The sequence below is a fragment of the Pseudoalteromonas sp. APC 3495 genome (genome assembly GCF_030407645.1).
Classification (GTDB): Bacteria; Pseudomonadota; Gammaproteobacteria; order Enterobacterales; family Alteromonadaceae; genus Pseudoalteromonas; species Pseudoalteromonas tetraodonis.
The window spans coordinates 1-57,671 of sequence record NZ_JASDDA010000024.1 but is presented as its reverse complement, the minus strand read 5'-3'; the positions used below and the strand labels follow the sequence as shown (position 1 = coordinate 57,671).

The 57,671-nt window shown below is 40.0% G+C and carries 54 protein-coding genes (1 of these 54 running past the window's edge); 19 read left to right on the top strand and 35 right to left on the bottom strand.

Annotated features, from left to right (window positions below):
- The 4 genes in view from QL984_RS11160 to QL984_RS11145 are tightly spaced (at most 31 nt apart) and all read left to right on the top strand, a layout consistent with a single transcriptional unit that may run on beyond the window.
- Positions 1-695, top strand: partial view of a PrkA family serine protein kinase gene (locus QL984_RS11160; protein ID WP_036954370.1) — the final stretch only. Its footprint begins 1,228 nt before the window's first position; 695 of the gene's 1,923 nt are visible here — the last part of the coding sequence; the start codon falls outside the window, past its left edge; the stop codon is at positions 693-695.
- A 31-nt stretch (positions 696-726) separates the two neighbouring features.
- Positions 727-2,010 (top strand): YeaH/YhbH family protein, encoded by a 1,284-nt coding sequence (locus tag QL984_RS11155; RefSeq protein ID WP_036954367.1) that lies wholly within the window; start codon positions 727-729, stop codon positions 2,008-2,010.
- 18 nt (positions 2,011-2,028) lie between these two features.
- A complete protein-coding gene (locus tag QL984_RS11150; RefSeq protein WP_036954365.1) occupies positions 2,029-3,543 on the top strand; it encodes a SpoVR family protein in 1,515 nt (504 codons plus the stop codon).
- A 5-nt stretch (positions 3,544-3,548) separates the two neighbouring features.
- Positions 3,549-4,430, top strand: coding sequence for a universal stress protein (locus tag QL984_RS11145; RefSeq protein WP_013465183.1), 882 nt, complete (start codon positions 3,549-3,551; stop codon positions 4,428-4,430).
- 10 nt (positions 4,431-4,440) lie between these two features.
- Here the strand turns inward: QL984_RS11145 and QL984_RS11140 are convergent, their stop codons facing one another.
- On the bottom strand, positions 4,441-5,412 hold the full coding sequence (locus tag QL984_RS11140; RefSeq protein ID WP_013465184.1) for a diguanylate cyclase: 972 nt from the start codon (positions 5,410-5,412) through the stop codon (positions 4,441-4,443).
- A 6-nt stretch (positions 5,413-5,418) separates the two neighbouring features.
- Positions 5,419-6,423, bottom strand: coding sequence for a response regulator (locus QL984_RS11135; protein WP_013465185.1), 1,005 nt, complete (start codon positions 6,421-6,423; stop codon positions 5,419-5,421).
- Between the two features lie 221 nt (positions 6,424-6,644).
- On the opposite strand from QL984_RS11135, the gene tpx reads away from it, so the two are divergent.
- Positions 6,645-7,226: a thiol peroxidase gene (gene tpx, locus QL984_RS11130; protein ID WP_036954362.1), complete on the top strand. Its 582-nt coding sequence runs from the start codon at positions 6,645-6,647 to the stop codon at positions 7,224-7,226.
- 75 nt (positions 7,227-7,301) lie between these two features.
- Here the strand turns inward: tpx and adk are convergent, their stop codons facing one another.
- From adk to QL984_RS11075, 11 genes are all read right to left on the bottom strand, one after another.
- Positions 7,302-7,946, bottom strand: a complete 645-nt coding sequence (gene adk, locus QL984_RS11125) for an adenylate kinase (protein ID WP_013465187.1) — start codon at positions 7,944-7,946, stop codon at positions 7,302-7,304.
- A gap of 362 nt (positions 7,947-8,308) precedes the next feature.
- Positions 8,309-10,222: a molecular chaperone HtpG gene (gene htpG, locus QL984_RS11120; protein WP_036954359.1), complete on the bottom strand. Its 1,914-nt coding sequence runs from the start codon at positions 10,220-10,222 to the stop codon at positions 8,309-8,311.
- A gap of 129 nt (positions 10,223-10,351) precedes the next feature.
- The gene (locus QL984_RS11115; protein WP_036954357.1) at positions 10,352-11,065 is read right to left on the bottom strand and encodes an RluA family pseudouridine synthase; all 714 of its coding nucleotides are present in this window, start codon (positions 11,063-11,065) and stop codon (positions 10,352-10,354) included.
- A 105-nt stretch (positions 11,066-11,170) separates the two neighbouring features.
- On the bottom strand, positions 11,171-11,779 hold the full coding sequence (recR, locus tag QL984_RS11110) for a recombination mediator RecR (RefSeq protein WP_024602877.1): 609 nt from the start codon (positions 11,777-11,779) through the stop codon (positions 11,171-11,173).
- A 6-nt stretch (positions 11,780-11,785) separates the two neighbouring features.
- Positions 11,786-12,112, bottom strand: a complete 327-nt coding sequence (locus tag QL984_RS11105) for a YbaB/EbfC family nucleoid-associated protein (protein ID WP_013465191.1) — start codon at positions 12,110-12,112, stop codon at positions 11,786-11,788.
- A 60-nt stretch (positions 12,113-12,172) separates the two neighbouring features.
- Entirely contained in the window at positions 12,173-14,506 is a 2,334-nt protein-coding gene (gene dnaX / locus QL984_RS11100; RefSeq protein WP_036954352.1) for a DNA polymerase III subunit gamma/tau, read from the bottom strand.
- Positions 14,507-14,509: 3 nt separating this feature from the next.
- Positions 14,510-15,055 carry an adenine phosphoribosyltransferase gene (gene apt, locus QL984_RS11095; RefSeq protein WP_013465193.1) on the bottom strand — a complete coding sequence of 182 codons (546 nt, stop codon included), beginning with the start codon at positions 15,053-15,055 and terminating at the stop codon, positions 14,510-14,512.
- Between the two features lie 161 nt (positions 15,056-15,216).
- On the bottom strand, positions 15,217-15,339 hold the full coding sequence (locus tag QL984_RS11090; RefSeq protein WP_255314607.1) for a hypothetical protein: 123 nt from the start codon (positions 15,337-15,339) through the stop codon (positions 15,217-15,219).
- A gap of 72 nt (positions 15,340-15,411) precedes the next feature.
- Positions 15,412-16,164: a putative DNA-binding domain-containing protein gene (locus QL984_RS11085; RefSeq protein ID WP_036954349.1), complete on the bottom strand. Its 753-nt coding sequence runs from the start codon at positions 16,162-16,164 to the stop codon at positions 15,412-15,414.
- Between the two features lie 54 nt (positions 16,165-16,218).
- Positions 16,219-17,076, bottom strand: a complete 858-nt coding sequence (locus tag QL984_RS11080) for a DUF692 domain-containing protein (RefSeq protein WP_036954347.1) — start codon at positions 17,074-17,076, stop codon at positions 16,219-16,221.
- 64 nt (positions 17,077-17,140) lie between these two features.
- Positions 17,141-17,527 (bottom strand): hypothetical protein, encoded by a 387-nt coding sequence (locus QL984_RS11075; protein ID WP_024602970.1) that lies wholly within the window; start codon positions 17,525-17,527, stop codon positions 17,141-17,143.
- Positions 17,528-17,715: 188 nt separating this feature from the next.
- Here QL984_RS11075 and QL984_RS11070 point away from each other — a divergent pair, with 188 nt between their 5' ends.
- Positions 17,716-18,696 carry a tRNA-dihydrouridine synthase gene (locus QL984_RS11070; RefSeq protein ID WP_008466224.1) on the top strand — a complete coding sequence of 327 codons (981 nt, stop codon included), beginning with the start codon at positions 17,716-17,718 and terminating at the stop codon, positions 18,694-18,696.
- A 59-nt stretch (positions 18,697-18,755) separates the two neighbouring features.
- Positions 18,756-19,082 carry a TraR/DksA C4-type zinc finger protein gene (locus QL984_RS11065; protein WP_013465198.1) on the top strand — a complete coding sequence of 109 codons (327 nt, stop codon included), beginning with the start codon at positions 18,756-18,758 and terminating at the stop codon, positions 19,080-19,082.
- A 14-nt stretch (positions 19,083-19,096) separates the two neighbouring features.
- On the opposite strand, the gene QL984_RS11060 is transcribed toward QL984_RS11065, so the two are convergent.
- The 9 genes from QL984_RS11060 to pyrC all read right to left on the bottom strand — a co-directional run bounded on the left by QL984_RS11060 (position 19,097) and on the right by pyrC (position 27,695).
- Entirely contained in the window at positions 19,097-20,140 is a 1,044-nt protein-coding gene (locus QL984_RS11060; RefSeq protein ID WP_013465199.1) for a hypothetical protein, read from the bottom strand.
- A 61-nt stretch (positions 20,141-20,201) separates the two neighbouring features.
- Positions 20,202-21,461, bottom strand: a complete 1,260-nt coding sequence (locus tag QL984_RS11055; protein ID WP_013465200.1) for a tetratricopeptide repeat protein — start codon at positions 21,459-21,461, stop codon at positions 20,202-20,204.
- A gap of 11 nt (positions 21,462-21,472) precedes the next feature.
- A complete protein-coding gene (locus tag QL984_RS11050; protein WP_013465201.1) occupies positions 21,473-22,090 on the bottom strand; it encodes an energy transducer TonB in 618 nt (205 codons plus the stop codon).
- A complete protein-coding gene (locus QL984_RS11045; protein WP_006792384.1) occupies positions 22,090-22,494 on the bottom strand; it encodes a biopolymer transporter ExbD in 405 nt (134 codons plus the stop codon). The genes QL984_RS11050 and QL984_RS11045 overlap by 1 nt, the downstream gene beginning before the upstream one ends.
- Positions 22,495-22,508: 14 nt before the next feature.
- Positions 22,509-23,033 (bottom strand): MotA/TolQ/ExbB proton channel family protein, encoded by a 525-nt coding sequence (locus QL984_RS11040; protein ID WP_008109346.1) that lies wholly within the window; start codon positions 23,031-23,033, stop codon positions 22,509-22,511.
- Positions 23,033-24,397: a MotA/TolQ/ExbB proton channel family protein gene (locus QL984_RS11035; protein WP_013465203.1), complete on the bottom strand. Its 1,365-nt coding sequence runs from the start codon at positions 24,395-24,397 to the stop codon at positions 23,033-23,035. The genes QL984_RS11040 and QL984_RS11035 overlap by 1 nt, the downstream gene beginning before the upstream one ends.
- A 6-nt stretch (positions 24,398-24,403) precedes the next feature.
- A complete protein-coding gene (locus QL984_RS11030; RefSeq protein WP_013465204.1) occupies positions 24,404-25,174 on the bottom strand; it encodes a DUF3450 domain-containing protein in 771 nt (256 codons plus the stop codon).
- Positions 25,175-26,029: 855 nt separating this feature from the next.
- Positions 26,030-26,233 carry a cold-shock protein gene (locus QL984_RS11025; RefSeq protein ID WP_004588138.1) on the bottom strand — a complete coding sequence of 68 codons (204 nt, stop codon included), beginning with the start codon at positions 26,231-26,233 and terminating at the stop codon, positions 26,030-26,032.
- A 421-nt stretch (positions 26,234-26,654) separates the two neighbouring features.
- Positions 26,655-27,695 (bottom strand): dihydroorotase, encoded by a 1,041-nt coding sequence (gene pyrC / locus QL984_RS11020; RefSeq protein ID WP_013465206.1) that lies wholly within the window; start codon positions 27,693-27,695, stop codon positions 26,655-26,657.
- 207 nt (positions 27,696-27,902) lie between these two features.
- On the opposite strand from pyrC, the gene QL984_RS11015 reads away from it, so the two are divergent.
- The 3 genes from QL984_RS11015 to QL984_RS11005 all read left to right on the top strand — a co-directional run bounded on the left by QL984_RS11015 (position 27,903) and on the right by QL984_RS11005 (position 32,690).
- Entirely contained in the window at positions 27,903-30,272 is a 2,370-nt protein-coding gene (locus QL984_RS11015) for an EAL domain-containing protein (protein WP_016900410.1), read from the top strand.
- 711 nt (positions 30,273-30,983) lie between these two features.
- Positions 30,984-31,871 (top strand): LysR family transcriptional regulator, encoded by an 888-nt coding sequence (locus QL984_RS11010; protein WP_008114241.1) that lies wholly within the window; start codon positions 30,984-30,986, stop codon positions 31,869-31,871.
- Between the two features lie 54 nt (positions 31,872-31,925).
- Positions 31,926-32,690 carry a YdcF family protein gene (locus QL984_RS11005; RefSeq protein WP_036954413.1) on the top strand — a complete coding sequence of 255 codons (765 nt, stop codon included), beginning with the start codon at positions 31,926-31,928 and terminating at the stop codon, positions 32,688-32,690.
- A 129-nt stretch (positions 32,691-32,819) separates the two neighbouring features.
- Here the strand turns inward: QL984_RS11005 and QL984_RS11000 are convergent, their stop codons facing one another.
- Together QL984_RS11000 and QL984_RS10995 are read right to left on the bottom strand one after the other, a co-directional pair.
- A complete protein-coding gene (locus QL984_RS11000) occupies positions 32,820-33,389 on the bottom strand; it encodes a VTT domain-containing protein (protein WP_036954344.1) in 570 nt (189 codons plus the stop codon).
- 343 nt (positions 33,390-33,732) lie between these two features.
- Positions 33,733-34,485 (bottom strand): Nif3-like dinuclear metal center hexameric protein, encoded by a 753-nt coding sequence (locus QL984_RS10995; protein ID WP_036954340.1) that lies wholly within the window; start codon positions 34,483-34,485, stop codon positions 33,733-33,735.
- 150 nt (positions 34,486-34,635) lie between these two features.
- Between QL984_RS10995 and QL984_RS10990 the strand changes: the two genes are divergently transcribed.
- Positions 34,636-34,998 (top strand): hypothetical protein, encoded by a 363-nt coding sequence (locus QL984_RS10990; protein ID WP_008114254.1) that lies wholly within the window; start codon positions 34,636-34,638, stop codon positions 34,996-34,998.
- Positions 34,999-35,030: 32 nt separating this feature from the next.
- On the opposite strand, the gene QL984_RS10985 is transcribed toward QL984_RS10990, so the two are convergent.
- Positions 35,031-35,507 carry an HPP family protein gene (locus QL984_RS10985; protein WP_036954337.1) on the bottom strand — a complete coding sequence of 159 codons (477 nt, stop codon included), beginning with the start codon at positions 35,505-35,507 and terminating at the stop codon, positions 35,031-35,033.
- Positions 35,508-35,608: 101 nt separating this feature from the next.
- Between QL984_RS10985 and QL984_RS10980 the strand changes: the two genes are divergently transcribed.
- Positions 35,609-36,184, top strand: coding sequence for a TetR/AcrR family transcriptional regulator (locus tag QL984_RS10980; protein WP_033104386.1), 576 nt, complete (start codon positions 35,609-35,611; stop codon positions 36,182-36,184).
- Positions 36,185-36,247: 63 nt separating this feature from the next.
- Here QL984_RS10980 and QL984_RS10975 read toward each other — a convergent pair whose 3' ends face one another.
- The 6 genes from QL984_RS10975 to QL984_RS10950 form a co-directional block, all read right to left on the bottom strand.
- Positions 36,248-39,421, bottom strand: a complete 3,174-nt coding sequence (locus tag QL984_RS10975; protein WP_036954333.1) for an amidohydrolase family protein — start codon at positions 39,419-39,421, stop codon at positions 36,248-36,250.
- Between the two features lie 99 nt (positions 39,422-39,520).
- On the bottom strand, positions 39,521-40,345 hold the full coding sequence (locus tag QL984_RS10970) for a M90 family metallopeptidase (protein WP_013465218.1): 825 nt from the start codon (positions 40,343-40,345) through the stop codon (positions 39,521-39,523).
- A 94-nt stretch (positions 40,346-40,439) separates the two neighbouring features.
- Positions 40,440-43,322, bottom strand: coding sequence for a ligand-binding sensor domain-containing diguanylate cyclase (locus QL984_RS10965; RefSeq protein ID WP_013465219.1), 2,883 nt, complete (start codon positions 43,320-43,322; stop codon positions 40,440-40,442).
- 110 nt (positions 43,323-43,432) lie between these two features.
- Complete coding sequence (locus tag QL984_RS10960) at positions 43,433-44,095, bottom strand: CatA-like O-acetyltransferase (protein WP_013465220.1); 663 nt, start codon at positions 44,093-44,095, stop codon at positions 43,433-43,435.
- 151 nt (positions 44,096-44,246) lie between these two features.
- The gene (locus QL984_RS10955; protein ID WP_016900411.1) at positions 44,247-45,287 is read right to left on the bottom strand and encodes a Glu/Leu/Phe/Val dehydrogenase; all 1,041 of its coding nucleotides are present in this window, start codon (positions 45,285-45,287) and stop codon (positions 44,247-44,249) included.
- Between the two features lie 433 nt (positions 45,288-45,720).
- Positions 45,721-47,247: a fumarate hydratase gene (locus QL984_RS10950; RefSeq protein ID WP_008112774.1), complete on the bottom strand. Its 1,527-nt coding sequence runs from the start codon at positions 47,245-47,247 to the stop codon at positions 45,721-45,723.
- Between the two features lie 166 nt (positions 47,248-47,413).
- Here QL984_RS10950 and pabB point away from each other — a divergent pair, with 166 nt between their 5' ends.
- The 3 genes from pabB (at position 47,414) to QL984_RS10935 (ending at position 50,818) form a co-directional block, all read left to right on the top strand.
- Complete coding sequence (gene pabB, locus QL984_RS10945) at positions 47,414-48,772, top strand: aminodeoxychorismate synthase component I (RefSeq protein WP_064664242.1); 1,359 nt, start codon at positions 47,414-47,416, stop codon at positions 48,770-48,772.
- Positions 48,765-49,340, top strand: coding sequence for a CoA pyrophosphatase (locus QL984_RS10940; protein ID WP_008112778.1), 576 nt, complete (start codon positions 48,765-48,767; stop codon positions 49,338-49,340). Before pabB ends, QL984_RS10940 begins: the two co-directional genes overlap by 8 nt.
- A gap of 101 nt (positions 49,341-49,441) precedes the next feature.
- A complete protein-coding gene (locus tag QL984_RS10935; RefSeq protein ID WP_008112780.1) occupies positions 49,442-50,818 on the top strand; it encodes an L-serine ammonia-lyase in 1,377 nt (458 codons plus the stop codon).
- Positions 50,819-51,083: 265 nt separating this feature from the next.
- On the opposite strand, the gene cysB is transcribed toward QL984_RS10935, so the two are convergent.
- On the bottom strand, positions 51,084-52,061 hold the full coding sequence (cysB, locus tag QL984_RS10930) for an HTH-type transcriptional regulator CysB (RefSeq protein ID WP_008466190.1): 978 nt from the start codon (positions 52,059-52,061) through the stop codon (positions 51,084-51,086).
- 295 nt (positions 52,062-52,356) lie between these two features.
- Here cysB and QL984_RS10925 point away from each other — a divergent pair, with 295 nt between their 5' ends.
- Positions 52,357-53,112: a hypothetical protein gene (locus tag QL984_RS10925; RefSeq protein ID WP_013465225.1), complete on the top strand. Its 756-nt coding sequence runs from the start codon at positions 52,357-52,359 to the stop codon at positions 53,110-53,112.
- A gap of 115 nt (positions 53,113-53,227) precedes the next feature.
- On the opposite strand, the gene QL984_RS10920 is transcribed toward QL984_RS10925, so the two are convergent.
- Positions 53,228-54,520 carry an NCS2 family permease gene (locus QL984_RS10920; RefSeq protein ID WP_171046551.1) on the bottom strand — a complete coding sequence of 431 codons (1,293 nt, stop codon included), beginning with the start codon at positions 54,518-54,520 and terminating at the stop codon, positions 53,228-53,230.
- Positions 54,521-54,638: 118 nt separating this feature from the next.
- Here QL984_RS10920 and QL984_RS10915 point away from each other — a divergent pair, with 118 nt between their 5' ends.
- The 3 genes from QL984_RS10915 (at position 54,639) to QL984_RS10905 (ending at position 56,373) form a co-directional block, all read left to right on the top strand.
- Positions 54,639-55,100: a sel1 repeat family protein gene (locus QL984_RS10915; protein ID WP_036954326.1), complete on the top strand. Its 462-nt coding sequence runs from the start codon at positions 54,639-54,641 to the stop codon at positions 55,098-55,100.
- Positions 55,101-55,422: 322 nt separating this feature from the next.
- Positions 55,423-55,857: a SulA-like leucine-rich domain-containing protein gene (locus tag QL984_RS10910; protein WP_024601139.1), complete on the top strand. Its 435-nt coding sequence runs from the start codon at positions 55,423-55,425 to the stop codon at positions 55,855-55,857.
- 39 nt (positions 55,858-55,896) lie between these two features.
- On the top strand, positions 55,897-56,373 hold the full coding sequence (locus QL984_RS10905; RefSeq protein ID WP_036954321.1) for a YchJ family protein: 477 nt from the start codon (positions 55,897-55,899) through the stop codon (positions 56,371-56,373).
- 67 nt (positions 56,374-56,440) lie between these two features.
- Here the strand turns inward: QL984_RS10905 and QL984_RS10900 are convergent, their stop codons facing one another.
- Positions 56,441-56,743, bottom strand: coding sequence for a DUF6172 family protein (locus QL984_RS10900; RefSeq protein WP_008113037.1), 303 nt, complete (start codon positions 56,741-56,743; stop codon positions 56,441-56,443).
- Positions 56,744-56,955: 212 nt separating this feature from the next.
- On the bottom strand, positions 56,956-57,483 hold the full coding sequence (locus QL984_RS10895; protein WP_036954318.1) for a VC2046/SO_2500 family protein: 528 nt from the start codon (positions 57,481-57,483) through the stop codon (positions 56,956-56,958).
- Positions 57,484-57,671: the final 188 nt, after the last annotated feature.

The following is a 57,671-nucleotide window of genomic DNA, read 5'->3' as shown; positions in this document are numbered from 1 at the left end:
AGGGCATGACCGGTCTTTCAACCCGTTTTGCGTTTAAGATTTTATCGCGAGTATTCAACTTTGACACTACCGAAGTGGCCGCCAACCCTGTGCATTTGTTTTATGTGCTTGAGCAACAAATTGAGCGTGAACAATTTAGTGCCGAGGTTGAAGAACGTTATTTAAGCTTTTTAAAAGGCTATTTAATTCCACAATATGTTGAGTTTATAGGTAAAGAGCTACAAACCGCGTACTTAGAGTCATATTCAGAATATGGCCAAAATATTTTTGACCGCTACGTTATTTATGCTGATTTTTGGATTCAAGATCAAGAATACCGCGACCCTGATACAGGGCAATTATTTGACCGTGATGCACTCAACGCTGAGCTTGAAAAAATAGAAAAGCCTGCAGGTATTTCAAACCCTAAAGATTTTAGAAATGAAATTGTTAACTTTGTACTGCGTGCTCGCGCTCATAACAATGGCAAAAATCCGCTGTGGACAAGTTATGAAAAACTACGCACGGTTATTGAGAAAAAAATGTTCTCAAACACGGAAGACTTACTCCCTGTTATTTCATTTAATGCAAAAACATCAGCTGAAGATCAGCAAAAGCATGAGGACTTTGTTAATCGTATGGTTGAAAAAGGCTACACGCAAAAACAAGTGCGCTTGCTATCTGAGTGGTATTTACGGGTTAGAAAATCGCAATAACCTTCATAATTGCAGTTTTTAGGAGGTCATTATGGCGCATTTTATCGACAGGCGTTTAAATGGCAAAAACAAAAGCACAGTTAACCGCCAGCGTTTTATTAGGCGTTATAAAAAGCAGATCAAAGAAGCGGTGTCTGATGCGATCAATAAACGCAGTGTCACTGATTCAAGCTCTGGAGAGAGTATCTCTATTCCGCAGCGCGATATTAGTGAACCTACTTTTCATCAAGGTAGAGGCGGTAATAGAGAGCAAATACACCCTGGGAACGATCAGTTCTCTACTGGCGACAAAATAGAACGCCCTAAAGGAGGCAAAGGCGGTGGCGCAGGCGAAGGTGAAGCAAGTGACTCTGGCGAAGGCCAAGATGAATTTGTTTTTTCTATCTCTAAAGATGAATACCTTGATTTGTTATTTGAGGATTTAGAACTCCCTAACTTGCAAGAAAATCAGCTTGATAAGCTCGTACAAATGAAAACCCATCGCGCTGGGTTTTGCAGCGATGGTATGCCCAGTAATATTGATGTAGTGCGCTCATTACAAGGTTCTCTAGCTCGTCGTATTGCAATGACCGCAGGTAAAAAACGCCGCCTTAGTGAGCTTGAGGGACAACTAGCACTGCTGCTTGAACAACCACACTGTGATAAAGCCGCTGTGGCCTTATTACAAAAAGAAATCGACACACTCAAACAGCAAATAAAAACCGTGCCCTTTATCGATAATTACGACTTACGTTTTCGTAACTACGACAAGCAACCACACCCAACCAGTAAAGCGGTGATGTTTTGTATTATGGATGTGTCAGGTTCGATGGACCAAGCAACAAAAGACATGGCAAAACGCTTTTACATTTTGCTTTATCAGTTTTTAACTCGCAGCTACAAAGACATCGACGTTGTGTATATTCGCCATCATACCCAGGCTAAAGAAGTTGATGAGCAAGAATTTTTTTATTCACAAGAAACAGGCGGTACCATTGTTTCAAGTGCACTAAAACTGATGAATGAAATAATAGCTGAGCGCTATAATTCTGATGAATGGAATATATACGCAGCACAAGCTTCTGATGGCGATAATTGGGCCGATGACACGCCCCAATGTGGGCACATTTTACGTAATAAAATACTTAAAGCTGTTCGCTATTTTGCCTATATAGAAATTACCACACGTGCTCATCAAAGTTTATGGCGCGAGTATCAAAACATTAGTCAAACGAACAGTAATTTTGCCATCCAGCATATCCAAGGTGTTGAAGATATTTACCCTATATTTAGGGAGCTATTTAAAAAAGGTCGTCAACAGCAAGGGGCTGCATAGCCAAAGCGAGGTAGCATTATGAAAGATAATCGAATAAGTGATGGGCCCGATTGGACCTTTGAACTATTGCAACAATACCAAGACGAAATAGCGCGTGTGGCTGAGCACTATAAGCTAGACACCTATCCTAACCAAATTGAAGTGATCACCGCAGAACAAATGATGGATGCCTACTCAAGTGTAGGCATGCCCATTGGCTACACTCACTGGTCGTATGGTAAAAAATTTATTCAAACGGAGCAAAATTATAAACGCGGTCAAATGGGACTTGCGTATGAAATTGTGATTAATTCGAACCCCTGTATTGCTTACCTAATGGAAGAAAACACCCTTCCGATGCAGGCACTGGTTATGGCACATGCTTGCTATGGGCATAACTCATTTTTTAAAGGGAATTATTTATTTAAAACATGGACTGATGCAGGCTCAATTATTGATTATTTATTGTTTGCTAAAAACTATATTAGCCGCTGTGAAGAAAAGTACGGTATTTCCGAAGTAGAAAGCATACTCGACTCATGTCATGCATTAATGAGTTACGGTGTTGATAGGTACAAACGTCCACAACGAATTTCGTTATTTGAAGAGCAAAAACGCCAGCAAGAACGGGCTGAGTATTTGCAATCACAAGTTAACGAATTATGGCGTACCATTCCTTCTCAACAGCAAGAGTCAAAAAAACACGAACGCCACTTCCCGCAAGAGCCACAGGAAAATATTCTGTACTTTATTGAAAAAAATGCCCCTTTACTCGAGTCATGGCAGCGAGAAATCGTCAGGATAGTGCGAAAAATATCACAATACTTTTATCCGCAAAAACAAACCCAAGTAATGAATGAAGGTTGGGCCACTTTTTGGCACTATACTATTTTGAACCATTTATATGATGAGGGAAAACTAACCGACTCATTTATGTTGGAGTTTTTACAAAGCCATACTAATGTTGTGTACCAACCTCCATACAATAGCGATTATTACTCAGGTATTAACCCCTATGCACTGGGCTTTAATATGATGGTTGATATACGTCGTATTTGTGAAAACCCAACAGAAGAAGATAAACGCTGGTTTCCTGAGCATGCGGGCAGTGACTGGCTCGAGACACTGCACTTTGCAATGCAAAATTTCAAAGATGAGAGTTTTATTAGCCAATTTTTATCCCCTAAGCTGATTCGGGATTTTAAATTATTCACCATAGTCGACCATGCTAGTAACCCACATTTAGAAATAGGCGCTATTCACGACGATAATGGCTACAAAGCGGTTAGAGAAGCACTTTCTACACAATATAACCTTAGTAATCATGAGCCTAACATACAAGTTTACGATGTTGACTTACGCGGCGACCGCTCTTTAACCCTACGATATATCCCTCACAACGCCGTTCCACTGGCTAACTCCCATAGGGAGGTATTAAAACACCTTTACAGACTATGGGGCTTTAAGGTAAAACTGGAACAGGAGTCAAATTCTGGTGAGATTTCAACCATTGGTCAATGTCCAATTGATGATTCACGCCATACAACAGAGTAAAAATAATGGACAAAAAAAAGCTTCTTGTACTGATTGATTCGGTTGAATTTGCAAAAACGTCATTGCAGCATGCTAAACAAAAAGCGCTGCAAGGCAATAAACATATTGATATTGTTGCATTTAGCTTTGAAGAAACCGGCAATATTTTATTTTCTCTGTCGCCAGAACAATTGCTTTCACTCCAAGATAAATGCCTTTCATCATTAAGGGCACAGTTGGAGCCACTGATTAGCGCAGAACTGGAGGGTTGCAGTTATACCTTTCAAACCGCATGGCATGAAGCCCCCGAGCAGTGGCTTAACGAAGATATTAATACTGATGATTACGAAATGGTGATAAAAACACGCCATATCGACAGCGACAGCCAATTTAGTGAACTTGATTGGCAACTTATCCGCTTTACGCCCATCGCTTTGTATTTAGCGGCAGATAACAAATGGCGCAAGCATACCAACATACTCGCCGCACTTGATTTAGCCAGCGAAAAAACCGCAAAACATAAGCTTAATCAGTCAATTATTAAATATGGCCTAGCATACGCACAGCGAACAGACTGTGAATTTTATGCCGGCTACACAGTGTATATTTCTCCAATATTAAGAGATTTAGGCTTAGTATTTTCAGAAGAGCAACTAGTCAATGCCTTTGAGAAATTACCTCAATCACAGCAACAACTCATTATTGATAATAACTTACGCGACAAACTTTATATTAAAGCGGGTTTACCTGAGCAGGTGATCCCAAGCTTAGCGGCCAAGCTCAATGCTGATTTAGTGATTATAGGATCTGTTGGGAATGTAGGAATTAAAGCAAAACTCATTGGTAATACTGCAGAAAAAATAATGCGCTTACTTAAAACTGACTTGCTTATTTTACCCCCCAATTAAAAAATGATGCCTAAGCATCATTTTTTATATCAGCGTATACCGACACTTTATTTCGACCTGTTTCTTTTGAATGATAAAGCGCTTTATCGGCAGCTTCAATCCATCGTTCGTGATCTTTAAACTGATCATCAAAACACGCAATACCCACACTAATGGCCATATGCACCGTGTGCTCATTGTATTTCGCCGGAGAGGTTTCAATTAATTGGCGTAAACGTTCAGCAAATACAATCGCCCCTTGTTTATCGGTATCTAATAAAGTAACAACAAACTCTTCACCGCCGTATCGCCCAGCAATGTCTGTTTCACGCAATGCAGTTTTCAGTAAACTCGCTATATGACGAAGTGCTTCATCTCCAGCACTGTGTCCAAAATCATCATTTACCTTTTTAAAGTGGTCAATATCAAAAATTAATAACGAGCAACAACCTTCGTTTCGCTTCGTTCGTAAAAATTCTTGGTGCAGTAAGTGCTCCCAATGCCCTCTATTGGCAAGCTGGGTTAAACTATCTGTTTGGCTTACTTGTTCTAGTTTTTTATTTAACTCTTCTAGTTCTTTTTTGTTAACCGCAATATCTGTCACATCGTAAATAATAATACAAATATGCTCGACTTCGCCTCGCACATTGGTAAGTGGAATAAACGTGGCATTTTGATACATATAGTCCGCTTTACCGGTAATTGGTCGGTAGTTTTTAAAACGAAAAATATACGGCTGCTGCTCCCAAATAGTAAATGAACGATTCTTTAATACAAACACTGACTCAGATTTACTTCTAAACCATTTTTCATCAATGGCCGGAAATAAATCAAATAAGTCTTTGTCTTTTACAGCGCTCGGTAACAAACCAGAATGATTTTCCATAAAACCATTCCATACATGCACTTTGTATTCTCGATCGAGTACAACAAGACCGACATCAACCGTATTAAACATATCCATTAACCAATGGATTTCATTCAAATCTAAATCAGCTGGCATAAATATTTAATCTTCTAGTAGATAAGCAACTTTGTATTTCAAAGTTTTTAGTGAATCTTCAGTAAAGAGCAACATTAAATCACAACTAATATCATGATTTTCAATACCGTAACTTATTTCTATGGCTAGAGTCCGTTGCCAGCGCGACTTATTCGACTGAACAAGTTCAGAAACGTCCCGATGCTGCCCCAAAACTATTGGATGCCCTTGGCTAAAGGTCATGTCGAGCTGTTTTGACAAGCCGGTTAAAATAGCGCCTATTAAAATGTTACTTACATCCATTAGCAACTCTAACTCAACCTTGTCGTTTAGTTCACCTTCGTAATTCATCAGTGAGGCTATTTCTTTAAAACTAGAGTCATTTAAAAGTAATAATGCCTCGCCAGATACCCCGCCACCTATAAAGCCTTGGCAAATACCCGATGTAGTATCATTGGTATCAACAGAGCTTAACGCCATGTTGAGCTCACTGACTTCTAAAACATTAACATTAGGAATGGGTAACTTAACAAATACATTAAGCAGTCTTGCAAGTAAATCTCCCGCTTGACCCATGGCAACATTAGTCAGCTCTTGATATATATCACGAACATCAGGGTCAACTTGTTCACCTAACGAGTGAGACATGCGTTCACGCAGTGCTCTATCTCTAATACCATGATGTTCAATAATGGCAGCAAGCTTTTCGGGGGAACACGGTTTTTGAATAAAATCTATGGCGCCAAGCTCAAGCACACGTTGATGCGCACTCGGTTGAATATCGCCTGATACCACAACAGTGAGAACGTCGAGTCCTTGCTCTTTCATTGCAGCAAGCACGCCATAGCCGTCCATTTCTGGCATATTTAAATCAAGGAAAAGAATTTCAGGCTGGGCTTTAGTTATTTGTTTTATGCAGTCTACACCGTCACATGCAAATTCAACTTTAATATCCCAATCATCGGGTAAAGAGCGAGCTAATTGACGTCTAGCTAGTTTTGAATCATCACAAATTAAAACCGATGTTGACATATTATCTCTCTATTTTAAAACTTGTTGTACGCTGACACCGCAAAAAATAAAGGCACGGATATTATTAATTAATACCTATTTCTTATATATACATAGTAATCAAAGTATTGCTTATTTACAATTTTAGGGAAAAATAAACGCGTCAATTATTCTGCTTGGTAACTCCATCACAGTATAATACACTCACCACTATTACGTTAATTCTTAAAAGGAAAAAATCCATGCGTCGTTCATTAGCCTTTGCATTGAGCCTATTTTGTTGCACTAGTTTTGCATCAGAGTTACCTGAAAACACCTTAGATGCAGGAAAAGTAACAGCGCAAGGTAAACCTGTTACGTTACTAGGCCAAGGCCTCAAAGTCGGTGCTGATGCGCCAAATTTTAAAGTGGTCGACGACAGCTTTACTGCCATTACATTAGAAAATTACCAAGGGCAAGCTGTATTAATCAGCGTAGTACCAAGCTTAGATACTGGCATTTGTAGCCTACAAACAAAGCATTTTAATGAAAAAGTAGCGCAACAGTTTCCTGGCGTGGCCATGTTGACGATTAGTGCCGACCTACCTTTTGCACAAAAACGTTTTTGCAAAGCAGAAAATATCGATAAAGTTACGACACTGTCTGATTCTGTATGGCGTGATTTTGGCCAAAAGTATGGGTTAATAATTAAAGATATGGGGTTACTTACTCGCGCTGTTTTTATTCTCGATAAAAGCCATAAAGTTATATATAAACAATTAGTTACTAGCTTATCAACCGAGCCTGAATACGATAGCGTTATTGAAAAGCTTAAAACGCTTTAAAGGTCGAATTTCAGATAATAAAAAACCGCTATGAAGCGGTTTTTTTTTAATTATGCTTTTAATTTTAGATAAAAATTAACCCAAAAGCTCAGCTAGTTGCTTGCTTACTGCTTCAACCGCTTGAGTACCGTCTAATTTATGGTACTGCGTATTACCCGCTTGCGCTTCTGCTTGGTAGTAGTCAACCAATGGCATTGTTTGCTCATGGTAAATGCCTAAGCGTTTACGAACTGTCTCTTCTGTGTCATCCGCACGGATAATAAGCTCTTCGCCTGTTTCGTTGTCTTTACCTTCCTCTTTTGGTGGATTGTAAACAACATGATAAACACGACCAGAACCAGGATGAACACGACGGCCACCCATACGCTCAACAATCACTTCATCAGCAACATCAAATTCAATAACGTGATCAACGACAACGCCATTATCTTTCATTGCATCAGCTTGTGGAATGGTACGTGGGAAGCCATCAAGTAAAAAGCCTTTCTCACAATCAGGTTTTGCAATGCGCTCTTTAACAAGGCCAATGATGATGTCATCAGAAATTAACTGACCTGCGTCCATTACTTTTTTTGCTTCAAGGCCAAGTGGTGTGCCCTCTTTAATTGCAGCTCGTAGCATATCACCGGTAGAAATTTGTGGAATACCGTATCTATCCATTAAAAACTGAGCTTGAGTACCTTTACCTGCACCCGGCGCGCCCAAAAGAATAATGCGCATATCATTGTCCCCTAATATGAGAGTTTATTTTAAAGTCTGAATTCTTCCACAAGCGCCGCAGATACTCAAGTAACTTATACTAATTGTCTAGAGTCTGTTGGCCTTTGCGGATTAATATTTGTGCAAACTAGGGGCACTTTAATCGCGGCGCAATGTTTGCTACTTAGTAGGCTGAGTAAAAATCGAGCAAAGCTTCTGCGTCCTGCTCACGCCATTTGCCACCATCCATGTAGGCAGACAGACCCTTTCGGGCAGCGTCTATGCAGCAAATTTAACCTTTAAAAATCAATAAACTCTATGCTCCAGCGCATAAAAAAAGGGAACAAACGTTCCCTTTTTACTCAATCATTGATTTTTAATACTTATTTGCTTAAATCAAGCATAAGTTTATTTAAGCGAGTGACAAATCCAGTTGGATCTTTAAGCGTACCGCGCTCAGCTAGTAATGCTTGATCTAGCAATACATGTGACCACTGCGCAAATTTATCTTCGTCTTGCTCATCATTTAAATGCTTAACAATCTGATGCTCAGGGTTTAGCTCAAACACAGGTTTAGCTTCTGGCACTGCTTGACCTACTGACTCCATCAGCTTTTGCATTTGCGAGCTCATGTCGTTGTCGTCGCTCACCACACAGGCTGGCGAATCGGTTAAACGATGTGTAAAGCGTACTTCTTTAACATCATCACCTAATGCGGTCTTAATACGCTCAATAAGGCCTGCAACTTCTTTTTCAGACTCTTCTTGTGCTTTTTTAGTTTCTTCGTCGTCTAAGTCGCCTAAATCTAAATCACCGCGAGTAATTGATTGAAATTGCTTGTCTGCAAATTCAGTTAAGTGGCTCATCATCCACTCATCAACACGGTCACTTAGTAGTAAAACTTCAATGCCTTTTTTGCGGAAGATCTCTAAATGCGGTGAGTTTTTAGCTGCAATAAATGAGTCAGCAACAACATAGTAAATTTTATCTTGGCTGTCTTTCATACGCTCAATGTATTGTTCAAGCGAGACATCTTGAGTGTCTGAATCGGTATGCGTTGAAGCAAAACGTAATAGCTTAGCAATGCTCTCTTTGTTAGCCGCATCTTCAGCTGGGCCTTCTTTCATTACTTGACCAAATTCATTCCAAAACGTTTGGTAATCATCGGCTTTGTTTTTCGCCATACGCTCAAGCATTTTAATAATACGCGACGTACACCCCTTACGGATAGCTTGGGTCACTTTGTTATCTTGAAGTATTTCACGCGATACGTTCAGTGGTAAATCATTTGAATCTAATAGACCTTTAACGAAACGCAGGTAGCTTGGCATAAACTGCTCAGCATCATCCATAATGAATACACGTTGCACGTATAATTTTAAGCCACTTTGGCGCTCGCGGTTCCATAAATCAAACGGCGCTTTTTTCGGAATGTATAACAAACTGGTGTATTCAGTTTTACCTTCAACTTTGTTATGTCCCCAACTAAGTGGATCTTCCCAGTCATGGCTTACATGCTTGTAAAATTCTTTGTATTCATCTTCAGAGATTTCAGACTTATCACGCGTCCATAATGCCGTAGCACGGTTAATGCTTTCCCACTCACCAGGAACTGCTGGAATTTTCTCACCGTCTTCGCCTTCAGACTCTGGTACTTCTGCTTTGTACATTTGTACTGGTGTAGAAATATGATCAGAGTATTTAGTCACGATACTACGAAGGCGCCATTCGTCTGCGTACTCTTTTTCTTCTTCACGTAGGTGTAGAATAATGTCTGTACCGCGGCCTTCTTTTTCAATTTCTTGCAGCGTGTATTCACCTTCACCTTTTGATTGCCACTCTACAGCCGTTGTCTCGCCTGCTTTACGGGTACGCACTGTCACTTCATCAGCAACAATAAACGCTGAGTAAAAGCCCACACCAAATTGACCAATAAGTTGTGAATCTTTGCTTTGGTCGCCCGTTAAGTTTTTGAAAAACTCTGCGGTACCCGACTTTGCAATTGTACCTAAAGAGCTGATCACTTCATCACGTGTCATACCAATACCATTATCAGAAATGGTTACCGTATTGGCTTCTTTATCAGCACTAATACGTACACGTAAATCAGCATCACCTTGATATAAGTCGCCGTTTGATAACGCTAAAAAGCGTAATTTATCGGCTGCATCAGATGCGTTTGATACAAGCTCACGTAAAAATATTTCTTTATTAGAATAAAGCGAGTGAATCATTAAGTTTAGTAATTGTTTTACTTCTGTTTGAAAGCCTAATGTTTCTTTTTGTGCTGCAGTCATTTATGTATCTCCAATTTGCAAAGTGTCTGCGTTATGCACTTAATATGGGGGGAGGTGTCAGAACTTCAAGGGAAAAAAGTAAAAAAAGCTGCCAGCAAAAAACAACAATATTATAAAAACAATATCTGTTCAAAATGGGCTGGCACAGTGTAAATGCATCGGCTTTTGAGTGCTTGGGTGATGAAAATATATATCGCTGGCATGTAGCTGCAAACGCGACGCCATCTGCTCACTCTGTTCACTTTTATACAAATCGCAACCTAAAATAGGATGCCCAATTGCATGACTATGAATACGTAATTGATGCGTTCGACCAGTAACGGGGGTAAATTGCACTAACGTCTTTATTGGTTGAATAAAACGCTTAAGTACTGTGTAGTGTGTTAAGGCCGCTTTGCCTGTGGTGTTACATAACTTAACACGAGGAAAATAGAGTTTGTCTTTAGCAATCGGGTAATTTATTTGTCCGTGGTTATCGCACACTTTTCCTTGTAACATAGCGACATAGCGTTTGCTTATGGTGTGACTTTGAAATTGTTGATTGAGGTTTTTTGCCGACTCACTATTGAGTGCCACCAGCATGATCCCTGAGGTACCAAAATCTAATCGATGAGGTAACTTTGCTTCTGCAAAGGCGGCTGTTTTACCCTGTTGACCATTGACTAAGCGATAATGAACGGAATCCCAATTTAGTGAGTTTTTACCCGACAAACTCAATAAACCACTGGGCTTATTGATCACTAAAAGCGCCTCATCTTGATAAATAATTTTTATGTGTTCATGGCAAACAGGTGCGATAAAGTCATCAACAATCACATTAGCACTTTGGGTTATTGCAGCCATATCATCCTTAAACTTTTGTTTGTATTGCAATTAAAGCCAACAAAAAAGCCTACAGCATGTATGTAGGCTTTTAAAGTAAGTTCAAATAGTTAAGCTTAAAATAAACTATTCATGGCTGACTAATCGCCTACCGCTAAATGCATGCATAAGCGTCATTCCATCGACTAAATCAAGCTCACCACCAACAGGAATACCATGAGCAATACGCGATGCACCCACATTGTTTTTGTGGCAAAGCTGAGCAATATAATGCGCCGTTGTTTCGCCTTCAACCGAAGGATTTGTGGCTAAAATGACTTCATTAATACCGCCTTGCGCAAGCTTTTGCTCGAGTACATCAAGGCCAATTTCTTTAGGCCCTATGCCATCAATCGGTGATAAATGCCCCATTAATACAAAGTAAAGCCCTTTGTATTGACCTGTTTGCTCAATGGCGAGTACATCCGTTGGCGATTCAACAACACATAAAATACCACTGTCTTGGCGTTTAGTGCTTAAGCAAATATCACACTGCGCCTGCTCGGTAAATGTGCGGCACGATTGGCAATGACCTACAGCGCTCATTGCTTTAGTCAAGGCATTACCAAGTTGAGCACCGCCTTTACGGTCGCGCTCTAACAAATGAAACGCAATACGCTGGGCAGACTTCGGACCGATGCCGGGCTGACAACGCAGTGCCTCTATCAGCGATGTTAAACTATCTGAAAGTTGCATAGTTGCTTAGAACGGCATTTTCATACCAGGTGGTAACTGCATACCGCCTGTCACTTTACCCATGCGTTCTTGCGTTTCATCGGCAACACGGCGCACAGCATCGTTACATGCTGCAGCTAATAAATCTTCAATCATGTCTTTGTCGTCTTCCATTAAGCTTTCATCAAGCTCAACACGGCGCACGTTGTGGTTACCAAGCATGGTTACTTTAACTAAACCGGCACCAGCTTCACCAACGACTTCCATTGTTGCGATTTCTTCTTGGGCTTTTTGCATGCGCTCTTGCATTTGCTGCGCTTGCTTCATCATGTTACCCATTCCACCTTTAAACATAATCGTCTCTCTTTCTTTTAATACATTAACTGAAGTATAAATAAGGGCACTGATAGTTAATTACAATGCCTGAATACTGTTTTCGTCAATTTCAGCGCTAAATAGCTGTTGAAATTGTACTATATTTTCATCGCTTGTGATCACATCAATCGCTTGCTGGTGACGACCTGCATCAATTTTTTGTTGAATTAGATAAGGCGAGTCAATCACCCCACTGGCAAAGTCGATATTTAGCTCAACGTTATGTCCATAAATAGTCGATAACGCCACATTTAACTTTTGGCGCAGCATAGGCGTATCTAAATGCTTTTGCGATTCATCCACTTCAATATGAAAATGATTGTCTTGCTTGGTAAAAATTGAATGCAAGGCAAACTGGCGCATGCGCCCGCCAAGCCCCATTCGCTTAATTAAATAAGCCCATTCATCTTGTTGATGGGCAAATCTAATTTCACTGATGGGGCTTTGAAAATCATCCGGCACCGGAATACTTGGTGCTTGTTCAACAACAGGAGCCGGTTTTTGCGGATTAATTTGCTCTAATAGCTCAGGCGCAAGATTTTCGGTAATTGTTTGATGCTTTGCTTTAAAGTCGACTTTATTTGCAGGTTTAGTGCTTACCTGTGGCTTGCTCCCTGACATGGGGAGCGCTGGCTTTTTTGGTAACTCATCACCCGTCTCACTATCCCATGGAGGCGGCTCCTGCGCTACAGCTTGAGGTGTATTGCTAATAGGTTTATCGACGGGCCTAGCAGGGGTCGATTTTGGCACAACAGGTTTTTCGGTTGCTGCGCTTGACAGTTTACCCGCACCGGAAATATTTCTGTCACGTAAAATACGCGCTATTGCAGACTGTGCACGTGCTTCTTGCTCGCCCATTGTTGGCGCTGAATGCTCAGTGCTACTAGGTACGTTTGATAGCTCAGGATTAAATCCTTGGTCAACCGCGCTACTCATTACATCATCGTATTGCGCTGCAATGGTTTGTTCTACATCGCTGTGCTGCATGTAGGCATCATCTTCGCTTTGACGCTGCGCTTGTTCATCGCTCATTGGCGTTGTATCAGACATGTTTGGCTGACTTTGTGTTGACTCTTGCTCAATGTGAGTCGGGCTATTATCAGAGCGCGAAACCTCAGGCTCAGGAGCCTCTATTGGCTGTGGATTATGTATTGATGGCTGACTTTCAGTGCTATTGCTCTGCGCTGGTTTATTTTTATTTAAAATATCACGCAATGCATTGGTACGCCCTGTGGCATTTTGCTCTGGCGCGGGTTGCGAGCTAGGTGCTGAATGCGTCGTTTGTGAGTGCTCAGGTTGAAATGCTAACAATCGTAGCATAATCATCTCAAACCCTAAGCGTGGCTCAGGCGCCCACTGTAAATCTTTTTTGCCATTCAGTAATAACTGATAATACACTTGAATTTGCTGAGCATGAGTGTGCGCTGCAACATGCTTAATGTAGTCAGCATTATTGCTATCAAGTGCTGCCGCTTCAGGCACTAATTGGCTTAATTGAATAATATGCGTAAGTGCAATTAAGTCATCAAGTAGTGCAATGTAATTAGGATTTCTGCTCGCGACTTGGGCAACTTCAGCCATTAAGGCTGCGCCATCCTGCGCGAGTAATGCAGCGAGTAAACTCTGACTATAATGGGTATCCATTAAACCAAGCATGGCTTGAACAGCTTGATTATTAATATCGCCATTTGTTTGGGCAATAGCCTGATCGGTCAGGCTCAGCGCATCTCGCATACTGCCATCAGCTGCTTTAGCAATAATACTTAGGGCATCATTATCAAAATTGAGCTGCTCTTGCGTAAGAACATGCTCAAGCTGTTGCTTAATTTCAGCTTGCGACAAGGCATTTAAATTAAACTGTAAGCAGCGCGATAAAATAGTTACCGGTAATTTTTGTGGATCGGTGGTCGCCAGTAAAAACTTTACATGCTCAGGTGGCTCTTCGAGCGTTTTTAATAAGGCATTAAAGCTGTGCTTTGACAACATGTGTACTTCATCAATTAAGTACACTTTATAGCGTCCGCGGGTTGGCGCATATTGAACGTTATCGAGTATTTCGCGAGTATCTTCAACTTTTGTGCGTGAGGCCGCATCTATTTCGAGTAAATCAATGTAGCGCCCTGCTTCTATATCAACACAGCTACTACATTGACCACATGGTGTGGCAGAAATGCCCTCATCACAATTTAAGCTTTTAGCAAAAATACGCGCAATGGTCGTTTTACCAACACCACGGGTTCCAGTGAATAAATAAGCGTGATGCAGTCTATTTTGACTCAGCGCATTAACCAGCGCTTGTTTAACATGAGACTGCCCAACCAATTCATGAAAGGTTTGAGGACGCCATTTTCTCGCTAGAACCTGATAACTCATCGATTATTCGCCTTCGAATTCAACCAATTTTAGGATTTTAATACCCATTTTTTCAACACGCTGCTCCCCACCTAGTTCAGGTAACGATACGACGAATGCTGCATCTGTGGCGTTGCCGCCTAATTTTGCAACCAACTTGGCTGTTGCTTCAATTGTACCACCGGTCGCCAACAAGTCGTCAACTAGCAATACTTTATCACCGGCTACAATCGCATCAGTATGAAGCTCTAATGTATCTTCACCATATTCGAGTTGGTAATCTTGGCGAATAACTTCGCGCGGTAATTTACCAGGTTTGCGAACAGGGATAAAAGGAATTCCCAAGGCATAAGATAGCGGTGCACCAAAAATAAAGCCACGCGATTCTGTGCCAATAATTTTAGTAAAACCTTGATCTTTATAGGCGTTAATAAATGCATCTATGGTTGCTTTAAACGCTTCAGGGTTTGCCATTAGGGTTGTTACATCGCGAAACATAATGCCCGCTTTAGGGTAATCAGCAATTGTAGTAATGCTGTTTTTGATAATTGCTGGTGTTACTTGAGTCATAATTTTAACTGCTCAATGGTTCATATTACAAAGCAGGTGATTATAACCTTAAGTGAGCGTAAATTGCGAGTTTGCGGTAGTTATAAAAATTCAGGAAGGGTAAACAAGATAAAAAAATATAAGGCTGATGAAAACAACAGCCCTATGAAATAAAGCAAAAATTACGTCAAGCTGGTGATCCAACCTAAAATAGCATTTAAACACCCTATTCCAGCAAACACGGCTAAAAATGCAAAAAAGTAAGCCGCATTAAACGGGTCTTTAAACTCTTTATCATCTGACATCGGTACAACCTTTTATTAAGCACAACAAATAAAGGCGTTATAATAGACGATGTGAAATAATCTATAAAGAGCTTAATCTTGATTTTTTGTCACTATAATTTGACGCTGTGCCATAGCCGTTAGGGTACTTAATGCGCCTTGAGTTATTTGCTCAAGGCTAAATTGAGGTGCATTTTCACTGACTTGCTGGCAAACATGCGCAAATGTGCTTCCTGCGTTATTGTCAATAATAGACAAAAGCATGGCGGTCATCGCATTAGTTGCTAAAAATTGTACTTCATCGTCTTTATCTCTGTACACCACAAAATAATGTGGCTGCTCAGAGGGCTGTTGCGGTTGAAACGCTTCGCTAATATGTTGTACGGGGAATTCATAGCTTAAGTTACGTGCCGTTTTAGATAAATATAAAGGGCTTTGAGTTAATTGATTCGTTACCAGTTCGCTCTCATCCAAGTCAGCCTGAGTTACCGATACATCAAGCTCAATCCATTCATAATGCGCCAGCGCTAGCATAAACACAGGGTCGCACTCTTTGGGCACATAACTTGTCATTAAATACGTTATAAACTCTTCAGCAATATCTAAAAAGTAAGGAGACTGGCAATCATGTTCACTAAAAAATTGACGAACCAGTAATAGCCACTGTTGCTCACTATAGAGTGTTTTTAAAACTGGAAATGCAGATGAAACAAAGCCATTAATATTATTAAAAAAAAGCTCCCGATAAATAGCCATACGTCTGTCTTCAACATCTGCTGGGCAAGGGTTCGTGTTGGGCTGGCGAATATGAGCCATAAACTCATTTTGAATATCGATAAAACTCATAGTTAATACTCTTTTAAAACCATGCTGTTGTTATTACTAGCTGCATAGGACTGTTTAAGCACTTTGCTCAGTGGATAACAGCTGCAGGTGCTTTGCTTGTAATTGATGAATTATATCCAGCTCTTTGGTTAACACGTTAATAGGTGGAATATTAAAGTCCCGCTCTAACAGCGTCGGAAATACACCATGTGTTTCATAAGCGCTATCAAGCAACTGCCATACGGGATCAATAACATCGGCGCCATGAGTATCTATAATCAAGTCCTCGGCTTCATTGTAGTGGCCTGCAACATGACAATAGGCAATTTTATTAGTTGGTAGCCCACTTAAAAACGCTTGTGCATCATAACCATGATTAATCGAGTTCACATAAATATTATTAACGTCTAATAGCAACTGGCAGTCTGCGTCTTCTAAAATAGCATTGGTAAATTCAAGCTCTGATAGCTGCTGACCAGGGGCACCATAATAAGACACATTTTCCAGCGCTAGCGGGCGTTCTAAAATATCTTGTACCTGTTTAACCCGAGAAACAACATGGTTAACCGCCTCCTCAGTAAAAGGAATTGGCATTAAGTCATACATATGGCCTTTACCTGAGCAATAGCTTAAATGTTCGCTATAAGCTTTAATATCGTGGTTATCAAAGAAAGATTTTAACGACTTTATAAATTCAATATCGAGCGGCTCAGGTGAGCCAATAGAAAGAGATAAACCATGGCAAACAAAATAATTAGTATTGGTTAACTGCTTAAATTGCTTTTCAAAGCGCCCACCTAGCTTTAACCAGTTCTCTGGGGCCACTTCCATAAACTCAATTTGTTTTGGTATGGCATGCTCAAGCTCATCTAGCATTTCTCTTCGCAAGCCTAAACCGACCATGCCAAAGTTAGGCGTTTGATTTTGAGCCATAATAAAACCTCATATTAAATAAAAAGGGCCTAATGGCCCTCTCACTTATCTGAAAAAGAAAAGTTTAGTGGCTACCACCACATTTACCTTCGCCGCACTTGCCTTCTTTTTTAGCCTTAGCATCACCGCCGCATTTACCTTCGCCGCACTTGCCTTCTTTTTTGGCCTTAGCATCACCGCCGCATTTACCTTCGCCGCACTTGCCTTCTTTTTTCGCTTTAGCATCACCGCCGCATTTACCTTCGCCGCACTTGCCTTCTTTTTTCGCTTTAGCGTCGCCGCCACATTTACCTTCGCCGCACTTGCCTTCACCAGCGTCTAATTGATAACCAGCTACCATTTGTTGAAATTCAAATGGGTTGGCTTGTACATCTGCACTGGCCATACTTGCACTGCCAACAACCACTGCGCCGAGTGTTAATGCAATTGAATTTTTCTTTATTGTATTCATTTTTTATTACCTTCTAAACTTGTTGAACATCATTATACAAGTAGACCTGCATAAAACTAAAAACTTTCACATTATCTATTTTTTCAAAAATAACTTAGTAAACTAACTATAAACCCTAATAAGCGTTTTATCAATTTATGATTTACAGGTAAACTGGCGCTCTTTTTCAGTAATAAATTAATCACACTATGAAACTTGTTTTAGCACCGATGGAAGGTGTCGTTGACTTTAAAATGCGCCAACTACTCACCGACATAGGTGGCTTCGATCTTTGTGTGACCGAATTTATCCGTGTTGTAGATACTTGCCTTCCAGATAAAGTATTTCACCGTTATTGCCCTGAACTTAAAAATGCGGGGCTCACTCGTAGTGGTACTCCAGTTCGCATTCAGTTATTAGGCCAAGTAGCCGACGTGTTAGCAGAAAATGCTGTAAAAGCAATTGGCTTAGGCTCTCATGGTGTTGATTTAAACTTTGGTTGCCCAGCAAAAACTGTCAATAAAAGCAAAGGCGGTGCTGTATTACTCAAAGATCCAGATCATATGTACTCGATTATAAAAACGGTAAGGGATGCCGTTGATGATGAGCATGAAGTAAGTGCTAAAATTCGCTTAGGTTTTGATGATGATAGTAATAGCCAAGAAATTGTCGATGCCGTTGTTAGCGCTGGTGCTAACAGCATTGCTATACATGCACGTACTAAACGCGATGGCTACAATCCACCCGCCTATTGGGAAAAAATCCCTCCTTTGGTCAAAGATAAAAAAATTGCAGTGGTCGCCAATGGGGAGATTTGGCAGGTAGAAGATGCCCTTTTATGCCAAAAGCGCAGCGGTTGCACTGACTTAATGATTGGTCGTGGCGCGCTTTCACATCCTGATCTAGCAAGAAAAATTAAAGCGCAGGTTAATAAAGAAAGCTACAGTGAACTGACATGGGAAAATATTTTACACCATATTATTCATTCATCTATGCACCAAACAGCAAGCAAAGATACTAAATACTTTGCATCTCGAACAAAACAATGGCTTGGTTATTTAAAACGCCAATATCCACAAGCAGGACTATTATTTGATGAAATTCGTCGTTTAAAAGCCAAGGATGAAGTAGCCGAAGTGTTAAAGAAGTATGCGAAAGCGCCACAATTTGATACAAATCATAACATCTAAGATAATCTAACTAGATAATAGCAGTATCACTGAGGACTAATTTAAGGGTTATACTGCTAATGCATCATCAGCAACGACTAAACGATGAAATTGAAAGTGTTAAAGCGACTATATTAGGCTTGCTATCACAATCTACACACCCTACACATCAAAATTTGCTTTGTATACTAACCCGTACCTCAAATGAAGAGTGGCTTGATATAGCAGCTCAGCAATTAGGCACCGAGTATAATCCCTTGATTGAGCGTATGAATAAGCTTGAAGCGGCAATAAGCCAAATTGACATTGGCCAGTATGGTTACTGTTGTGACTGTGAGGAAAAAATATCAGCGCAGCGCTTGGAGCAAGACCCTGCAGCGCAGCGATGTGATCAGTGCGCTAGTTAATAGCGCACTAAAGTTTAATTAAGTAGTTGTGGAGCAAAACTAAACGCTTGCCCTGGATAAAAAAGAATATCTTCAACTAATAAAGTCGCTTCCTCTTCACTTATGTTTAATCGTTTAAGTAAATTTAAGCGTGCTTGTGACAATGTCCAAGCGTGATAATGCACCCCTAGATCAGTTTCCATCATAGCCATATAGAGCAATTCATCGGCTGGTTCTAATTGTGAAGCGTTAGCCCTCAGAGGTAATAGCGTATAACCCGTTAACCAGTCTAAACCCGCTATTTTCGAATCAGTTAAAAGTAATGTGGTAAGCTGTGAGGCATTTGAGGCTTCTACCGTTGTTTGCTGTTTTTGACTCTGCATTGATTTGAATTTGCTATCAATACGACTTAGCCACTCAAGCGGTGAGAGCACAGCATTTGCAAAATAATTTAATTTACTTTGATACCACTGACTGCCATTAGCAAGGCCTGATAAACCAATGCTGCCTCTTGGCTTATAGTCCGCCAAATAATTGTTTAACTCACTCAACGCTGCATTAAGTTCAACCGGTGTGTTAGTGCGATTTATGGCTTGTTGCACGTACTTTTTTAAATAACTATGTTCAACTTTATTTAGCTTTAAATTACTTTGCTCGGCAGCTTCTAGCTGAGATTTTACAAACCTTAACCATTGCTCAATATTTTTATACTGGGCATCATTTTTCGCCATAGTGAGCATATTAGCCAAAACATTTGTTTGTGCAGGCCATGCAAAATAGCGCTCAGGGAATCGCTCAGCAATAACTAAATAATTAACCTGATTGGTTTGCTCTGCTGATAACTGCATTTGCATTAGCTGCTGATAAATAGCGTGGCGACGCTCTAAATAAGCATCTGTAAAAGGGAGCTGCTCATTACTGAGCTGTGTAACCTGTGAATTCGGTTGCGCACTTAAAGCAGTATTAAGTGATATTAACGCGCTTTGCGCTTCTTCATAAGATGAAAATATATCTGTAGGCTTAGAGCAAGACGTTAACAGCAAACAAAATAGCAGTGAAATAATAGGCGTTTTTTTCATGTCAATTCCAATAAAAAAAGCCCCAATGGGGCTTTTTAAAAATACTAGAGTACATTAAATACTAAATTTTAACACCGTTGCGAGCGGCTTTATCTTTAATATATGTAGCCCAACCTTTAGCAAACCTACGTGTGCTTGGGTCGTCCATGGCTTTAGTAATAGCAGCATAAGCTTGCTTATACTTACCTTGGTAGTAAAACGCTTCAGCTAAATCTGAATAAATAGTGCCTTTTTTATCAGAGCCAAGCTCTAATGCTTTGTTCAAACGAACAACAGCAGCGCTGAATTTTTCAGATTGTAAAAGTAATGAACCTGCTTTGCGGTAGAGCTCAGCGTCGTCATCAAATTTAGCAGCTTCTTCGTAATACTTAGCAGCTTTCTCTATATCTTTCGAACGATGGTAGTTACTAGCAATCGCGCTAATATTTTGCTTAGTGCGTTTTACTTTCTCTTCTTTAACAGCCTTTTCAAGCGTTACTGCTGCTTTGTAAGGAATTTCGTTTAAAGAATAAAAGTTAGCCAGTACTTTGTATTCAACTTCGTTTTCGAAGTAACCATTCTTGTATGCAACTTCCATAGTTGCTAGACCTTTTTGGTAGTCTTCGGTTTGTAAATAATACTTACCTAAACCTACCCAAGATTTTTTGTCTTCAGGCCATACACGAACGATTTCTTCTGCAACTTTAACCATATCTTGATATTGCTTTTTCTCAAAATAGGCAGCTAATTTAAGTTGATAAGGAGCTTTATTTGGCTCTTCAGCTAACTTAATTGCTTTGTTTGCCGGCTCAAGAACCTGATCAAATTGTTTAAGCTCATAGCTTGCTTGCGCAATACGAGTGTAAACTTTCGGGTCCTCTTCACCTGTGAAGTCCATCCAATCAGAATATGCTTGCTTGGCAGCACTGTATTGTTCAGTACCCGCGTACATATCACCCAAGGTTTTTAAACCTTGAGCCTGATCAGCAAAGTTCAATACATCAGGTGCAATCGCTGCTTTCATATACTTAATTGCAACTTTGTATTGCTCTTTTTGAGCGTACATGCTGCCTAAGTAACGATTAACAGTTGCTTTATCAAAGTCATTAGACGGTTCTAACTCTTTCAATAACGCTATTGCACCATCAACATCATCTTCGTTATACAAATCAAACGCTTTAATTACTTTTTTACCAGTACGTTCGCCCATGATTTTAGTTTTTGCTTTCTTACGCTCTTCAATCTTTGCGTAATCTGGCGCCGCTAAAACAGGTGCAGTTAATGATGCACCTGACACAGACATAAGAATTGCAAGTGCAGTTACTTTGGAAAAATTTCTCATTACTCGCCTCCTTAGTTGCCTTGGTTAAGTTTAAAGTCTAGTTGAACTTGTAAACCAACTTGCTTTTGTGGTTTCCCGTCAATGATCTTAGGACGGTATTTCCACTTACGCAATGCACGTTTAGCTTCACGGTCAAAGATACGTTTTGGTTCTGCGTCGATAACATCAACGTCAATCACGCCACCTAACTCATCAATTGTGAATGAAAGTTGAACCCAACCTTCTTTACCATCACGTGCTGCTTGTGTTGGATATTTTGGTTCAATACGAACGATAGGTGTCGCATCACCATCTCGTCCAAATGCACCTGGACCACTTAGTCCACCGGCCGTGCTTCCCACATCGATACTTGGCATATTAAATGACAAGCCACCAGTATTTGGGTTGCTATTTTCCGGCTGTGGCGGCTGCGGTTTAGGCGGCTGCTTTGGCGGTGGCGGAGGCGGAGGCGGTACACGCTTCCTCTCCTGCACCTTAGATTCAGGCGGATTCGTCATAATTTCGACTATGATCTGCTCTTTTTGTTCCGTATTACGGTCAGCCCCACCAGAGATGAGGTATGCCATGAAGTAGAACAAGCCGAAAGTAACTGCCCCACCTGCAATCAGTGAAAACAGAAAACGAATCATTACTGATCTCCAGCTATTGAAATTCTCAGGTTATCACCCGTCGCTTTAATCTGGTCCATCACTTTAACCACTGTGCCGTGTTTTGCTTCTTTATCAGCTTGCAAAATTACAACATCAGTAGGTTGTTCTGCTAATAAACTTTCGATTTTTGCTGAAACACGTTCAACATCAACTTGCTGTTTATCAATCCAGATTGCACCGTCACTGCGAATTGCAATAAAAATGTTAGCATTTTTTTGCTTCGTAGCTTGGGCAGCTTTTGGTTTATTGACCTCGATACCAGCCTCTTTAACGAACGATGTAGTTACGATAAAGAAAATAAGCATGATAAATACGATGTCAAGCATTGGCGTCATATCTACCGCTGCTTCTTCTTCTTCACGAAAACGTTGTTTACGTGCCATATTTAATTCTCTCTCTAGTGATGAGGCATACTATCTACAAGCTTGGCTTTCACCATTCTCGCTCTTGCCTCAAGGCGTGAGCTAAAGAATACCCCAGATAGTGCCGCAACCATTCCAGCCATTGTTGGGATTGTTGCCATTGATATGCCTGATGCCATTAAACGTGCATTACCTGTACCTTGGGTTGCCATGGTTTCAAAAACCGCGATCATACCCGTAACAGTACCAAGTAAGCCTATTAAAGGACATATAGCTACTAATGTTTTAATCAACAACATACGCTGATCTAATTTTTCAGACGCTTCAGAAATCCATGCTTCACGGATTCTGTGTGCGTACCAAGACGTAGTGTCTTGGCGGGCATCCCACTTAGCTACAATTTCCTTCGTTAAACGAGGAAACTCAGCAAGTAAGAACCAATAGCGCTCAATCATTAAAACCCACATAAGAAAGAGTGCTATCGCGACCACGTATAAAACCTGGCCGCCTGTGCCAACAAAATCCCTGATAGATTCCCAGATCTCCATCAGGACTAGCATTAGGCTTTCTCCTTCTCCGCGTGAGTCGCGATGATACCCGCGCTTTGCTCATCAAGGATATGTAGTACCGACTTACTACGACCTGCAACAATTGAATGAAGTAGGATAAGTGGTAGTGCTGCAATTAGACCTAGCGCTGTAGTTACAAGTGCTAGAGAGATGTTACCAGCCATGATCTTCGGATCGCCCGTACCGAACAATGTGATTGTTTGGAACGTTAGGATCATACCGATTACCGTACCTAGTAGACCCAGTAATGGTGCGATAGCAGCAAGGATCTTGATGATGTTAATACCCGCTTCGATGCGTGGCGTTTCACGTAGAATCGCTTCATCAAGTTTAAGCTCAAGGTTTTCAACATCTTGATTTTTGTTGTCAGAGTACACTTTAAGAATACGACCCAATGGGTTGTTTGTATTCGGTGTAGACAAGTTCTTAAGCTGAGCTTTGATCTTAGAAGTAGTAAGCGCTAAATCAACGAAACGTACTAAGAAGATTAAAAGACCTACAGCAAGCAATACGGTGATGATGTAACCAACTTCAGCACCTTGCTCGTAGTACTCCATAAGAGACTTCTTCTGCGTGTTGATACGTAAGATTGCACCACGTGTAGGATCCACGTATACGCCAGCGTAGTTATCAGCTGAAGTACCTTCTAGATCAGAAATACCTTTTAAGATATAGCTGTCAGGTTGCTTACCTAGAGGCTGTATAGACTTAGTCTCTGGTGAGTAGATTAAGTAGCCATCGTCTGTAACTAAGTTGAAGTTACCGATACGTGTTACTTTTTTCATTGACGGGTTACCGTCAAGACCTGCAACTTCAGTTTCAAACGTTGAAACTTTAGCTGACTCAGTCATTTCTGTTTGAAGTGAAATCCAAAGTTCTTCTAGTTCACGAACTGTTGGAAGTTCTTTAGCCGCAGCTAATGAACGAAGTACTTCAGCACGACCTGGTTTTTCAGCACTTACTAAAGATGCTTCAATTGAACCAATCGCGTCAGCTGCTGCACGACGAACAACACCAAACATTTCACCTAACGTACCTTGCGCGTTTTGAAGAGCTTGCTCTTTTTCCGCTAAAGTATTTTCGTTTTGTGCATATTCTTTGCTAAGACGATCACCACGTGCTTTTTCAGCAGCTAATTGGCTTTTCGCTTTGTTAAGTAACGCTTGCTTATCAGCACGATCTGATAAGAACTCTTGTTCACGTTGCTTATTGATTTTCCCTTCAGAAATACGCTCTTGCTTTACTTGCTCAAGAATTTTATCTAAAGCATCAGTATTTGCATGTGCATTAAGCGCGGTACCGGCAGAAACAGACAGTACTGCTGCAACAGCAAAACCTTTAAATAGTTTCTTCATTATTGATTACTCCGCGCCAAAAATTGGTAGTTTAACAAGTTCTAGTGTCGCTTGCTTACGCGCCATACGGATCACTTCTTTAACAGGCTTTAGGTATTCTTCACCTAATTCTTTCCACTGTTTAGTGTTGTTATCCCACACCCAAGCGTGTTTTAGATCGAATGATTGCGCTACATAAGTGATACGACCTAAACGACCGATATCAACGTTAATGCTACGACCATCAACATCTAAAGTACCTTGAGAAGCAGTTACAGCTGAACTGTATGCTGTTTCAACAGTGTACGCTTCAAGTACCTGACGGAACTTCTCAGACGTTGTTACAGATGCAGATGCCATGATCTCACGTAACCTTTCAACACGTCCAAGACGTGTTTCAAGGTTAAATGGAACGTCCGCTTTGATGAATTGCTCAAGCGTATCGATCATGCGATACATCAAAGGCACAACGTTTTGTTTAGTGTTATCGATAGTCGCGATTTGACGATCGAACGATGCGATAGACGCATTTTGGTCAGCGACCAAACGTGCTACGTGATCGTTGTACACTTTCATAAGTTCAGTCTCATCAACGATGCTACGGTACTCAGCGATTAGCTCCTGAGTTTGACCATATACATTGTCAATTTTAGTTTGAGACTTAACCGCAGCCTTTTGAATTGTTTGACCTGCTTTTTGCACGTCATTCAAAGGATCTGCAATCACATTGCTGCTTGCAAATGCAAAAGCGCCAACCAACGCAGTTGCTACAAGACTCTTTCTGATTTTAACAGACATAGTTCCCAACCAATTAAGTAATGTTACTTTTATAATTTAATTATCAACCCGCAAGGGGAAGACAACCCTGATATCTTTTAATAGATATCAACTTACCAATAATGCTAAATGCATTAAGTCATGTCAACTTCATGTTTCGCATAACCTATAAATAAATCAGCTTGTTTGTAAGATATTTAAAGGGCTCACACAAAAAAATTAACATTATCGTAACTAACGTGACAAATGCAATTTCAGCAAAGCCAGATATAGTAAGAATACTGATAAACCACCTAGTTAAAGTAAACAAAAATATAACATTTAAAATTAACTTAATCGTGGCTGAAAAAAAATTAAAAATAAGCTTATTTTCTGTCCCGAATATTCTTTTTTAGTGGTTTTTGAGACTTTTTAAGCTAAAAATACAGCTAATCGTTATTATTCGCGCATTCGTCGCATAGTAATAAGGACGTGCCGATTATCTAAAAAGCAATACAAAGGAGGGGAAATAGATTACAAAGAATCATTTTTATTAACACCTGTGTTTTTTGTTTCTACTGATCATTAATATCCTGCCGATTTTTTATATTTTTCCATGGAGAAATATCAATCTTACGCACTTTTATGAACTCAATATAATTAAACTCACATCAAGCAGTAGACTAAATTTAAATCGCTAGGTGATCATTGACCAACAACGGACTAGTGCATAAAGGTTTACGTTTAATTTGGTATATCGGGGTTAAAAATATGAATAACGGATATCAGAAATGAAAGGCAATACAGAGAGATTAAAAATAGAGTTGATAATTATTTAAGAATTATGGTGAAACAGGTTAGTGTTTCACCACGATGAACTTAGGTTCACATAATAAATTATGCTACTTCTACGTTCTCAGCTTCAGGGCCTTTTTGACCTTGCTTGATGCTGAAAGTCACTGCTTGACCTTCGCTAAGAGTGCGAAAACCAGAACCAGTGATTGCGCTGAAATGTACAAACACGTCAGGACCATTTTCTTGTTCAATGAAACCAAAGCCTTTAGCTTCGTTGAAAAATTTTACTTTACCAGTAACCGACATACTAAATTTTCCTGTAAGTCAATAATTAAAATTCAGCCATATAATTATGGCAATATCCTCCCTGAGTCAATGCCCAAAAAACTGGAGGTGATAGTACAGGAAGAAGTAATAACCAAACCGGTAACCTTAAACGCAGCACAATACCGTAATTCAATACGCAAAAACTCAAAGCCAATTAAGATTAACACATTAAAATTTTTTTAGCTCTATTAATTAGGATTTATTTTTGAAGTTTCATTGTTTTACTAACTACGGTGTAACCTTTTAATTTTTATAGAAAATAACAAACAAAATATTGTATTTTTTATAAACAGATTACAATTGCTTTAAAATAGTTTTTATCAGTATATTTTTTAGCCACTTAAAATAAAAAAACCACCTTGAATTTAAGGTGGTTTAAAGTTTAGTGTTTAAATATTAACTATTTAACTTGCCAGTCGATAACGCTCTCAGCTTTGATTGGTACTACTTCAGAGTCACCTAGCGAGTAGCTTGCCGGCACTGTCCAAGGCGATTTTTCTAAGGTAATAGTGTCGGTGTTACGCGCTAAGCCATAAAAATCTGGACCAAAATGGCTTGCAAAGCCCTCTAACTTGTCAAGCGCACCAGCCTCTTCAAAAGCTTCAGCATAAAGTTCAATAGCAGCATGTGCAGTGTATGCACCTGCACAACCGCATGCAGCTTCTTTTTTATCTTTATAATGTGGCGCTGAATCAGTGCCTAAAAAGAATTTTTTATTGCCACTCGTTGCCGCCGCCATAAGTGCTTGCTGATGAATGTTTCGCTTTAATATAGGTAAGCAATAATAATGTGGGCGAATGCCCCCTGCTAACATATGGTTACGGTTGTATAGTAAATGATGCGCAGTAATTGTAGCTGCTACGTTATCAGAGGCACTTTCTACAAATTCTACCGCATCTTTCGTTGTTATGTGTTCAAGAACAATTTTAAGCTCAGGGAAGTCAGCGACAACATCGCCTAAAATAGTCTCTAAAAACACTTTTTCACGATCAAATATATCAATAGACGAGTCGGTTACTTCACCGTGGACGAGTAACAGCATGCCAACTTCTTGCATTGCTTTTAACACCGGATAAATATTTTTAACCGATGTTACGCCAGAATCTGAATTTGTGGTTGCACCCGCTGGGTACAATTTAGCTGCAAATATTTTACCCGTTGCTTTTGCCTTTTTTATCTCTTCTGGTGTCGTTTTATCAGTAAGATAAAGTACCATTAGTGGCTCAAACTGCCCTTGAGGTTTCGCTGCCATAATGCGCTCTCGGTACGATAATGCGGTTTCAGTACACGTGGCTGGCGGTACTAGGTTTGGCATAATGATCGCTCGGCCCATATAACGACTGATATCACGTACTGTATCTTTTAGCTGATCCCCGTCGCGTAAATGTACATGCCAATCATCGGGCCTAGTAATCGTTAGAGTTGTCATTTTGCTCGTCATCGTAAAATCCTAATGCTTAAGTTAACTGATCATAGGCATATGGGGTTTTCGAGTAAAGACCTTATTAAAAAATAATCCTTAGATACTATATATAAAGTAAACTTTACACTTCACGCTTCTCATTTATCGTTTTATTTTGTAGAAAGGTTAATATTAGGTTAACGTATGTACCTTTAATAATAATTATAAGGCCTACCTTCGTTGCCTATGTCGAACACTATCGATACTACTAAAGCGCTCGAAACTAAAACGGATCAATTGAGTATAATCAATCAGTTCTCCTCAAGTTTATTGCAACTGAATACGTTAGAAGCGCTCTTTAGTTATGTCACCACACAAGTTGTTAATCGACTTGGATTTGTCGACTGCGTGATTTATTTAGCCGATGACAGCCAATCTACGCTAAATCAAGTAGCGTCTATGGGTATTGAAAGCGAACACACTAGTTATCAGTCAGAACGAAAGTTAATCCGCTTTAATGAGGGGATAACGGGCTATGCTGCATCAACTGGGCAAGCTTTAATAATAGGCGATGTAACTAAAGACAGCCGCTACATTGCTGATGAGCGCCCTGCGCAATCAGAGCTGTGTGTGCCTTTAATATATAAAGATAAAGTACTCGGCGTAATTGACTGTGAACACCCAATAAAAAATTACTTTACCAGTTCACATTTAGAAATTTTAACTACCGTTGCCCACTTACTAAGCGCAAAAATAAATCAAGTGAATACCGTCAACAGCTTGCAAGATACCGTTCGGCAACTTAATAATGCGCAAAAATTAGAAAGTAGCCTACTGCAAATAGCTAACTTAACCTATAAAGCACAAAATTTAGATACCTTTTTTAAATCGCTGCATGTGATTATTGATAGCCTTCTTAATGCAAGTAACTTTTTTATTGCTTTGTATGATAAAAAAGAAGATGTTCTAGATTTTGTCTATACCGTTGAAGGCGGTGTACAAACAAACACGCATAAAATTATTTCAAAAGATCAGTTAAAAGAAACAGCCTCTTACTATTTATTAATTAACGAGCGCCCTTTACTGCTTAATAAAGAGCAATACCGACACTATATAGAGCAAGGCCACTTTAAATTGGTCGGTGAACTAGCAGACTCTTGGCTTGGTGTGCCATATAAAGTTAATGAGCGCATGAGTGGCGTTATTGTCGTACAAAGCTATGACAAGCAACATTACTACAACGAACATGATAGCTCGCTGTTGACGTATGTGAGCCGACAAATAAGTATGGTTATAGACAGGCATTTAGCTCGCCAAGAACTCGAGCACAAAGCACTGCATGATGAACTAACAGGGCTTGCCAATCGTTCGTTACTAATAGAAAGAATGAAGCATGCAATTTTACGCTTGAATCGCGCTAAAAAAGGGACTTTTCATGCTCTGCTCTACCTTGATTTTGATCGCTTCAAAAGTATTAATGATTCGTTAGGCCATGAAGTAGGTGACCATTTTTTAATTGCTATTTGTAAATTGATTACTCAAACCGTTCGCAATACTGATACCTTTTCTCGCTTAGGTGGCGATGAGTTTGCTATTTTTATGGAAAATCTCAGTCATCGTGACCAAGTAAACGATGCCCTCGCTCGAATAAAAACCGCCCTGTCAGATCCCATTGATATTGATGGTCATTTACTGCAACCCTCTACCAGTATTGGCGTTGCATTTAGCGATAATGTAAACGATGAAGCATTTGTTTTATTACAGCAATCAGACGCGGCTATGTACGAAGCAAAATCATCAGGGCGTGGCCAAGTTAAGTTTTTTAATAATGTCATGCGTAACAAGTTAAAAACACATGCCGACCTTGAAAATGATTTACAACACGGTATTGAGCATGATGAGTTTGAACTGTATTTTCAGCCTATTTTTAACATTACTAGCAGTGACGTTATGGGGTTTGAAGCTTTAGTACGTTGGCATCACCCACGAAAAGGGTTTGTATCGCCAGGTGACTTTATCCCTATTGCAGAAAAAACGGGGCAGATTATCAATTTAGATTTGCATTTGCTCGACCTTGCAGCACAGCATATCGCTTTATGGCAACAACAAGGGCATCGTTTTTTACGCGTTACGGTTAATGTTTCATCTCGCCACTTCGCAAGTTTAGAGTTTGTGGATCAGCTTCATGCAATCTACAAAAAACATCAACTACCTTTAGGCTCATTATGTCTAGAAATAACCGAATCGGGATTGATTGAAAATTTAGAGTTAGCAACACAAATTATTCAAGGATTATCGCCTTTAAAAGTATTGCTCTGTTTAGATGACTTTGGCACCGGTTACTCTGCCCTTGGTTACTTGCATCAACTGCCTATTCATGTCCTTAAAATTGATAAAAGCTTTATCGATAATTTAAAAACCACAGCCAATCCATTGATTGATGCTATTTTAACCTTAGCCATTTCATTAGATCTTATTGTTATAGCAGAAGGGATAGAAAGCCCTGAACAACTCGCTATTTTGCAAAAAACCCAATGTGATTATGGCCAAGGCTTTTTAAAGTCTAAACCTGTTACAGCAAAAGAAGCTATTTTACTAATACATAGCCCTCTTTAATTAATAAGCCAGGTTTGCTGGCTTTTAAAAATCACAGTAATTACTTTTACGCTTTTGCCAACACTAACTCATGCAACGTCACTTTACAGCTTTTTACAATCTGCCTTATAACTGCTTACTTAAGTAAGGGTCTATTTAACCAGTAGAAAACCTTATAATTAGTTTGTGCCACATTGTTCTTAATAAAAATCTTTAACCCCGTTAGCGAATGCTTTAATACATTACATTATTTAAAGGCGTATACGAGTTGGTATTAATGTATGCCAATGAGTAGCCCCTAATCATTCAATCCTTGCATTCGCTGCTTTTTTCAATCGTGTATCCTTTACACCTCAGTTGCGTTTACTGAGCTTTTGCCTGCCAAACCCTTCGCCGTAAATTTTAATTCGCATTTTAACCTCGCTATGAAACATCTAAATATTAATGTCGCGCTATAACCTACTTATTTTAGAGAGTTACATGACAATAAAGTTATCTGTTACCAGAACAATAATCATTAATAAAAAACTCAAACAAACATGAGACAAATTCAACAATAAATAAAAAACTAAACACTGTTTGACTCAACAAAGTTAAAAAACTTAATGTTCGCAGTAAAAAACACACTAAAGTGCAATTTTATAGCCATCCAGACGTTGAAACGGTTTTTGTAAAGGCGTAGTATGTAATGAATCTGAGCTATACTCACCATATCCATGAGATTTATTAAAGATGATTGACATTAAACACTTAAAAACAATTGCTACCCTTAAAGAAACGGGTTCTCTCGTCAATACAGCCCGCGAACTATTTTTAACTCAGTCAGCTTTATCACATCAAATCAAAGATTTAGAAAACAAATTAGACTGCCAGTTGTTTGAGCGTAAAACTCAGCCAGTCCGATTTACACCTCAAGGTATGTTATTACTTGAATTAGCACACGAAATATTACCTAAATTAGAAGCCACCAAGTGCCGACTCAAAGAAAGCCTAAACCAGCCTATTTCGCAGCTGCGTTTAAGCGTTGAATGTCACGCCTGTTTTCATTGGTTATTGCCTACTATCAAAGAATTTAATAACTTTTGGCCTGATATAAAAATTGATTACGAGCGTGGCTTTAGTTACGACGCTATCCCAGACTTATTAAATGATGAATTAGATCTCGTGCTTACATCAGATATTCGCGACCCTGACAAACTTGAATACGCCCATTTGTTTGACTTTAAGCTGAAACTGATTGTGGCACCAGATCACGACTTAGCGAAAAAAGCCTATGTAACTGCGCTTGATTTGAAAAGCGAAACTATTATTTCTTACCCTATTCCGCGTGAGCGCCAAGATATATTTAAGCATTTCATCCAAAATGCGCGTTTTGACGGCACCCTAAAAACGGTTGATCAAGGTTTACTTATATTTCAATTAGTCAGTGCAGGTATGGGTGTGGCCGCCTTACCCGATTGGTTAGTAACCCCTTATGAAAGCCAAGGGTTAATTAAGTCAATTCCACTGGGCGCGCTTGGTTTAACGCGTCCAATGTACTTAGCGATGAAAAAAGACATGAAAGACAATCCAGTTTATCGTCACTTTTTAAACACCTGTAAATTAAATAACGGTCGATAAATCTTAAACTTATGAGTAACATGCTAATAAATATACTTAATCATGTTGCTCACTATGTTTGAACTAAAAAAAATACTGGGCGGCTTGCTCATGCCGTTACCTTTGTTGGGCTTAGTAAGCCTAATATTACTCATTTTTGCGCTCAAACAACGAAAAGTCGCAATCGCTATATCTTTAATGAGCCTAGCAACCCTGCTTATTGCCAGCACCCCTTTGGTGGCCAACTTACTGATTAAAAATAGCCAACCAACCTCATTAGCATTTAATTATCTTAAACACCCCAATATAGATAAAATTGTGGTGCTTGGCTGTGACATAAACCCCAACCCTGCATTGAGTGCTAACAGTCAGTTAGGTAATTGTGCGTTAACCCGTTTGGTGGAAGGAATAAGACTTGCTAACATTTACCCCCATGCGCAACTGATTGTTTCAGGTGGGGGGTATGAAAAAGTCACCAACAGCGCGTTAATGTATAAAACCGCAATTAGCTTAGGTATTAATAAAAATCGTATTGTGCAAAATCCAAACGCAATGGATACCGCCCAAGAGGCAAAACTTTTAGCCTCAAAACTCGTTGATTACAAGGTCGCTTTAGTCACCTCAGTAAGCCATATGCCCAGAGCAAAAAATTTATTTAATGCGCAAGGCATTAACGTTATCCCTGCCGCAACCGACTACCACAACTTTGCCGCTTTCCCTTGGTATAAACAACTCATACCCAATGCAAAAGCACTACTAGTAGTCACCCAGTATGCTCATGAAGTTATTGGCAATGCGTGGATAAATGTACGCCGTACAATTAACCCTGAAGCACTTTAATTAAGTTAACGCTTATTACGCTGCATAAATTCCCCCTAAAAAACCGCAATTATTTGCGTTTTACACAGGGGGTTATGAAAAAATAAAACTGAATATTCGTTTATAGTAGCGTTGGGTGTTTTGTTATTCTTAGAGGGTTTTAACCTCAGCTGTTTTATTCCAAAGCCGGTACAGTGTCACTAAAAATACGCAAAGAAATAGCAGACTTAGTGCTGTTAAATTCTCAACACCTAAAGCATCAAAAGTAGCACCGAAAATGTAGCCTCCACCGACTAAAACAATAACCCATAGCAGTGTAGAGCATCCATTTAACACACTAAAACGGCGCCAACTAATTGCTGTAAGCCCTACGGGAAGGGCACCAATCGTGCGTAATCCTTTAGGATAACGATATAGAAAAATGTAGGCTGTGCCATGGCGTTCAGCAAGCTGACTGGCTGTTTTAAATAATCGACCAAGGCGGCCTGGTTTTTCAATCCATGCCGCGCCATACGCTCTTGCTAGAGCAAAACGTAATTCATCGCCCAAGTAGCCACCCATAAAAGCAGCCAAAGCAACAAAACCAACATCTAGTGCGCCAGTATGTGCAGCATAGCCTGCGAACAAAGGTAGCCATCCACTTTTTAACGCACAATAACCAAAAAGTAACAGATAAACCAACAACCCGTACTGCTCAATTAAAGCTAATACCCCTTCCATTTCATTCCTTTAAAGTAACTACCTTAGTAGCAAGCAAAGTAACATTGTAATTTAAACGAGGTAAGTACAGCGAAAGATCTGTGTTTTTTGCAATATAAGAATGGATGTAATTATGATTTTAAGCGTAGGTTTATATCTATTACGTTTATTAAATTTTTGGGATGCATAAACCAAAAATAATTAACTCACAAAAAGGATAAAAGGGTATGCGGGTATATAAAAAATCAACATACTGACTTACCATAGTTTGCTAAATTAGCTATTTAGAACGCTATATTTTAAATAACCTACCCGAAATACGTTACAAGTAGGTTATTTATAAAATTACTTTTAAGCTAGGTGTTTACACAGGATTGTCTATGTCAATAAATGTCACGTCAAAGCCATGTTGCTTAGCAAGATATTCGCCTAATGCTTTTATACCGTAGCGCTCGGTGGCGTGATGGCCTGCGGCAAAAAAGTCGATATTTTGCTCGCGTGAGCTGTGAATGGTTTGCTCTGATGCCTCACCAGTTAAGTAAGCATCAATACCTTGCTCGGCTGCTAAGTCGATATACCCTTGCCCGCCACCTGTACACAAAGCGATGGTTTCAATTTTATCAGTACGTACTAAACTCGTTAGTGGCTCGCGCTTAAGCACTTGGCTTATTTTTTTAGCAAATTCACTGCCCGTTAACGGTGTTTTTAAACGCCCTTTCATCGCTACACTGTTGTTAGTTGGCTCAAGGCCTGCTTCAATTTCAATATCGAGCAATTGCGCCAGCTGTGCGTTATTACCCATTTCAGGGTGAATATCTAACGGCAAATGATAGGCAAATAAATTGATGTCTTTAGCTAAAAGCGCAGCCACACGACGTTTTTTCATGCCAGTGATAGGTTGTGACTCGCCTTTCCAAAAATAGCCATGGTGTACCAAAATGGCATCGGCATTATTTTCAATCGCGGCATCAATAAGTGCTTGGCTTGCCGTTACACCCGTTACTATAGTGCGTATCTCATCTTTACCTTCTACCTGAAGCCCGTTTGGACAAAAATCGTTAATGGTTTCTGGCTTTAACAGGGTGTTTAATAATTGATTAAATTCTCTACGTTGCATACTACTTACCTTACTTTGCACTGAATTTTGTACAAATTTTGGCGGTTATGCGCTAAAAATGAAAGGAAAATCGCAAAAAATTGAAAAACAGTTCTAAAATAGGTATAAATACCTCCTCTTTATCTGTGTAAACAACGTATAGGGTCTCTGATGAGCAAACTAGACAAAACAGAAGTGTTATCTGCCTTTGAAGCTGCATATGAAGCTGCCAACGGTAAAAAACCTGAAATAACAACTAAACCTGGCTGGTATAGCATTGATGGCGGCAAGAACATGCGCCTAGCTGATGTAGCAGAGCTGACTAAAGAATTAAGCTCTGGTAAGTCTACAAAAAAAGCTGCAGTAAAAGCACCTGCTAAAAAAACTAAAAAAGCTGCTCCTGTAAAAGCACAGAAAAAAGCGCCTTTCACCGTGATCACACAAAACGAAGAAGGCTACACAGCAGAAGAGCTTTGGATAGTTGAGCTTGCTCGCAAAGATCACGATTGCCGCCTACCTCGCGGTGTTGTTTGATCAGCTGAGTGCTTTGTATAAAAGAAACCGCGTTAAGCGGTTTTTTTATATTTATTATCCATCAAGTATTGAATAAACCACCTCGCAACAAAGCCAGACAAAACTATAAATACAGTTCCTGCCAGTACTGGCATTATTAAAAAATCCCAACTTTGGCCAGACTCAATAATTAAGATAGGGTTTGCGCCGGCAGCAGGGTGAATAGTTTTTGTGATTATCATTAATGTTATAGCAATACCCACAGCCAGCCCAATCATAATCGCACTATCAGCACTATAATAGCTAAAAACAACCCCAATCATTGCGGTCAGCATATACCCCCCTATTACGTTTTTTGGCATAGCTAACGGGCTCTGCGGTACGCCAAAAACAAGTACAGCTGTTGCGCCGAATGGCGCCATTAACCAAATACCGTAATCACCCATATAATTTAGCCACGCCAAAAACCCCAAAACAAAAGTAGAAAAAACACCTGCGATTAATGCCGACTTTATTTGCTCACTATGCATATTACCTCCTCAAAAGTAGACCGACTTGTCTACACCTGTAATGTAGACAAGTCGGTCTACCTATGTCAAGCTGTGTTTTTACTGCTCAAATTTGGAATATCATGGATAAACAACAACAAATAATCAGTACGGCACTGAGTCTTTTTTATAAAAAGGGTATACACGCTGTTGGTATTAATGAAATTTTAGCTGTATCGGGCATTGCAAAAAAAACCTTATATAAGCACTTTGAAAGCAAAGACGCGCTTATTTGTGCTTGTTTAGTCTCACGTGACATCTGCTTTAACGCTTGGCTTAAAAAAATATGTATACAACCAAGTGCTATGTTAGTCGCACAGGCAATTTTTGCCGGACTGAAAAAGTGGATTAATAATGAGGTTTCAGAGTTAGGGTGTTTTAATGGCTGTTTTTTTATTAATACTGCAGCTGAGTACCCTGTAGAGAACGACCCTATTGCCAAACTTTGCAAACAGCACAAGCAAGCGAACTTTGAGATCATACTATCAGCTCTTTTAGAAACACCTGAATTTGCTCACAATAGAGAAAAAGCAATTGAAGCCACGCAACACTTACTTATTTTAAAGGAAGGTTATATATGTAGAGCGAGGGTGATGCATGATGTAACAGTGACTCCACCTAGTGATAATATTTTAAAAGCGATAGTAGCGGTTGGTTAAATAGGTAAATACAGTATTAAAAAAGCGGCTAAATAGCCGCTTATTGACTAAAAAATGGCTGCATTATTCAAAAAATAATGGTTCACTCTGTTTTTTGCCTACTTCGTTCATGGTGGCTGCGTCGAACAAACGGCCGTTGATCATGGTGTAATCAATTTTGTCTGAATCACGAATGTTTTTCAGTGGGTCGCCATCAATAACCATTAAATCTGCCAGTTTACCGACCTCTAATGAACCCACATTTTTATCTAGGCCTAAATATTTTGCCGGATCGAGTGTAGATGCTCTAATTGCTTCCAGTGGCGTCATGCCGCCTTGGGCAAACATCCACATTTCCCAATGCGCACCTAACCCCTCACGTTGACCATGCGCCCCCAAATTAACAAGTACACCTAAATCTTGTAACTCAGCCGCTACGCGAGCATTGTTAAAGTGATTATAGTGATGATCGGGTGCTTTAACTCGGCGCATTGAGCGCGGTAATAATTGGTTTTTAGGCACAAATTTACTTAAACGTGGATGATTCCATACGTCCGTTTTATCATACCAGTAGTTTTCACCCCAAATACCGCCATAGGCAACTACCAATGTAGGTGTGTAACCTACATCACTTTGTGACCATAGCTGCTTAATATCGTCATAAATATGTTCAACAGGAATTGAATGCTCAATGCCTGTATGGCCATCGACTACCATACTCAAGTTATGCTGTAATAATGAACCCCCTTCAGGGACTACCATCATTTCAAGCATTCGCCCTGCTTCTATAACTTGCTGACGCTGCTCTCTGCGCGGTTGGTTATAAGATTTAACACTAAACGCACCCACTTTTTTAAGGCGCTCTAAATGAAATTTAGCATCATCTAATGAATCAATATGCGAGGTATACCCAGGCATATTCGCGCCGTATAAAATAGTACCGGTAGAGAAAATACGCGGACCAACGATCATCCCCGCTTTTTGCATTTCACTCGCGGTAAATATTTCAGTGGTGTCGTTTGATGGGTCGTGAATAGTAGTAACACCCAGCGCAAGACCTGCTAAGTTTTTCCAGTTCTGCTGCGGGATAATTTCATCACTGGCTTGTGAGCCATGAGCATGGGCATCTACAATGCCAGGCATAATTGTTTTACCTGTTACATCAATGACCTTTGCCCCCTTAGGAATGCTCACACCGGCAGCAGTACCAATAGCTTTGATATGTTTGCCATCGGTAACAATAACGCCATTTTCAATGACCTTTTCACCCTCCATGGTAATAATTTTAGCGCCAGTTAATGCAATCATGCCCTGCGGTTCAGCCATTTTTTTACTAAAGCCGATGTTAGTACCGCTTTTTACTTTAACGTCTTTATCATCCGCTTTATTAATCGCAAACATACCCTCTAAACTGGCATGGTAAAGCTCAGGCCCCAGTGTCCAATACAGTTTATTGCTATTGGCACTCCAGCTAATGTTTTCACCGGCGCGTACAGATAGCTGCTCAATTGGAAATTGACTGTCTTTGGGCCCAATATTTATCGTTTTACCGCGCTCTACAAATGGAGTAACAAATACTTTAAAGCGCTCAGCAAAAGCTAAATACTCACCATCTGGAGAGACTCTAAATTCAGTGGCGTGCTCTGACTCATACAGTTTACGTACTTTTTTACTTTCAAGCGCTACCACACTTAATGTCGGCTTAGGCCATGGGCTCATAATATAAACACGATCGTTGGCACTGCCAAACTGAGGTTGATAGCCACTTTTAGAAATGAGCTCACTTTTTCCGCCTTTAGCACTAACACTGTATACCCCAGGATGCAGTGACCACTTAGGGTTTAAAATGCTGCCGCCGCTGGCTTTACGATACACCACGGTTTTGCCATCTGGACTAAATGTTGGCTCTACGTATTTTCCCGGCTCTTGTGTAATAGTGTCGCCACGACCACTACGTGCAGAGACGACACGCACGGTGCCTTGTTCGTTATCATCCCACGTTGTGTAGACAATGTTTTTGCCATCACGAGAATACTGCGGGAATAACTCATAATGATCGGTTTGCTTAGTTAAGCGCTTTATTTTTCCTGATTCTAAATCGCGCTTGTAAATATAACCAAGCGCTTCAAAAAGTGCGGTTTCACCATCAGGGCTAATTTGCACATTACGCAGCATTTTTACATCAAACTCATCAGTGTCGATATTTTGAGTAAAACGCACTGCTTTTTGAATTTTTTTCGTGGTGTCTACTTTAAATGCAATATCGCTAACTGATTTATCATCGACATTGAGTTTATGAAGGGTGCCACCAGCCCAAAATACCAGCTCTTCGTTATCTGGGGTCCACGCAATAGTCGGATATACGCCATGAATCGCCCACGTTTCTTGCATATCGCGCTCTAGTTTGTCGTATAGCTTAGTATGCTCACCACTGGTTAAATCATATAAGTACAGGCTGGTTTGAAAGTCATCACGCTTTATGTACGCTAGTTTTTTACCATCTGGCGACGGCGTCGGTCTTATTGCCCCGCCCATGCCACTTATAATGGTTTCTATGTCGCCTGTTTCACGGTCATAACGCTTAATTTTATAAATACCGGCAACAGAGTCTTTTGAATAATGAAAAGTTTTACCCGGGGTTGCATCATGCGAAAAATAAACATACCGACCATCCGGTGAAAACATGGGTTCACCTAAATCTTTTTGATCGTTTTCACGTTTAGTCAGTTGCACCCCTTTACCGCCGGCTTTGTGATAAAGCCAAACTTCACCCGCACCTAGCGAGCGACTGGCGGTAAAATGCTTACGTGCAACTAAATAATCGCCATCAGGGCTCCACGCAGGGCTATTGAGTAATCTAAATGTTTCGTCAGTGACGGCGGTTTGGTTTTCGCCGTTAACATCCATTATCCAAATATTGTCACCACCGCCTTGATCTGATGTAAAAGCAATGTGCTTGCCATCTGGGCTAAAGCGCGGCTGCATTTGCCATGCAATGTCTGAGGTTATTTTAGTCGCTTTACCACCACTCATTGGCATGGTGTAAATATCGCCCAGTAAATCAAATACTAAGGTTTCTCCGTCAGGACTTATATCGACATTCATCCATGTGCCTTGCTCTACACTAATAGATGCATCAACAAATTGCCCTTTAGGTGAATCAACTTGCCATTTTTTTTCATCCGTTTGCTCTGCGTGTGCGTGGCCTAATGCCAATGAAACCGATAACGCGAGTGCTGTTTGCAGCATTTTTTTCATGCTTATCTCACTTATTATTGTTGCTGTGTGTTGATCTATTACATCATTGCAACAAAAACGCCAGCAAGTTACCAGCGTAATAGGATGAAGTGCATAAAATCAGTGCCAAACAATAGGATCAAATTGATAAAAATCCACTAGCAAATGGTAAATTTCAGGGTCTTCACGGCGTAAATCGGCGGGTTTCTCTAAGAATGTTTCGGTGATCACCGCAAAAAACTCAGCCTCATTGGTGGCTCCATAGCTATGTATTACATGCGGCATACTATAAGCAACATGGGTTTTTAACTGCGAAAACGCTCGACTAAATACTCGCCCCCATTGTTGGTATTTTGCCTGTGATGCAAGTAGTGGCGTGCCGGTGGTTTTACCGGTTTCTTGATCAAGTTGATGTGCAAATTCATGAAACACTAAGTTATGCCCATCACTGGGTAAGCGGTTGCCCTCAAGCACATCATGCCAGCTAAGCACCAATGTTCCCCCCGGCCACGATTCACCTTGCCTTACTGTATTATGAAAACTGACAAGGCCTGCGTTATCGCGGCTTGATTGGGGCGCGTAATACGCACTGGGGTAGAGTAAAATTTCTTTTACGTTTTTATACAAAGGCCAAGGCTTGTTAAGCACAAGCAAGCAGGCATCGGCGGCAATAATGAGTTTCATTGCCTCCGTTAGTTGCAACCCATCGCAGCCAACAAAACGCTTTTCATTTAAAAACCACACAATATGGGATGCTAACTTGGCTCGCTCTGCATCGGTCATTTTGTTGTATATGGGCATAGCACGCAGTAACAACGTGTGTTGTTGCTCACTTAACAATAAATCACTGTATTTACGGTGCCACACGGCATTTTGAATATCAGGCCAGCGCCAAAACATTATAATAAATACAATTAAAACAAAAATTAATAGCCCATTTATCATTGGGTCGTCCTAAATCAAACCATTTAGCTTTAACGCCAAAATACTGCGCCCGTATTATTAAAATAGTAATGGGTGCAGTGAGGCTGTTTTTCAATCACATCACTTCAGTTCGATTTCGGCCATTGTTTTTTGCCTTATACAAAGCTTGGTCAGCCCGTGATAATAATCGGTCATAATCATCAACATCACCAGAGTCGGAAACACCAAAACTCACGGTTACGCTGAGGCCTTCTGCGATATTTGAAAAGTTTTTATTTTCAATACATTTGCGTAACTTCTCGCACATTTCTTGTGCCTGCACTGCACTCATATCAGGAAACACAAAAGTAAACTCTTCGCCGCCCCAGCGAGCTACCTCTTGCTCACCTTCGCAGTGCGCTTTAAGAATGTTAGCTACTTCACATATAACCTGATCACCTATGAGGTGTGACCAACCATCGTTAATCCGTTTAAAGTGATCAATATCCATAATAGCGATAGCAAATGATTTATTACATGCTTTAAAGTCTGAAAAGTTATCCGCCAGCCAGCCATCAAATGCGCGGCGATTCGGTAAATCGGTAAGCTGATCGTGTGTGGCTTGATACGCAAAGGCACTGGCTTGCTCTTGCAGTGCTTGCGTTTGCTTCACCACTCGACTCGTTAATTCTTTTTCTACTTGTTTGTAGTGGTACAAGCGATAACGATATGCGCTGTATATAACAACAACAAAAATAAAAAATACTAATAACTTAAAGCTTGTTTTTTGCCAAAAGTGCGATTGAATTTCAAAGTTAACGACTTTGTGATTTTGTTGCCAATCAGTATTTGGATAGGCTGCACGTACAGCAAAAGAATACTTGCCCGCAGGTAAGTTAGTGTATTCAGCAGTAGCTATGTGTTGACGGTTGATCCATTCGTTATTAAAGCCTTCCAATTTTGTTTGAAAGTTTAATCGCTGCGGCATAATAAAGCTCAGTCCCGCGTATTGAAATGACAAGCGCGTCACCCCTGGTGGTAAAATAATAGTTTCACCGTCTATAGGTAACGACGTTGGTTTACCATCAACAGAAAAGCTTTCAACAATCGTTGGTAACGCTATTTTAGTGGCTTCTTTTAAGCGTTCCGGTTTTACTGTACTCACCCCTTTTGCGGTAGCAAACCAAATTGTGCCATCTGAATGAGCGGTTGCAGAGGGGGTTGAACCGCCATTTGCTTGTGCACTGAGCATGCCATCACCCTCATCGTATAATTGAAAAGCTAACGACTGACTATTGTTTGTAGGTGAATCTAGTAGCTCATTAACCTGTTTATAATTAACTTCAATAATGCCACGGTTACTTGATAGCCAGAGTGAGTCTTTAAACGGCACAATTTGAAAAAGCTTATCGACCGGTAATCCTAGCTCTCGTCCTAAAATAGTCATATGCCCATTTGCATGCTGATAACGCAATAAACCTCTATCGGTCGCCATCCAAGTATATTTATCGTCAATATAAAAGCCAAACGCATATTGAGCCGAAAACGCTTTAGGGAACTGGATTGGTTGAAATTCCTCCGTATTGGTATTGTAAACCACCACGCCATTACCAGTTCCTATCCAAATGTTAGCGGCTTTATCCTCACTCAAAGCCAGAATAAAACCACTCGGCAACTCTCTCTCATTAGTAAATTGCACTAAACTGCCGTCGGTATTAACGCGTGTCAGCCCCATAGCCGAACCAATCCATAAACGATTTTTTGAATCAAAAAGTAAAGATCTTACTTCATTACTACCTAAGCCATTATCACGGTTTAAATAAGGTATGAGTTCGTTATTAACCACCTTCAACACACCTGAAGTGTATGTACCTACCCAAACATCACCTTGGCTTTGTTCAAGTAAGCTCAATACTGAATAAGGAGAGCCTTGCTTAGTGCCTTTAATATGGGTAATTTTATTGTTTTGCAGCCGATCTAAGCCAGTGCTTCCCCCTATCCATAAACTGCCATCAGAATGTGACAGGACCGTGCGGACATAATCGCTAGACAAACCTCGCTTTTTGCCCCACGATGAAAACGGCGCTTCTCTTAACCTAAATACACCAGCATTGGTGCCTACCCAAATACTATTTTCTCTGTCTTGTAACAAAGAAAGAATACGGTTGGCGGGTAAACCATTTTTAGCATCTAATTGCTCTAAACCATCGACGCTAAGCCTAAAAACACCTTTATTAATGGTGCCAAACCATAAATCACCATGGTTATCTTCTAATAAACTAGAAATCGACTCAGCACTAAGCTGTGGATGGGGTGACTCGAACACATTGCCATTTAATACTCGCGCACCTCTTTCACTACCAATAACAAGGCGTCCTTCACGGGTAATCAATAGAGTATATACAGGTGCATCTGGTAACCCTTGTTGTGGCGTCATCAAAGTGGGTTTGTAGTTGACTATTTTATACAGGCCATCACTGGTCGCCGCCCATATAACCCCCTTAGGGTCTTCAATGATTCGATACGCACTGACATTTTGTATTATTGGGATGTCTTGAGTGCTACTAGCTGAACGATAAAACACACCATCATTCTCAAGCGCTAGCCACAAGTTATCATTTTTACTTTTAAATATATGATTAACCATAGCTTGGGCAGGTGGTTGAGTGTCCCATTGTCGGTGCTGATATAAACTAATACCGCCGCGCGCTCCGGCTATGAGTAAGCCGCCATCGGATGTGGGGGTAAGCGCACGTACGCCTGAGTCAGGCAAATCGGTAATTTCTGAGCGGGTAAATAGTTTGAATTCTTGACCGTTAAAGCGGGCAAGCCCTTCCCAAGTACCTACCCATAAATAGCCATCTTGTGTTTGTGCAAGGCTATTAATGCTATTGTGAGGAAGGCCCGAACGGGTATTCCACGTTTCAAAAAAATAATCGCGCAACGGCAGGCGAGTCTGTTGCTGAGCATCAACAGTAAAAATCACCAACAAGAAGCATAAAATCACCAAGCGATTCATCAGACACTGCCTTTATAATTATTAGTTTTTATATTTGAGTAAATTCAAGGTGAAAATTTAATTAAAAAACATCACCAACAAATAATAACATAAGATTTACAACTTTTTCATTAAGTATTATCACTTAAACTATCAAATGTATGTTGTAATTGTTGAACGAACTTAGCCACATGTAGTCCATCTAGTAACGCATGATGAACATCAATGGAGAGTGGCATTTCTCCGGTATTAGGGTTGTATTGGCCGAACACAAATTTAGGAATGCCACAGCTTTGACCCTGGGTAAACGCATGCGAAAAGCTACTAAAGTTTAACCAAGGTAAAACAGAAACGTGAATTAAATCAGCTTGCCCTTCTGTTGCCGCAAAAGCATCAGAAAACAGCGGGTTTAATTTTGTGGTATCGCTAATAGCTTTCGCCTCACGGGAAAATTTATTTAACGACCCGTGTAATTTAAAATAACTAAAGCGAAACGACTCATCATCGGCAAGCTCGACTACACTTGCCCGCGTAGCACTTAAGTAACAAGGTTTTTGGTTAATAATGCGCAGCATCATCGGCTCATACTGATGACAGACTTTTAATAAGCAATAAATATAACCATGAAAAAAAGCAATATTAGCTTGTTTACAGGCGGTATATAACTTTTTCGCATTCAGTTGTACGCACACATTAAAATAAGGCTGAGTGAACTGCTGAAATAACTCAAAGTGTTGCTTTCGAGGCCATTGCTCAAAATCAAGAGGGGTAATAGAAAAATCAGTAGAGGACATAAAATATAGATAAAGTGTAAAACTAAATTTTACCGTGCTTTATCTATATTCGCATTAACTAAAATGACGCTTTGGGTGTAGTTATACCAAAGTCTTACATGAGGTGTAAAAAAGGAGCGTATTTCGCTCCTATTTTAAACCGAGTGGAAACTTAAAGTCCGTTTTCAATAATTTCTTGTGCCAGTTCATCGGCAATTAAATGCGTTGATTTTTGCTCTTTTTCACTACGGGTAAAAATTTCACTAAGTGTATCGTAAATTCTTTCTACGTGTTTATTAGAAGCCTCTTTACTGTAACCCTCTGGTGCAGTTTCGTAATAAACGTTAATAATACCACCTGCATTTATTACATAATCAGGCGCATATAAAATACCTTTTTCACGTAAAATTTCACCATGGCGTGATTCAGCAAGTTGATTGTTTGCACAACCTGCTACTATCGTTGCTTTTAAGCGTGGGATTGTTGTGTCATTAATAGTGGCACCTAATGCACAGGGTGCATAAACATCCACATCTAGGTCGTATATTTCATCAATACCAACTGCGGTTGCGCCAAAATCATTTACTACACGTTCTACTGCAACATGATTAATATCGGTAACAAATAACTCAGCACCAGCTTCAGACAAATGTTTACATAATCCATAAGCTACTGCACCTAAACCTTGCACCGCAACTTTAATACCAGAAAAGTCTTGAATACCGCGTTGATGGTTAAGCGCTGCTTTCATACCTAAAAACGTACCATAGGCTGTAAACGGCGAAGGGTTACCACTTTTTCCTTCAAGGCCTAACACGTAATTTGTTTCTTTGTTCATTAACGCCACATCATCACAGGTAATGTTTACATCTTCTGCTGAGTAGTAGCTACCATTTAGTCGCTCTAACTGGCGACCAAATGCGCGAAATAACTGCTCTGATTTGATTTCTTTGGCATTACCAATAATAACCGATTTACCACCACCAAATGGCAAGCGTGCTACGGCATTTTTATAGGTCATCCCTTTTGATAAACGCAGCACATCATATACTGCGTCTTTATCGTTAGCATAATCCCACATTCTACAACCGCCTACCGCAGGGCCTAAGTTTGTGTTATGTACCGCAATAATGGCCTTCAAACCAGACGCTTTGTCTGAACAAAAAACCACTTGTTCATGGTTATCAAATTCAACTTGATTAAATACAACCACTTTAAATACTCCGAAAATAATGGGCCCTTTTGGGCAAGCACGCTACAAATTGTCGAGACTTTATCACTTCAGTTAATGGTTCGCCACACTATGAGTAGATAAACCAAATAAAGCGCATCAAAGTGAAAAATAAAATGACTTATCGTTAAAAGTAAGCATAAAAATTCCAAAAATAACCATTTGATTAAGTATAAAAGCTAAAAACACCATCGCAATTAAAGCTTACGCTTACGTGAACGTCACCTTGCAGTTATTTGTAAACTTAACCATACACCCTAAAAAAGTATACTACAGCTTAAAATACAATGGCTTATACACTAATTGCCTACGCAGCATAAACTGGTCTGAGGTGTATAAGTCTTTGCAAATGTAAAAGTAAATAAAAAAGCGAGCACACAGTGCTCGCTTATATGATTGCTTTTTAAGTAAAAATTTACTTCATTTTGCTGTCTAGCTCTTCAATTTTTGCTTTCCAAATAGCAGGGCCTTGGGTGTGAGCATTTGCTCCTTCACTGTCTACGGCAACTGTTACTGGCATATCTTCTACTTCAAATTCGTAGATAGCTTCCATACCTAAATCTTCAAAGGCAACAACACGTGCTTTTTTAATAGCTTTAGATACTAGATAAGCCGCACCGCCTACAGCCATTAAATACACTGACTGATGCTTTTTAATAGACTCAACCGTTGCAGGGCCACGTTCAGCTTTACCAATCATTCCCACGATGCCTGTTTTTTCTAACATCATGTCAGTAAATTTGTCCATACGAGTAGCCGTTGTCGGGCCTGCAGGACCTACTGCTTCATCGCCTACTGCATCCACAGGACCAACGTAGTAAATAAACTTGTTATCAAAATCAACACCTTCAGGTAAACCTTCCCCTGAGTTGATCATATCTTGCAGACGCTTATGAGCAGCATCTCGACCCGTTAAAATAGTACCTGAGAGTAAAACGGTTTCACCCATTTTCCATTCTTTAGTGTCTTCTTTAGTTAGGGTATCTAAATTAACACGGCGTGTGCCCTCACCGACTTCGAAAGTCACTTCTGGCCAGTCTTCTAATTTAGGTGCTTTTAAATTCGCAGGGCCTGAACCATCAAGGGTAAAGTGAACGTGGCGCGTAGCAGCACAATTTGGGATCATAACCACTGGCTTTGAAGCCGCGTGAGTTGGCGCCGTTTTAATTTTAATATCAACAACCGTGGTTAAACCGCCAAGACCTTGCGCACCAATACCTAATTTATTCGCACGTTCAAAAATTTCTAAACGCAGCTTTTCTTCTGTTGTTTCTGCGCCGCGCTCAATGAGTTCATGAATATCAACCGGATCCATTAATGATTCTTTCGCCATTACCGCTGCTTTTTCTGCAGTGCCACCAATACCTATGCCTAGCATACCTGGTGGACACCAACCCGCCCCCATTGTTGGTAACGTTTTTTCTACCCACTCGGCCACATCGTCAGATGGGTTTAACATCACCATTTTACTTTTGTTCTCTGAGCCACCACCCTTAGCAGCCACCATCACTTCAACTTTATCGCCTGCAACTAAGTCAATGTGTACCACTGATGGCGTATTATCTTTAGTATTTTTACGAGTTCCCGCAGGGTCGGCAACAATCGATGCACGTAAAGGGTTATCTGGATTTAAGTACGCACGACGCGTTCCCTCATCAACCATTTGTTGTACTGTTAAGTCGGTTTTATCCCAATTAACATCCATCCCTACTTTTACGAAACAAGTGATGATCCCGGTATCTTGACACAGAGGGCGCTTACCTTCTGCCGACATACGCGAGTTAATTAAAATTTGCGCAATCGCATCTTTAGCGGCTTTACTTTGTTCTTTGTTATACGCTTTCTCTAGTGCTTGAACAAAATCAAGAGGATGGTAAAACGAGATGTATTGCAAGGCATCTTCAATGCTATCAATAAAGTCTTGCTGACGAATTGTACTCATAGTGGTTCCTTAAGTTGTTGTTACTCACGCAGCACGTAAGCGATATCAAACCCGTGACGGTGGTTCGAACTGTTTTCAACTACAGCGCTCACTAAACGCTGCCAAATAAATTTGACTTATGATACCCTCCCAGCCCGTTTGGAGCCAGTTCTTATAGGGGTAGTAAATGCTAAACAATAAAAAAAATTGTGTTGAATTAGCCATATCACAAAATTGTATTGAGGTATTTTCGCATTTTGCTCATTTGCCTTACGCCATTTTATTAGATTCGGGTGATAGTGATCACATAAACAGTCGTTTTGACATTATTGCGATTGACCCCCAGAGCACCCTTGAAGTCGAAAATAATCAAAGCGTTTTTAATAACCAGCCAAACATAAAAAGCTGCTTTGAAATAATGAATAATGAACTGGCAAAGTTAGACAGCACTAAAGCTGCCAACAACTTACCTTTTAATGGTGGCTGGCTGGGTTATTTTGGCTATGACTTAGGCCGTACTATAGAGCAACTACCAAGCAGCGCTTTACACGACATAAATTTACCGCAAATGGCGGTTGGACTTTACCTCGATGCACTGATTTACGATAAACAACTGCGCACGTGGTTTTATGTTTCGCAGCCCAATGTAGACCGCCTTTGGCTATATCAGCAATATTTAGCGCAACCACCTAAACATGAAAGCTTTTCGCTTACATCACCGTGGCAGTCAAATATGAGTCAGACAAGTTATAGCGAAAAGTTTGCCGCGATTGAAGAATACCTAAAAAGTGGTGATTGCTATCAAATTAACTTAGCGCAGCGTTTTAGCGCGCATTACCAAGGCTCGCCTTGGAGCGCCTATGTTAAATTAACTCAGGCTAATAAAGCGCCTTTTTCTAGTTTTATTAATCATCCTCAGGGCGCTATTTTGTCAATCTCACCCGAGCGTTTTATTGCAGTACACGACAATAAAGTAGAAACAAAACCCATTAAAGGGACTTTACCTCGCAAAGCAGATGCCCTTGAGGATGCAAAACAAGCGACCTTGCTGGCAAATTCGAGTAAAGACCGCGCCGAAAATGTCATGATAGTGGACCTGCTGCGAAATGATTTAGGAAAAGTCGCTAAACCGGGCTCGGTTATTGTGCCCTCATTATTTGCTATTGAAAGTTTTCCGGCGGTACACCATTTAGTGAGTACGGTCACCTCAACCCTTGATGAGGGTAAAACAGCGGTTGATCAACTGGAAGCTGCGTTTCCCGGTGGTTCAATTACAGGCGCACCAAAAGTCCGTGCCATGGAAATAATAGAAGAACTGGAGCCACACAGACGCAGTATTTATTGTGGCTCTATTGGTTACATTAGTGGCTGCGGCAATATGGATACCAGTATTACTATTCGAACTTTAGTCACACATCAACAACAAATATATTGTTGGGCTGGGGGTGGTATTGTTGCTGATTCAAAAGTCGAATTGGAATATCAAGAAACTTACGATAAAGTAAATAAAATACTTCCTATATTAAATGAAGGTCGCTTTGAATAGTGAAACCATTTCGGCTCGTTTTCAATTAAACCGCAGTTTAGCCGTGGATCAGCTCAAAGATAATAAAAAAAAGCGCGCAAGCGCAGTAATGCTGCCATTGATTGATATAGATAACGAAGCACATATTTTATTGTGTAAGCGACCAACCTACCTTCATCACCACCCTGGGGAGATTTGTTTACCGGGCGGCAAGTTTGAAATTGATGATGTTAACCTTCGCACCACCGCACTGCGTGAATTACATGAAGAGCTTAATATTGCCCCGCAAAATGTCCATGTGTTAGGTCAGTTACCTGAATATTCAACCCTGACCGGATTTACTATACGCCCCTTTGTAGGCTTAATTAAAAAAGAAACAGTGTGGGAAAACGACCACAACGAAGTGCAAGCTAGCTTTTTACTCTCTATAAAAGCGCTGAATAACGCGGCTAACTGGCAACCTTTGCCATTTGAACGAGGTGGAAAAATCATTACCTTAAATGGCTTTATCACCCCACATGGGCTTTTGTGGGGAGCCACAGCCAGCATTATTAAAAACTTTACAAAACAACTCGCCATACCAGTTTAAATCTTTACTAATAAGGGTTACACACCTGCGTTTCCACGTTATTATAGTCGACCGTTCAAAGAACAGCTTAATGCTGAGAAAACTAAGTAGAGACACACATTATGATCAGTGCATTTGATATGTTTAGCATTGGTATTGGCCCTTCATCGTCACATACCGTTGGCCCAATGCGTGCATCACGCTTATTTGTTAATGACCTAAACGAACAACAACTATTAGCAAATGTGACCGATGTAAAAGTAGAGCTTTACGGCTCGCTTGGCCAAACAGGTGTTGGCCACGGCTCTGGTAAAGCAGTGATACTTGGCTTAGCAGGGTATGATCCTGAAACCATTGATGCCGATTTAGTGGATGACATACTCGCTAAAATTGAAAAAGAACAGGTTATTTACCTGAACCAAACTCACAAAGCTAAATTCCCTAAGCAGGGCGCGATTGTTTTTCATCGCAGAAAGACACTCCCTAAACATTCCAACGCAATGGAAATTATTGCCTATAACAATGGCGAAAAAGTATATAGCAAAGTTTACTACTCTATTGGTGGCGGATTTATTGTTACGGATGAAGAGTTTGAAAAAGAAAAACAAGCCGCTTTAGATATCCGTGAAGAAAACCCAGCCCCGTTCCCGTTTGGCTCGGCTAAAGAATTACTCGAAATGTGTAAAGAGTCGGGTTACAGCGTATCAACGTTAATGATGAAAAACGAAAAAACGTTACGCAGTGAAGAAGCCATTAAAGATGAGCTATTTAATATTTGGCAAGTAATGAAAGCCTGTATTGAGCGAGGTATGCGCACCGAAGGTATTTTACCTGGCGGATTAAAAGTAAAACGCCGTGCGCCAAGCTTATATTTAAAGCTAAATGTAGAAGTCAGTAACGATCCGCTGCGCGCCATGGATTGGGTTGATTTATTCGCATTAGCTGTAAACGAAGAAAATGCAGCCGGAGGACGTGTAGTAACTGCCCCCACAAATGGCGCAGCCGGAATTTTACCTGCAGTATTAATGTATTATCATACTTTTATTAAAGAAGTAGACCGTGATATTGCTACCCGCTACTTATTAACTGCCGCTGCAATAGGCATTTTATATAAAAAGAATGCCTCTATTTCTGGCGCCGAAGTGGGTTGCCAAGGCGAAGTCGGTGTTGCTTGTTCAATGGCCGCAGGCGCACTTACTGAAATTGTTGGTGGTAACGTTGTACACGTAGAAAATGCCGCTGAAATTGGTATGGAACATAACTTAGGGTTAACCTGTGACCCTGTTGGCGGCTTAGTGCAAGTCCCCTGTATTGAACGTAATGCAATGGGCGCTATTAAAGCAATTAATGCGTCGCGCCTTGCTATACGCGGTAGTGGTGAGCAAAAAGTATCGCTGGATAAAGTAATAAAAACCATGCTCGATACGGGTAACGATATGAAAACAAAATACAAAGAAACCGCTCGCGGTGGACTGGCCGTTAATATTATCGAGTGTTAATTAACCTGAACTCTGGTTAAGAGATTTACTAACATATTGAATCAAAATGATATTTATGTTTATTTTCTCTAGCTAGAGATTTTTAGTGAAAACAAGGCGAAATTACGCGTCAATAGCTAGCCTATTGCAAGTAAATTCAACGTAGTTAGCGCTGAAAATAGCTGCTTAAGATGGATTTATTATCCACAGTTCAGGTTAATTACATAGCACAAAAAAAGCCGCTTAGTTGCAAAACTAAGCGGCTTTTCATTGCTGTTTATGGCCGTTACTTTACAGGAAGTTCAATATCAGCAAATAACTTATCAACATCTTCTTGATTTCGCAGTAAACTCGCACGCTCTACTCGCTCTTTAGTTAAATGCGGTGCAAAACGTTCGATAAAGTCATACATGTAGGTGCGTAAAAAGCTGCCCTTTCTAAAACCAATTTTAGTCGTGCTCGCCTCAAATAAATGGCTAGCATCAATGCACACTAAGTCGCTGTCGTTTACCTGATCAATTGCCATAGATGCAACCACACCCACACCTAGCCCTAAACGCACATACGTTTTAATGACATCGGCATCGGTGGCAGTAAATACAATATGTGGCTCTAATCCGTAAGCATTAAATGCTTTGTCGAGCTCCGAACGACCTGTAAAGCCAAATACGTAAGTAATGAGTGGGTATTGGGCTATATCAGCCACTGTTAAATTATCCACTTTTTTCGCAAGGGGATGATCTTTAGCAACCACAATACTACGATTCCAATGGTAGCAAGGCAGCATTACTAAATCTGAATATAAATGAAGCGCTTCTGTGGCAATGGCAAAGTCAGCATCACCGCGAGCGGCTGCATCCGATATTTGCTGTGGTGTACCTTGATGCATATGCAGTGATACCGCAGGATATTTTTGAGTAAAGCCTTTAATTACACTCGGTAACGCATACCGTGCTTGTGTATGCGTGGTAGCAATATTAAGTTTGCCTTGATCCGGTAAAGTATGTTCATTCGCCACCGCTTTAATACCCTCAACTTTTGAGAGTATTTCGCGTGATATGTTAATGATTTCCTCGCCAGCGCCTGTAACATGAGTTAAATGCTTACCACTGCGGCCAAAAATTTGTACACCGAGCTCATCTTCTAACATACGTACTTGCTTAGAAATACCAGGCTGGGAGGTAAATAAACTCTCAGCCGTAGCTGAAACATTTAATTTATGATTTTGAACTTCTACGATATATCTAAGTTGTTGTAATTTCATGGCTATGTAGTTTCGTTATAATTCACATTGACAGATAAAAGCGCACCCTAACTATAGGTAGCTATATAAAAGGCTGATTAATGTTACATAATATAACAATTAATTTGTTGAAATTTCAGGTTAACACAATAAATAAACTTGAGGTAGCAATGATTATCAGCAATCGAAACATAACATATTAAGATTTAAACGCTTTATGGTGACGCTTTTTTCAGTTAATCTGAGCAAAGTTTCCCACCTTTTATATATTTAATGTAAGATTAGATAATAAGGTTAAGAATTTGAGAATTATAACATGATAGTTTCCATTATAATTGTATTAATTGTTGCACTTATAGTCATTGCACTATGGGTTAGTGCTGTTCAGCAACACAAAGAAAAACAAGAAGCTGAACGACGCAAAGAGTTAACAAAACAAAAAGCAATCATTGAAGAAACCGAAGAAGCATTAATGAATAGCGCCAACATTCCACTTTCAGAGGCAACTCAGCGAATATTACAACGACGAATTCATGATGCGCTCAGTCAAATGGTGTCTATTTCAAGCGGAGGTAGTGGACTAAAAAACCGCTTAAAAGAAGCAAAAGAGCGACTACAAAACCCAATTCAAGACGGTTCAGATGGCTTTGTATTACCAGGCAACGACAAACAACTGATATCGCTGATACAAGGCATTAAAAAGTTACGCACTATTATTCGTTCTGAGCATAATAAAGGCAAAGTAGACAGCCAGGTATTTATTGCAGAAGACAAACGCCTTGAAAAGCTACAACTAAGAATCAACATTGAAAGCCAAATAAAACGAGGGTTATCAGCGCAAACAGCTGGAATGATAGGCTCTGCTAGGCAGTACTTTGAAAAAGCAGCTGCCACACTTAACAGTGTTTCATTTAATGACGATTACATTACGGCAAAACGAGCTGAAGTTGAAGGCTACCTTGAAACGATAAGTAATGAACTCAAGGCATCAAATGCTACATCATTGAAGAAAAAGAACGAACAAGAGCAAGATGATTTAGACGTATTATTTGCACCTAAAAAGAAATGGTAACTCCTTTCTAAATAAAAAAGCCCATGCAGTTGCATGGGCTTTTTTTTGAATAGGATTTTGCCCCACTTTGTGTTTACATATTAGGACATATACACATTCTAACAAGCTGACTGCATTAAGATAAAAATGCGAACTTAACAATAAACAAGGCAGTTAAAATCCAAACACTAATGCTTACCTGATCTTTTTTGCCACACAGCACTTTTACCGCCGTATAAGAAATAAAACCAAGTGCAATACCGTGTGCAATTGAGAAAGTCAGCGGTGTCATTAATAATACAACACTCACCGGAATTGCATCAGTCATGTCGTCCCAATTCACAAACTTTAAGTTTTGTAGCATCAATACAGATACATATAAAATAGCTCCCGCGGTTGCGTATGCAGGCACCATTTGAGCTAAAGGCGCAAAAAACATCATCAGTAAAAAGCAGCAACCCACAACCATAGCGGTCAAACCCGTTCGACCACCAACAGATACACCTGCAACAGACTCAATGTATGACGTGGTTGTTGAAGTACCGAGCATTGCACCTGCAATGGTTGCTGTGCTGTCGGCGCTTAATGCACGACCTAAACGCGGCATATTACCGTTTTTATCTGCTAAACCAGCCTTCTGAGTTACCGCAACTAACGTGCCTGAGGTATCAAACAAATCAACGAATAAAAACGCAAAAATAACACTCAACATCGACAGTTCAAACGCGGCACTAAAGTCCAGTTGCATAAAGGTCGGCATGATAGAAGGTGGCATAGCAATAACACCATGATACTCCACTAACCCCATAGACACAGCAATCGCGGTGACTAGTAAAATACTAATCAGTACGCCACTTTTAAAATCGCGATAAAGCAGTGCAGCAATAACAAAAAAGCTGAAAATAGCCAATAAAGGACCAGGCGAGGTAATATCACCCAACTGCACCAGTGTTGCAGGACTTGATACAATAATACCGGCACTTTTAAGTGCGATGAGAGCTAAAAATGCGCCAATACCCGTTGCTATTGCTTGCTTGAGCACCAGAGGGATTGCATTAATAATCCACTCTCGCACCTTAAATAAGCTTAGAATTAAAAATATACACCCTGACATAAATACCGCACCCAACGCAGCTTGCCAGCTATAACCCATACCTAATACAACACCATAGGTAAAAAATGCATTTAATCCCATACCCGGTGCCAATGCCAGTGGATAATTGGCCCACAAACCCATAATAAAACACCCTATTGCAGCTGCAATACAGGTGGCAACAAAGGCAGCACCTTGGTCCATACCGGCTTCAGCAAGCATAGCTGGGTTAACGAATACGATATAAACCATCGTAATAAATGTAGTCATACCGGCAATACATTCACGGCGAACCGAAGAATCATTTGCACGGATTTTGAATAAGGCTTCGAGCATAATAAACTTGTGGTTGTAAAAAGTGGCGAGATTTTAGCATAAAAATAACTTTTTACAGGACATTTTACCTTGCTATATACTAAACTAGCTAAGTGATTAAAATAACAAACGAAGTAGCATGATCAAAACGACACCAAGTGGCCAAGACTTAGAGCAACAATTAGACAACATTCTTTCTTTTGTAACGCAACCAAGCGATGCAAATCTCCCTGCGAGCTCTAAAAACACCGATCAAGACATATTAAATAAAGCCCTTTATTACCTTAAAAATGAACAAGGCGCCTTAGCCGCAAAATGGATGCGTTTGGCAGCAATGGCAGGAAATTATCGCGCGCAGTTTTATTTAGGGCTGTTTTTTATAAAAGGACAAGGTGTGCCGCAAAGTGTATTTCATGGTGCTGCGTGGCTTAGCTTAGCCGGTAGTCAAGGCTATGAACCCGCCATAGAAGCAATGAGCGATATACGAAAACATATTAGTACCAAACGACTTAAAGATGCTCAATGCTACGCAGCCAGTCTGTATGAACAAATTCATCAGTTACAATTCTCACATTTGATCCCCTCTAGTAGCGAAAAATAATTTCACTGCGCAGCAACTCATTTCATCTGTAAATTAATTAAGCGTTTATAGCCAAAGCAAGCACGCTTAATTAATTTAAACTACTGTATACCCCCTGTTCATCTGTATTTATTTGCTCCCAGCCTTAAAATTAATTCTGTGGGGATTAATTTCCAATAAAAATTAAACCTTTGTTATATATAGATTATTTGTATATTTATAATAACTGTCGCGTTTTAAGATGAATAACTGTACAAAAAAATAGCAAAAAACACTTGCACCAAACAACTGTATAAACTACTGTATGAATGTACTGTATAAAAACCCAGTGAGTGAGAAGATTATGTTACAGCCAATTACCCTAAGAACAGTTAAAAGCTATCAACAAGATGACCAATCAGATTGTGTTAACGTTGTACAAATTGAAGATGAAATTTCAGCAACGTTTGAGTTATTAAAAGTATTACACCAATACAACAGCCTAAACGCATGGACACTGTTAATAGCACCCGATAACGTACCGAGCAAAGCGCTACTTGATTCATGCTCAATTGATACCAGTAAATTGCTGGTTATTCGTCAAAAGCATTTAGTTAATTTAGAGTATGTTTTAAGTTCTGCACTTCACAATGGAAATTTTGCCGCGGTGATCACCTGGACTGACATAATAAATAACCAACAACTGTCGCAGTTATCATTAAACTTGAGCCATACGCGCACTAAGTTGTATTGCTTTAGCAAAAAAAGCGCTCACCCTGAGATTTCACTTACGCAATAAGCTTGATAAACTAGCGTTTTAATACACAGTACATTTATCATGACTTCTAACGCTCTATTATGTTTTTGTAGCAGTCAGCAACCTTATGCTGATTGCTGCGAGCCTTTTCATTTAAAAACCAAACAGCCACACACACCAGAGCAACTTATGCGTGCACGCTACAGTGCTTATGCTGTTAAAAACGCGGTTTTTGTTCGTGAAAGTTATGCAAAAGAAAAACAAGCTGAAAATTCAATTTCAGAAATTAAAGATTTTGCAAATAGTTGCCGTTTTATAAACTTAACCGTATTAGACTCTGGTTATAATGATGAAACAGGATTTGTTACATTTAAAGCTCACTACTTTTATCAAGATTTATATTGCCAGTTAGCAGAAAATTCAAGGTTTATTAAAGAAGATGGACAATGGCGATACCTTGATGGTGAGATTACACCGGTTGCCGATATTAAAGTAAAACGCAATGATACGTGCCCTTGTGGCAGTAATAAAAAATACAAAAAATGTCATAGTGTATAAATAACAGCTACAAAAAATGGGCCACAAGGCCCATTTTCAAAAACTACACTAAACGCAAATTAGCGTTTTATTCGCCATCATCTTCATCGAAATCTTGACGCTGTGCAGGTCTTGCTAAAATCTCTAAGTAAAAAGAAGTTAAACCTTGCTTTTCAATTTCACTGATGTGATTGTTAATTTCAGCAACGTGAACCACTTGGGCTTCTTCAGCCGTGTTGCCAAACTTACAATCGAATGCCCAGTAGTCGGCATCAACAGGTAAAGTTTTATTACGTTCTCTTTTCAAATATTTTTTCACTTCATGCTTTGCAGCATCAACCATACGAGGGTATTTGATTTTCTCATGATTCAGCGTGAATGTTTTCTTCATTACGTTCCTAATTACCTTGGTTTAATGATAATGGCATTTAATGTCATACCATTTGCGCCATTATAGCAATTGCATTTAAATTTTGGATGCTTTTTTTATATTAAATCAGTTATTAAAATAAAGCACCTATAAAACCAATAGTTACTTACTACTATAAACACAGTTTATTACAATCAAATGGCATGTATAAAGCAGCAATTGAACACATATAATTAGGCACTAAACAAATGTAATGGCTGGTGGATAGCTTCATTTTGTAAATCATCATAAAATGCCACCGCATCCATTTGAGGGTTTGATAACTCGGTGTTGGTATTTTTAATTCGTCGACGTACCGCTAATTCACAGTTATCAATGACAGTCAGTGGAATGTGGTTTTTATCATCACGAATATTAAATGGCTCAGGCTTTAAGCACTGAGTTAACTTTATATCACTCATCCCTACAGCGCTTCCCATTTTTGCTAAAAGCTCTGTGTTATTTTTACCAATTAACATATTAAAGGTATCTGGCGCTAATGGCTGCTTTGGACCTGCGCCAAATTGTTTACGCAGAGCATCTTCATCAGCTTGATAATGCTTAGTGTCACTTTTGGGTAGGTGGAATTCACTAAAATCGAGTGCATCGTGAGAGAGCATTGCTAATAAAAATGCAAACTCGCCTCGGCGGTTTTCGTGAACACTTTCGTTAAGCCTCGTTTTTAACTGGCTCTCCGTGATTAACAAATCACCAATCTGCATAGACTTTAGCCTATTTAACTAATTAATAAGTATTTATCGGCTAAATTTGAATTTTCTTTAGCTTTTTTCTTTACTTAAATAAGAAGTTTGCTATTATCTGCCGCGTTGCATTGGAGGGGTTCCCGAGCGGCCAAAGGGATCAGACTGTAAATCTGACGGCTCAGCCTTCGCTGGTTCGAATCCAGCTC

Coding starts and splice junctions, on each gene's coding strand:
- QL984_RS11155 (WP_036954367.1), top strand. CDS start 727: ATGGCGCATTTTATCGACAGGCGTTTAAATGGCAAAAACAAAAGCACA.
- QL984_RS11150 (WP_036954365.1), top strand. CDS start 2,029: ATGAAAGATAATCGAATAAGTGATGGGCCCGATTGGACCTTTGAACTA.
- QL984_RS11145 (WP_013465183.1), top strand. CDS start 3,549: ATGGACAAAAAAAAGCTTCTTGTACTGATTGATTCGGTTGAATTTGCA.
- QL984_RS11140 (WP_013465184.1), bottom strand. CDS start 5,412: ATGCCAGCTGATTTAGATTTGAATGAAATCCATTGGTTAATGGATATG.
- QL984_RS11135 (WP_013465185.1), bottom strand. CDS start 6,423: ATGTCAACATCGGTTTTAATTTGTGATGATTCAAAACTAGCTAGACGT.
- tpx (WP_036954362.1), top strand. CDS start 6,645: ATGCGTCGTTCATTAGCCTTTGCATTGAGCCTATTTTGTTGCACTAGT.
- adk (WP_013465187.1), bottom strand. CDS start 7,946: ATGCGCATTATTCTTTTGGGCGCGCCGGGTGCAGGTAAAGGTACTCAA.
- htpG (WP_036954359.1), bottom strand. CDS start 10,222: ATGACTGCAGCACAAAAAGAAACATTAGGCTTTCAAACAGAAGTAAAA.
- QL984_RS11115 (WP_036954357.1), bottom strand. CDS start 11,065: ATGGCTGCAATAACCCAAAGTGCTAATGTGATTGTTGATGACTTTATC.
- recR (WP_024602877.1), bottom strand. CDS start 11,779: ATGCAACTTTCAGATAGTTTAACATCGCTGATAGAGGCACTGCGTTGT.
- QL984_RS11105 (WP_013465191.1), bottom strand. CDS start 12,112: ATGTTTAAAGGTGGAATGGGTAACATGATGAAGCAAGCGCAGCAAATG.
- dnaX (WP_036954352.1), bottom strand. CDS start 14,506: ATGAGTTATCAGGTTCTAGCGAGAAAATGGCGTCCTCAAACCTTTCAT.
- apt (WP_013465193.1), bottom strand. CDS start 15,055: ATGACTCAAGTAACACCAGCAATTATCAAAAACAGCATTACTACAATT.
- QL984_RS11090 (WP_255314607.1), bottom strand. CDS start 15,339: ATGTCAGATGATAAAGAGTTTAAAGACCCGTTTAATGCGGCTTACTTT.
- QL984_RS11085 (WP_036954349.1), bottom strand. CDS start 16,164: ATGAGTTTTATCGATATTCAAAATGAGTTTATGGCTCATATTCGCCAG.
- QL984_RS11080 (WP_036954347.1), bottom strand. CDS start 17,076: ATGGCTCAAAATCAAACGCCTAACTTTGGCATGGTCGGTTTAGGCTTG.
- QL984_RS11075 (WP_024602970.1), bottom strand. CDS start 17,527: ATGAATACAATAAAGAAAAATTCAATTGCATTAACACTCGGCGCAGTG.
- QL984_RS11070 (WP_008466224.1), top strand. CDS start 17,716: ATGAAACTTGTTTTAGCACCGATGGAAGGTGTCGTTGACTTTAAAATG.
- QL984_RS11065 (WP_013465198.1), top strand. CDS start 18,756: ATGCATCATCAGCAACGACTAAACGATGAAATTGAAAGTGTTAAAGCG.
- QL984_RS11060 (WP_013465199.1), bottom strand. CDS start 20,140: ATGAAAAAAACGCCTATTATTTCACTGCTATTTTGTTTGCTGTTAACG.
- QL984_RS11055 (WP_013465200.1), bottom strand. CDS start 21,461: ATGAGAAATTTTTCCAAAGTAACTGCACTTGCAATTCTTATGTCTGTG.
- QL984_RS11050 (WP_013465201.1), bottom strand. CDS start 22,090: ATGATTCGTTTTCTGTTTTCACTGATTGCAGGTGGGGCAGTTACTTTC.
- QL984_RS11045 (WP_006792384.1), bottom strand. CDS start 22,494: ATGGCACGTAAACAACGTTTTCGTGAAGAAGAAGAAGCAGCGGTAGAT.
- QL984_RS11040 (WP_008109346.1), bottom strand. CDS start 23,033: ATGCTAGTCCTGATGGAGATCTGGGAATCTATCAGGGATTTTGTTGGC.
- QL984_RS11035 (WP_013465203.1), bottom strand. CDS start 24,397: ATGAAGAAACTATTTAAAGGTTTTGCTGTTGCAGCAGTACTGTCTGTT.
- QL984_RS11030 (WP_013465204.1), bottom strand. CDS start 25,174: ATGTCTGTTAAAATCAGAAAGAGTCTTGTAGCAACTGCGTTGGTTGGC.
- QL984_RS11025 (WP_004588138.1), bottom strand. CDS start 26,233: ATGTCGGTTACTGGTAAAGTAAAATTTTTCAACGAAGCTAAAGGCTTT.
- pyrC (WP_013465206.1), bottom strand. CDS start 27,695: ATGACGAGCAAAATGACAACTCTAACGATTACTAGGCCCGATGATTGG.
- QL984_RS11015 (WP_016900410.1), top strand. CDS start 27,903: ATGTCGAACACTATCGATACTACTAAAGCGCTCGAAACTAAAACGGAT.
- QL984_RS11010 (WP_008114241.1), top strand. CDS start 30,984: ATGATTGACATTAAACACTTAAAAACAATTGCTACCCTTAAAGAAACG.
- QL984_RS11005 (WP_036954413.1), top strand. CDS start 31,926: ATGTTTGAACTAAAAAAAATACTGGGCGGCTTGCTCATGCCGTTACCT.
- QL984_RS11000 (WP_036954344.1), bottom strand. CDS start 33,389: ATGGAAGGGGTATTAGCTTTAATTGAGCAGTACGGGTTGTTGGTTTAT.
- QL984_RS10995 (WP_036954340.1), bottom strand. CDS start 34,485: ATGCAACGTAGAGAATTTAATCAATTATTAAACACCCTGTTAAAGCCA.
- QL984_RS10990 (WP_008114254.1), top strand. CDS start 34,636: ATGAGCAAACTAGACAAAACAGAAGTGTTATCTGCCTTTGAAGCTGCA.
- QL984_RS10985 (WP_036954337.1), bottom strand. CDS start 35,507: ATGCATAGTGAGCAAATAAAGTCGGCATTAATCGCAGGTGTTTTTTCT.
- QL984_RS10980 (WP_033104386.1), top strand. CDS start 35,609: ATGGATAAACAACAACAAATAATCAGTACGGCACTGAGTCTTTTTTAT.
- QL984_RS10975 (WP_036954333.1), bottom strand. CDS start 39,421: ATGAAAAAAATGCTGCAAACAGCACTCGCGTTATCGGTTTCATTGGCA.
- QL984_RS10970 (WP_013465218.1), bottom strand. CDS start 40,345: ATGATAAATGGGCTATTAATTTTTGTTTTAATTGTATTTATTATAATG.
- QL984_RS10965 (WP_013465219.1), bottom strand. CDS start 43,322: ATGAATCGCTTGGTGATTTTATGCTTCTTGTTGGTGATTTTTACTGTT.
- QL984_RS10960 (WP_013465220.1), bottom strand. CDS start 44,095: ATGTCCTCTACTGATTTTTCTATTACCCCTCTTGATTTTGAGCAATGG.
- QL984_RS10950 (WP_008112774.1), bottom strand. CDS start 47,247: ATGAGTACAATTCGTCAGCAAGACTTTATTGATAGCATTGAAGATGCC.
- pabB (WP_064664242.1), top strand. CDS start 47,414: ATGCTAAACAATAAAAAAAATTGTGTTGAATTAGCCATATCACAAAAT.
- QL984_RS10935 (WP_008112780.1), top strand. CDS start 49,442: ATGATCAGTGCATTTGATATGTTTAGCATTGGTATTGGCCCTTCATCG.
- cysB (WP_008466190.1), bottom strand. CDS start 52,061: ATGAAATTACAACAACTTAGATATATCGTAGAAGTTCAAAATCATAAA.
- QL984_RS10925 (WP_013465225.1), top strand. CDS start 52,357: ATGATAGTTTCCATTATAATTGTATTAATTGTTGCACTTATAGTCATT.
- QL984_RS10920 (WP_171046551.1), bottom strand. CDS start 54,520: ATGCTCGAAGCCTTATTCAAAATCCGTGCAAATGATTCTTCGGTTCGC.
- QL984_RS10915 (WP_036954326.1), top strand. CDS start 54,639: ATGATCAAAACGACACCAAGTGGCCAAGACTTAGAGCAACAATTAGAC.
- QL984_RS10910 (WP_024601139.1), top strand. CDS start 55,423: ATGTTACAGCCAATTACCCTAAGAACAGTTAAAAGCTATCAACAAGAT.
- QL984_RS10905 (WP_036954321.1), top strand. CDS start 55,897: ATGACTTCTAACGCTCTATTATGTTTTTGTAGCAGTCAGCAACCTTAT.
- QL984_RS10900 (WP_008113037.1), bottom strand. CDS start 56,743: ATGAAGAAAACATTCACGCTGAATCATGAGAAAATCAAATACCCTCGT.
- QL984_RS10895 (WP_036954318.1), bottom strand. CDS start 57,483: ATGCAGATTGGTGATTTGTTAATCACGGAGAGCCAGTTAAAAACGAGG.